This is a genomic window from Streptomyces sp. NPDC049887 (genome assembly GCF_040656535.1).
In the GTDB taxonomy this organism is placed as follows: domain Bacteria; phylum Actinomycetota; class Actinomycetes; order Streptomycetales; family Streptomycetaceae; genus Streptomyces.
In genome coordinates this window covers 9,819-65,827 of sequence record NZ_JBFAMM010000015.1, presented here as the reverse complement: position 1 = coordinate 65,827, position 56,009 = coordinate 9,819, and the positions used below count along the sequence as shown (strand labels likewise).

The following is a 56,009-nucleotide window of genomic DNA, read 5'->3' as shown; positions in this document are numbered from 1 at the left end:
GCAGAACTGGGCCATGACGAGGGAGTCGGCGCCGAGGTCGGTGAAGAAGTTGGCGTCGGCGGGGACCTGCTCGGTGCGCAGTACGCCTGCCAGCACCTCGGCGAGCGAAGTCTGGGCGGGCCGCTCCGCGCCGCTTCCGTCGCCGGCCTGTGCGTCCGCCCGGGGCGTCGAGCCGATTCCGGCGGCGGTGGCGGGCCGTTCGAAGCTGTTGCAGGTCACGACAGTTCCTCCCGGATACGGTGGCTGCCGCCGGCCCGGAGCGCCGTCGCCGTGCGGCGGTGACGGCCGTGCCCGGGAACGGAGGACTGCGACCCGGACGTCCAAAGGTCATCGGTCGCCGGGCGGTCGTATATCCATGGATTCATGAGTCGTTCACCTGCGGTCGTGCGACCCTCGCTTGGTATTCCTCGGGGCGCGCATATCGGATTCCTGTCGGAGGCGGTGATGTCAGGCACCACGGTTTCGGGTTTTCATCGCCTCCTATTCCAGTAGGCACGATCGAACGATTTCTGTCCTGCTACTGGAGCCCGTGGCTTGACATGGGCGTCCGGATATGGCGGTCCCTTTCGCCGGGCGGAATCGCCGGCCTGCACGAGGTGCTGACGTACCGGCCGCGCAGGGATCCGGCAAGTCCCGAATTGCGGTGGCATGACGTCAGGGCTCCCGCCCGGTTCACTGGACGCATTCCGAGCCGCCCGGTTCCCGCGGACATCCACCGGCCGTACCGGGACCCGCCGGTCGGCGGGGGAGATCCGGCCGTCTGCCGGATGGTTGAACCGGCATGTTCCTCGAATTGTGGTGACCAATGGGACACGTATTCGCTCCGGCCGTGCCGTCCGCGACGACCGCGGACGACTCGCCCTTCCGTGCGCCGTCGACGGGCCGGATGATCGGCCTCGACCTCGCGCGCGGACTGGCGATCCTGGGCATGTTCGCGGCCCACGTCGGTCCCGATCCGACGGTGGGCGGGCCCCTGGGGTGGGTCATGGAAGTGGCCCGTGGCCGGTCGTCCGCCCTGTTCGCGCTGCTGGCGGGATTCACCCTGGTCCTCCTGACGGGCCGCCCCCGGCCGCGCACGGGACGCGGCGGCCGCCAGGCGATCGGCCGCGTCCTGATCCGTGCCGCCCTGCTGATGGTCCTCGGGTACGCGCTGGTCCTCCTGGACACCGACGTCGACGTCATCCTGTCCTTCTACGGTCTGCTCCTCGTCCTCGCGCTGCCGCTGTACCGGCTGAGCGCGAGGACGCTCGCGCTCGTCGCGGCCGCGACCGCCCTCGTCCTGCCGCAGGTGCTGTACCTGCTGAGGGCCGCGGTCGACGGCGGGACCTGGTACGACGCCGTCGTCGGTCTGGACCCCCTCGCACGGATCACCGGCTCGGACGGCTTCCTGGAACTCTTCGTCACCGGCGAGTACCCGGCCCTGACCTGGTTCCCCTTCATCGTGGCCGGAATGGCGGTGGCCAGGCTCGACCTCTCGCGCCGCGACGTGCTCACGAAGCTGGCCTGCACCGGCGCGGCACTGGCGGTGATCGGTTACGGAGGGTCGTGGCTGGCCCTCCACGCGGTACCGGGCGCCCTGGCGGGTGTGAGCGCGGCCACGGACGGAGGCCCCGCCGCCTCGGCGTGGTGGTCCGACGCCGTCGGCGAGGAGTTCGCCTCCGGGCATCCGGCCTGGCTGCTGGTCGCCTCCCCGCACAGCCAGACCACCTTGTCGATCGTCGGCAACACCGGCGTCGCGGTGGCCGTGCTCGCCGGCTGCCTCCTCGCCGCGCGGTACGCGGGCCCCCGCGTCCGGCTGCTCGCACCGCTCGCCGCGGTCGGCTCGATCTCCCTGACGGCCTACGTCGCCCACATTCTCGCCATCCGTCTGCTGGGTACGGTCGGCGGTGAGGATTGGGCGGCCCTGCCGGTCCTCCTCGGTTTCGCGGTCGTGGCCATGGCGCTCGCGCTGCTGTGGACCCGGTTCTTCCGGCGGGGCCCGCTGGAGTACATGCTGTACAGCGCCACCAAACCCGCTCGATGGATCGGCTGACCGGGCCGTCCGTGTGCCGTTCCGATCGGAGAAGGAGGTCGGGTCATGAGTCTGCGACTGACGTTCCTGTGCGCGTCCCCCGTGGAGGGCACCCGTGGCCCGGCGTTCGGGGACGGCCCTCCGGACGGGCGTGCCCGGCGTGCGGCCGCGAACGACAAGGCGGTCCTTCCGCCGTACTCCCTGGCCCTCCGGGCGCCGTCGGCCCGCTGCGCGCAGACCGCCGAGGCCCTCGGTGTGGCGGCGACCCCCGAGGACGCCCTCCGGGACATCGACCACGGCACCTGGAGCGGGCGCACACACGCGGACATCCGGGCGGAGGACCCGCACGGCCTCTCCGCCTGGCTGACCGACCCCGAAGCCGCACCGCACGGTGGCGAGTCCGTCGGCCGGCTGTGCCGCCGGACCGCGTCCTGGCTGGATGCCCTGCCGGACGGCGTGGGGCGCGTGCTGGCGATCACCGAGGCGTCCGTCGTCCGAGCGGCGCTGGTCCACGCCCTGTCGGTACCCACCCGAGCCTTCCTGCACCTGGACGTGCCGCGCGGGTCGGCGGTCACCCTGACGAGGTGCGACGGACTCTGGCACGCCGGGCTCGGCGACCCGGAGGTCCCACGGCAGCGGGCGTCCGCCGACGGCACCGCCCTCGTCGGCACGACGGCGTACGTCGCTCGCCGGTAGCCCATGGCGGGCCGCGGCACTCGGGCGAGCGTCGTACGCCGCGTCGAGGCCGCCGGTCCGACGTTCGCCGTGCCCGGGACGTCGCTCGACGCAGCCGGAGGACGACGGCCGGAGGAACGACACTCGGAGAAACGACGGCCGGACAGGCCACGGCTGGAGACCCACGGCCGGGGTACCCATAGGGTGATCCCATGTCTGTCAGGTTGAGTTCCGCGAGGGCCCGTGCCGCGCTCGGTACGTCGGCGCGGGTGTCGGTCGAGCTGCTGCTCGTCTCCGTGATGTCGGCGGTGGCCCTGTGGCTGCTGGGTCGGATGTGGTCGATCGTCTGGCCTCTCGTCGTGGGCCTCCTCCTCACCACGCTCACCTGGCCCCTGGCGCGGCTCCTGCGCAGGTCCGGGTGGCCCCCCGCGCTCGCCGCGTCGGCCGTGACCGTACTGTTCCTCCTGGTCGCCGCGGGCGTCGTGGCGCTGATCGCGGTGCCGGTGGCAGCCCAGTCCGGCGAACTGACGGAAGGCGTCGTCCAGGGCATACAGAAGGTGCGGGAGTGGGCCGCCGGACCGCCGCTGAACATCGGCGACGACCAGATCACCGGCGCCCTCGACGCCGCGGTGGAGCGCATACAGGACAGTGCGGGCAGCATGGCCACCGCGGTCGTCACCGGCGTGGGCACCGTGGTCAACGGTGTCGTCACGGCCGTCCTCGCGCTCTTCCTGATGTTCTTCTTCCTCAAGGACGGCCCCCGGTTCCTGCCGTGGCTCACGCGTCAACTGCCCGGCTCACTGGCCACCCACGTCCCTCTCGTGGCCGCTCGCGGCTGGAACACTCTGGGCGCGTTCGTGCGGTCCCAGGCGTTCGTCGGCCTGATCGACGCCGTCTTCATCGGCATCGGCCTGTGGATCCTCGGAGTGCCGTTGGTCCTTCCGCTCGCCGTCCTCACCTTCGTGTCCGCGTTCGTGCCGATCGTGGGCGCCCTGTTCGCCGGTCTGGTCGCGGTGCTCATCGCGCTGGTGTCGAACGGACCGACGGACGCCCTGATCGTGCTGGCGATCATCGTCGTGGTGCAGCAGCTCGAGGGCAACGTGTTCCAGCCGATGATCCAGAGCCGGGGCCTCGGCCTGCACGCCGCGGTGATCCTGCTGGCGGTGACGCTGGGCGGCAGCCTGGCGGGCATCGTGGGCAGCCTGCTCGCCGTACCGGTCGCCGCTCTGCTCGCGGTCGTCTGGAACTACCTCCGCGAGCAGCTGGGCGACCCGGCACCGGAGGGGGAACCCGCACCGGCCGCGGATCCCGGACCGGCGACGGAACCGGAGACCGACGGGCCGCAGACCGGCGCCGCCGCCGTCGTGTCGTAGCGCCGCCGGTGGCCCGCGTCGGAGCGGGCCACCGCCACGGCGGCCCGCTCCGACCCCACCCCGAGTCCTCCGGGAGGTCCACCGGGGAGTCGTCTCCGCCGCCCCTTCCGCTGCCGTGCCCGAGCCCGCTGCCAAGGGGGCGGCGCCCGGGGTCCGTGACGCAGACCACATCGGTCGGCTTCCGCATTTAATCAGAATCCTGAATGCGTATTTGATAGCGTCCTCGCTGTGCGACTCACCAAGTTCACCGACCTGGCTCTCCGGTCCGTCATGCGCCTCGCGGTGTGCGCCGACGACGAGGTGCTCACCACCCGCGAGGTGGCCGACGCGATGGACGTGCGGCACACCCACGCCGCGAAGGCGATCACGCGCCTGCAGCACCTCGGTGTGGTCGAGGCCCGTCGGGGCCGCGGGGGCGGGCTCGTCGTGACCGACTTCGGCCGGCGGGCTTCGGTCGGCTGGCTGGTGCGGGAGCTCGAAGGGGAGGGGGAGGTCGTCAGTTGCGACGACCCGCCCTGTCCGCTGCGCGGGGCCTGTCGGCTGCGGCGGGCGCTGCGTGACGCCCAGGCGGCGTTCTACGCCACGCTCGACCCGCTGACCGTGGCGGACCTCGTCACCTCGCCCACCGGGCCCGTGCTCGTCGCCCTCGCCGGGCCTCCGTCGCGGTAGCCGCCCCGTCGGTCCGGTGCGTCCTCCGGCCGCGACCTCGGGGTCGAACGCACGACCTAAAACACGAAGATCTTTTACCTATTCAGGAGTCATCTGTGCTCTCGGAACAGGCCACGCCCGTCGTCCGCGCCACGCTTCCGGTGGTCGGGGCCGCCATCGGAGACATCGCCGAGCTCTTCTACCGCAGGCTGTTCGACGCCCGTCCCGCGTTGTTGAGCGACCTGTTCAACCGCGGGAACCAGGCGAACGGGGAGCAGCGGAAGGCGCTGGCGGGGTCGATCGCCGCCTTCGCCGGGATGCTGCTGGAGACGCCGGACGCGCGGCCCGACGCGATGCTGGCGCGGATCGCCAACAAGCACGCCTCGCTGGGGATCACCTCCGACCAGTACAAGATCGTCCATCGCCACCTCTTCGCGGCGATGACCGACGTGCTCGGTGCGGCACTCACGGACGAGGTCACCGCCGCCTGGGACGAGGTGTACTGGCTGATGGCCAACGCCCTGATAGCCATCGAGACGCGCCTGTACCAGGAGGCCGGAGCGGCCGAGGGCGAGGTCTGGCGGCGCATGGAGATCACCGAGCGGCGCCGGGAGACGCCCGACGTCGTCTCCTTCCTCCTCCGTCCCCGCGACGGCGGCCCCGCGGGGCCCTTCCGGCCCGGCCAGTACGTGAGCGTCCAGGTCGAACTGCCCGACGGCGCCCGCCAGATCCGCCAGTACAGCCTCTCCGCCGCCCCGGGCCGGCGGGACTGGAGGATCAGCGTCAAGCGGGTCCGCGACGCGGCCGGTCCGGACGGGGAGGTGTCGTCCTGGCTCCACCAGCACGCGCGGCCGGGTGACGTCCTGACCGTGTCGGTGCCGTTCGGCGACCTCGTGCTGCCGGAGGGCGGCGGGCCGCTGCTGCTGGCGTCCGCAGGCATCGGGAACACCCCCGTCCTGGCCGTGCTCGACCATCTGGCGGCCACCGGAGCGGGCCGCCGCATCGTCACGGTCCACGCCGACCGCTCGCCCGCCGACCACGCTCACCGCGAGGAGCAACGCGCCCTGGTGCGAGCGCTGCCGGACGCCCGGCTCCACCTGTGGTACGAGTCGCCGGGCGACGAAGCCCCGGAGGCCGCGGTGGGCCGGGCCGATCTGGGCGGCCTGGAGCTCCCGGAGGGCCTGACCGCCTACCTGTGCGGTCCGCTGCCCTTCATGCGTGCGGTGCGCGGCGAGCTGCTGCGCCGGGGAGTGCCCGCCGAGAGGATCCACTACGAGGTCTTCGGCCCGGACCTCTGGCTCGGCCGGTAGGAGCCGAGCTCCGGAGCCCGTGTTCCGGGGCCGCGGAGAAGTCTCGGACCGGCGGAATGCCCCGGCGTCCGAGGAGTCGCGTCGGCCGTGAGGGCGGCACGAGGCCGGGCGCGAGAACGGAAGGAAGAGGTGCACCGCGTATGAACACCACTTGGGCGGCCGCGGCCGCCGCGGCCGCCTTCGTCTGGTTCGGGATGGTGCTGGCCATCTCGTTCCTGGAGGCGCCGCTGAAGTTCCGGGCGCCCGGAGTGACCCTGCGGATCGGTCTCGGCATTGGCCGGCTGGTCTTCCGCGCGCTCAACCGGGCCGAAGCGGTCCTGGCCGCCGTACTGGTCGTGGCGGTCGCCGCCGGAGGCCCCACCGCACCCGTCGTGGCCCTGACCGTCGTCGCCGTGTCGCTGCTTGCCGTGCAGCTCGCCGCTGTCCGGCCCGTGCTGAACCGCCGTTCGGACCGGGTCCTGGCGGGGGAGGACGTCCCCCGCTCCCGCGCCCATCTCGTCTACATCGCCTGCGAGTCGGTCAAGGCGCTGACCCTGCCGGCGCTGGGCGCCGCGCTGATGCCCGTCTGAACCCGGCCGTGTCTGCGCCCGGTTGACGAGGACGAACGAACTCCGCCCCGGAATCGTGCACCGGGGCGGTCTCCCTCCGTGACGCCGGAGGGAGACCGGGCCGGGACACCTCACCGAGGTGCCGCAGGGGACGCGAAGCGCCCCGACCCGTGCGTCGCGTGGCGCCGGCCGGCCGTCCCGGCGGCGCTGCCGACGCCCGCGACGGCCCCGGCCCAGCGCCAGGCGATGCGAACAAATGATCGTTGTGAACCAATATGATCATGCTACCTTTCATGGCGCCCTGACAGCACCACGACCACCAGGGCAAACAAAAACGGGAGCGTTCCAGTGGTCGGGCAAGCTCAACGACACCGATCACGGCGACGGTCACAACGTCTACATGCAGGTGAAGGTCGAGGGCTACGGCTGGTCCCGCTACAACGGCAAGCAGAAGTCGTCCGTCTCGCTCAACAAGCTCAACTGGGCCGGTTCCCAGCGTTACACCGACGACGCGTACATCCGCGTCTGCCGTGACAAGGGTTCGCTCAACCCCGACAACTGCTCGCCGACCAAGCACTACAGGCCGTAGTTCGTCAGACGACCAAGGCGGGCCCAGGGGTGCACACCTGGGCCCGCTCGCTTCTTGGGGGAAGCCATCAGTACGTCAGAAATACTCTGTGCCACGGGAGTCGACCTCTTCTATGGAACGCAGTCAGCCGTTCGCGGCGCCCAACTGTCCGTCGCTCGCGGTGAGGTGGTGGCCATCACCGGGCAGAGCGGGTCCGGCAAGTCCTCGCTGCTGTAACGCCCCCTCAGATCGAATCCACCAGCTCCGCCAGCGCCGCGCCCAGGCGAGCCATACCCGGCCCTGGCGGGCCTCCCGGCTCGGACATGTAGACGTCGCGTCGGATCTCGATCATCAGGGCGCTGACGCGGGAGTCCTTGCCGTGGAAGTCGAGGGGCACGTACGTACCCGCGAAGGGGCTGTCGAGTCCGGTGCCGCCGAAGCCCGCGAACGCCCGCTCCGCGGCGGCGAGGAGGTCGGGCGGGGTGTGGAAGGGGTCCGTGCCCAGGCAGATCGGCGGCCGGGGACCGTCGCCGTGCAGCTCGTAGGGCAGGGGCTCGGTGGGGTACGAGTGGACGTCGACGATCACCGCACGTCCGACGGTTTCGAGACGGTCGGTCACGGCAGCGGTCATGGCCCGCGCGTACGGGTGGAAGTAGCGCTCGACGAGCGGCCGTGGGTCCGTGTCCGCCGGCCGGAGCCGCTCGCTGTGGGTGGTCCTCGTGTAGACCGCGCCCATGCCGACGGCGAGCATCTCCTCGCGCTCGTCGGGGAACCGCTCGGGGTCGATCACCAGCCGGGAGAGCCCGTTGACGAACTGCCACGGCCTGACCGCGGCGGCGTCCGCCCCGGCGGCGGCGATGGCGGCCGTGTGGGAGTCGGTGATGTGGTCGAGTTCCAGCGCCAGCGCGGCGTCGTCCAGGTCGATGCCATGGCGCACCCACTCCGGAATCTCGCGCGAGGAGTGCGGGACGTGCAGCACGACGGGCGAGTCGACGGCGCCCGGGAGGAGGCGGTGGGAGGACATGGAGAATGATCCTACGGCCGTGGCCGGTGGTCCGCGGCCTGGGCCCGGCGGGGTGTGACGCCCTGGGTGCAGGCGGAGTGCGACGGGCTTCCCGGCCCGACCTGCCGCACGGAATCGCCTCCCCGCCCCCCGCTCCGCGGAGCCTCCCGACCGACCCTTAACATCGAACTGATTTCTGACGCAACCTCTCTTTTTTCTGGGTGTGGCTGGTTATGATCGGGCTCCTCATCCTGGTCCCGACCTGGGCCGGAAAGGTGTTCCCCAGTCCCGGGGCAGCACCCCGGCCCGTCGACGGGCCGTCACGCTGTCCCCCGTTCCCGAGGACTGATGTCACCGATACAACCCGCAGGACCACGAGGCCCGTCGGTGAAGCGCCGGCGGCGCACCCTGCGCCTGCGTACGCTGCTCACCTGGCTCGCCGTCGTCCCCATCGTGGCCCTGGGCGTCCAGTCGGCCCTGACCGCGAGCCGGTTGCTGGAGCAGTCGGGACACCTGCGCGCCGACGTGGAGTCCGGTGAACGGCTGGGCGTACCCCTGTACCGGCTCATGGTCGCCATGCAGTCCGAGCGGACGCTGACCGCCGCTCGCTGGGCCGGCACCATGGTGCCCGAGGACGTCATGGGCGAGCGCCGCGCGGCCACCGACCAGGCAGCTACGGGGTTCCGCCGGTCCTGGGCGCCCGGCAGCGCGGTGTCCGAGGTGGCCGACCGTCGCCTGCAGGAGGTGTCGCAGGGCCTGGACGACCTGAACTCCTACCGCGAGCGCACGGACAGCGGCATCGGAAGCGCCGACAGCACACTCGTGTACTACAGCGGCGTGATCGGCCAGATGATCCGCTTCTACCAGGACGAGCTGAGCCACACCGAGGACGGTGGGCTCATCGAGGACACCCGCGTCGTCACCGCCATGTTCGCGGCGTCCGAGATGGTGGCCCAGGAGGACATGATCCTCGCGCAGGCAGGGCCGTCCAGGACGCTGACCACCTCCAGGTTCGCCGACTTCGTCAACGCCGTCGGTGCCCAGCGGTACCTGTACGACGCGTGGATCGTGCCGTACCTCCCGGACGCGCAGAACGACCTCTACGCGCAACTGGTCCGCTCTGGAGCGTGGCAGACCAAGACCCGCATCGAGAGCGCCGTCATGTCCGAGCAGTCGATCACCGACGACGGTGTGAAGCTGCCCCGCGACGTCAAGGGGTGGAGCGCCGCGCAGAAACAGTGGGGGCCGCAGCTCACCACGCTGAACGCCGACCGGTCCCGGGCCCTGTTGGCGCGCGCCGACGCCCGGGCGACGGACCTCGAGACCGATGTCGCCTGGCTCGTCGCGGGCAGCGCGGCCGCACTGCTGGCCGTCGCGACCGTCGTCGCCCTCACCACGCGGTCGGTGCTGCGCAGACTGAGCCGTCTGCACGACCGGACGGTGGCCGTCGCCGAGAGCACGCTGCCGGACGTCGTGGACCGGCTCCAGAGCGGTCGGCCGGTCGACACCGACGCACTGCCCGCGGTCCGCGGCGGGCAGGACGAAGTGGGGCGCATCAGTGACGCGTTCGCCAGGGTGGTCGCCGTCTCGGTGAGCGGTCACCGGCAGCTCGCCGCCGAGCGCCTGGGCTTCGGGATGTTCGCCGCGGGTATCGCCTCCCGCACCGGAAACCTGGTCAGCCGCCAGCTGAGCCTCACTGAGGAACTTCAGGACACCTTCGGGCACGACGAGACGCTCCTTGCCGAGTTGATGCGGGCCGACCAGCTGACGGTCGGAATGCGCCGGCAGATAGAGAACCTGCTCATCCTGGCGGGCGGGGAGATCCCCGACCCCCACACCGAGCCCATGCGCATCGCCGACCTGCTGCGCGAAGCGGCGGCCGAGGTCGAGGACTTCCGTCGCATCGAGCGGCAGGCACTGGACGAGATCAGCGTCGAAGCACCCGCGATCAGCCAGGTCAGTCACCTGCTCGCCGAACTGCTGGACAACGCGACGCGGTTCTCCCCACCGAGGTCGAAGGTCGTCATCCGGGCCGAACTCGTCGCCGACGGGCTGTCGGTGGAGATCGAGGACCGCGGGCCGAAGGTGGCACCCGCGACCTACGAGGAGATGAACGGGCGCCTGCACTCGGCACCCCCGTATTCCGTGCTGGCGGAGAACGCCCATCGGCTGGGACTCTTCGTGGTCGGCCACCTCGCCGACGGGCTCGGGGCCACGGTCGTTCTGCGCAGGTCGGTGTACGGCGGGACGTCGGCCGTGGTGGTCCTTCCCAAGGCGCTGCTGATACCGACGAAGGGGGAGTCGGGAAGTGTGCCGTCCGTGGCGTCGGGACACCCGGAGTCCGCGCCGGCCGAACCCTCCAGGGACGAGTCCGGCCCGGTCGAGGCGTCCCGGGGCGAGCCCGCTCGTGAGGAAAGGGAGCAGTCGGCACGTTCGGCCCCGGCCGACGACGAGACCGGCCGGGTCGAGCCTGCCCGGGAGGCTCCGGGGCGCCCGGAGACCGAGCACATGGAGCGGGCCCCCGTGGTGCCCGACTCTGTGGTGCCGGCTCCTGTGGTGCCGGAGTCTGTGGTGCCGGCTCCTGTGGTGCCGGGGAACGTGGAACCGGTCCCCGAGGAGCCGGAGGGTGCGGACACCACACTCCTCGGGGCCGCCGTCCCCGTGCGACACGGCCCGGACGAAGACATATCGGGGAGGGGCCCGCACACGGAGACGGGCCCCCGCACGGGGGCCGGGCTGCCGGTTCGCAGGGCGCAGCAGTGGCCGAAAGCGCGCTCGCACGAGGAGGCGATCCCCGGCCAGCCCTCACGCGACGCCCCGGCCCGTGACCGGCGTCCGGCGCTGCCCGAGAGAGTCCCGCAGACGCACATGGCCGAACAGCTCCTGGGGCCCCGTCGCCCGACGGAGGCGCAGGCCGTGCGGGACCAGGACACCCCCGAGGAGGTGGCCGGCGCCTGGGCCGAGTACGAGCAGGGAACGCAGATGGTGGAAGAAGAGCTCCGACAGGATCGGCGATGACGACGACATCCAACGACATGATCTTCAGCGTCCTGGACAACAACCTGAGCAGGATCGCCGGCATCAAGGGCGCCGTGCTGCTGTCCAACGACGGGATCATGCTCAGCTCCTACTTGCTGGACCGCCCCCAGGGCGAGCGTGTGGCCGCGGCGTCCTCCGGGATCGCGTCCACGATGAAGGCCATCTCCCGCGAGGTCGACGGCGGGCGGGTCATCCGTCAGCTGGTCGAGATGGACGACCGGTACCTCTGCATCGTCGGATGCGGGGAGGGCAGCACCCTCATCGTCGTGACGTCCCGCAAGGCCCGGCTCGGCGAGCTGGGCGGCGAGGCCGTACGCACCGCGCAGGCGCTGGGGGAGTGGCTGGGAACACCCGAGCGCACCCAGGCGCCGACGTCGTAATGACCGAAGCGCCGCGCCGAGGAGGCGGCCGCCGAACGCGGTTGTACGCCCTGACCGACGGGCGTACGACCGCTCCGCAGGCCTCGCTGACCATGGACACCACGGTCACGGCGGCGGTCTCCCCGGACGCCTACGACGGCCTGCCCAGCGAGTGGCAGGCCGTCCTGTCCCTGTGCATGCCGCCGAACGGCCGGGCGGTCGCGGAGATCGCGGCCCGTATGCACATGCGCCTGACGCCCATGATCCTCCTCCTCGGTGAACTGGAGGACCGTGGGCTGGTACGGCACCGGTCCCCCCTGGAGGAGGCCGAGACCAGCAATGTCCACCTGCTCAGGAGAATCAGGGACAACCTTGCCCGGATATGACACCTCTGCCCAGGAAGTCGCGCCCGTCAAGATCCTCGTGGCCGGAGGGTTCGGCGTCGGCAAGACCACTCTGGTCGAGACGATCTCCGAGATCGAGCCGCTGCGCACGGAGGAGCGGTTGACGGCCGCCGGTGTCGGTGTCGACGATTTGGACGGGATCGAGTCCAAGACGGTGACCACCGTGGCGATGGACTTCGGCCGCATCACCCTCACCGACGCCGGAGTCGTTCTCTACCTGTTCGGGACACCGGGCCAGGAACGCTTCTGGTTCATGTGGGACGACCTGCTCAACGGCGCCCTCGGGGCGGTCGTGCTGGTCGACACCCGGCGCCTCGACCGCAGCTTCCCCGCGGTCGACTTCTTCGAGAGCCGCGGGCTCCCGTTCGTGGTGGGCGCGAACTGCTTCCACGGCGAACAGCTCTACGCTCCCGAGGAGATCAGGGCGGCGCTGCACCTGCGCAACCCGGACACGCCCGTCCTCATGCTCGACGCGCGCACCCGCACGGACGTGCGGTCCGCTCTGCTTGCCCTCCTCGACATGCTGATCGCCGACGCGGCGACGACGACACCGGTGTGAGCTCTTCCCCCACCCCGGCATTCCCCGGCCCGGGTCGATTGCCGGAGTGCGCGAGGGGCAGCTGTGCGCCCGCTGCGGAGAGGCAGCTCGGTTCTCCGTTCGTGGCGGTCCGCCGGGCGGACGGCAGGAAGAGTCCGGCTCATCCGACAGGGTGAGCGAGGGGGCACTCCTGCCGTCGGCTCCCGCCGGGTCCGCGGCGCGTTGCGCCCACCCCGCACCCCCGCCTGGCCATGCCGCTGTGCCCATGGGGATGCTCCTGTCGGCCGTCGCGGTGCTCGCCGTGGCGCATGCGCTGGTCAACCGTGTCGGGCCCGTTCTCCACGTGCCCGTCTGCGTCGCCGCGACCGCTGCCCTGGTGCTGCTCGCACGGCTGTGGCACATCGCGCCGTCCCGCGGGATCACGCGATCCAACGCAGGCGTCGGGGCGGTGTTCGGCACGGGAGGGACCGGCGTTGCGCCGTCGGTCGGCGCGGCGGTCGTCGGGACCGCGCTCGCGGGTGTGCTGTTCTGCGAGTTGCGCCGGCGCTCCGGGAGCCTGATCCCGTCGGTCGCCCTGCACTGCGCCCTCAACAGCGCCGGCTACGCGCCGGCGTGGACGGCCGCCCGCGCGGGCTGAGGGACGGCCTGCGACGGGGGCGCCCCTGCCCCGGGCCGGCAGACCCCGGGCGAGCGACGCCCCCACGCCGTCAGGCTCCGGGCGGTAGGTGTGCGGGACGGCCGTTGCCGCGGGTGAGGCGGTAGGCACAGATGCCGGCCAGCGCGGCGAGCACCGCGCCGCCGGCAGTCCAGAGGATGCGGGACGACCACCAGCCCGACGACCAGCCGTCGTCCGGTGCGACCTCACGGCCGGATGCGGGGACCAGCGGTGCGGCGAGCCGCCCGTCGACGTCCGTGGCGCCGCCGGAGTCCACCGCCGTGATCTCCACGGCCGTGTCGACCGGTTCGCCCAGGTCCTCGGCGGGCGCACCGACGACGGTCAGGCGTACGTAGTACGTCCCGGGCAGGGGGTCGTCGGCCCATGGTTCGGACCAGGCCCGGACCGTGCGCAGCGCGCAGCTCAGCTCGACCGACGAGGCCCCGGCCGGGGCAGGCCGGACGTCGCTGCCGAAGCGGCACGCCTGGCGGCGCCTCAGCCCGTCGTACACGTCGAGCCGCCAGACGTGGGTGCCGTGGCGTGCCTCGGAGCGGGGCAGCTCGACCGTGGCCCTGACGGTGGCTCGCTGCCCGGCGTCGGCCGGGAACTGCCAGTACAGGTAGTCACCGGTCGAACCCTGCGCCGTGGCCCGCTGTCCGGGGCGCACGACGGTGGCGGTGCGGAAGGACGTGCCGGCCTCGGTCGGCGCGGCGGCCTCGTCTTCCGTGCTCGCGCTCGGCGACGGCGAGTCGGCGGCGGCGACGCCCGGGAACGGCAGCGTGAACAGTGCGGCGGCGGACAGCGAAGCGGCCGTGAACATGCGTACGGTACGCATCAGTTGGTCCTCCAGACGGAGACGCGCCAGCGAGAGATCCAGCCCCACAGCACACCCGCGGCGAAGCCGGCGAGCGTCAGCAGGCCGAGCAGCCACCAGCCGTGGCCGAGGCCCAGGAACGCCGCGTCGTCCGCGTCACGGGGTCCGCCCGTGATGTCGATCGTCAGCTCGACGGGCAGGCCGGGGGCCGTCTTGACGGAGGCGGGGGCGGAGAAGGAGTTGCTCACCCGCAGGCAGACGGTCTCGGCGGCGGGATCGCCTTCGCCGGTCTCCGTGACGTCGTTGCCGCCCGCGCCGCCCGCGTCGTCTGCGGCGTCGGTGTCCGTGTCAGCGGCGCTGTCGTCGGTGTCGGGCCTGGGGTAGCGCAGGCCCGTGGAGACGACGTCGGTGCGCCCGTCGCCCGCCGATTCTCCACGGACGATCTCGCGGCCGGCCAGGGTCGAGGCACGCAGCAGCACACCGTGGTCACGGTTGACGGGGCGGTCGGCCGCGATGCTGACCGAGGCGCGCAGCTCCTGTCCGGGGAGCAGCTCCACGCGGTACCAGCGGTGCTGGCCGAAGGTCTCGCGGTCGGCGTAGAGGCCGGCCTTCAACCGCGGCGCGTCGGCACAGCGCTCGCCGCCCTGGGTGGCCACCGGCGTGACGACCGGCTCGGCGGCGCGGTCGACCAACTGGCTCACCCGCTCGGAGAGTTCCTCCTTGTGCTGCACGGAGGTGTACGAGCCGCCGGTGGCCTCGGCGATGCACATCAGCTGGGCGCGCATCCTGGCGTTGGGGACGAGGCCGAGGGTGTCGATGGTGATGTCGACGCCCTTGGCCGCGATCTCGCGCGCCACCTCGCAGGGGTCGAGCGGGGCGCAGGTGTCCTCGCCGTCCGTGATGAGCACGATCCGCCGGGTGGCGTTCCCGCCCTCCAGGTCGTCGGCGGCGCCGAGCAGCGCTGGGCCGATCGGGGTCCAGCCGGTCGGGACGAGCGTCGCCACGGCCGTCTTCGCCTCGGTCCGGTCGAGTTCGCCCACCGGGTAGAGCTGCTTGGTGTCCTTGCAGCCCTCCTTGCGGTCCTTGCCGGGGTAGTCGGCGCCGAGGGTGCGGATGCCGAGTCGTACGTCCTCCGGGACGGCGTCCAGCACCTCGTTGAACGCCTGCTTGGCCGCGGACATCCGTGACTGCCCGTCGATGTCGCGGGCCCGCATCGAGCCGCTCACGTCGAGGACGAGTTCGACCTTGGGCGGTTCCTTCGCGGGCGCCCTGTCGGCCGTGTCGCCGGAGTCGGCGAAGGCTGCGGAGGGGAGGAGCCCGCCGGTGACGGTGACCAGCAGCGCGCCGCAGAGGGCGGCTGCCAGTCGCTTTCGTATGATCATCGGCGGATCATAGTGAGCCCGAGTGGTCCGGCCCAATTCCGCACGCACACGGGGGGGATCGCGGAGACGCGACAGCGCGAGGCCACCGTGGTGCGGGGAGCGGGCCACCCCCGGGCGGCCCGCGTCGGTGCGCTGACCGGGCGCCGCCGGAGACCGCGCGTCGGCCGCGTCGGCTGCGGTGGCATGCTCCGGTCCCTCGGGACTCGGCCCCCGACCGGGGCGGCTGTCCGGTCCCGCGAGGCGGGCCGTGGTGCCCGCCGGCCCGGCGGGCGTAACGCTCTCAGCCCTCAACAACCGGTCGCCACCGCACCGTCAGATCATCTGCCGCCGCACCAGTTCGTGCAGCCGGCCGCCCACGTCCGCCAGCAGCCGGGCCGGCGGGCCCTGCTGCACCACGCGGCCCTCGGACATGACGATCACACGGTCGGCGTCCATCACCGTCGACAGCCGATGGGCGATGACGATCCGGGTGGCGTGCAGCGCACGCGTGCTCTCCGTGACGATTCGCTGGGTCGCGTTGTCGAGGGCGCTCGTCGCCTCGTCGAAGAACAGCACGCGCGGGCGGCGGACCAGCGCCTGGGCGATCATCAGCCGCTGCCGTTGCCCGCCGGAGATCGCGCCGGCTCCGGAGATCATGGTCTGCATGCCCATGGGCATACGGCGGATGTCCTCGGCGAGCCCAGCCATCTCGGCGGCCGCCCACGCCTCTTCCTCGGTGAACGGTTCCGCGCCGCGGATGCAGTCCAGGATCGATCCGGTGAACGGCTGGGAGTTCTGCAGGACGACGCCGCACTGGCGGCGGACGGCGGCCTGGTCCAGGGCCGCGAGGTCCTGGCCGTCGTACAGCACGCTTCCCGAGGCGGGACGGTCGAAGCCGATGAGCATCCGCAGCAGCGTCGACTTGCCGCAGCCGCTTGGCCCGACGACCGCGACGAACTCCCCGGGCCGTACGCTCAGGGACACGTCGTCGAGGACGAGCGGCCCGTCCTCCGTGTAGCGGAACGACACCTTGCGGGCCTCGATGGCGCCGGACAGCTCGCCCGGATGGGTGCTGGTCCCCCGGACCTCCGGGGCCTCGTCCAGGACCGGCTTGATCTGTTCGAACATCGGTAGCACCGCGGCGGCCGAGACCAGCGCACCGGTCAGCTGGGTCACGGACGTCAGCATCATCGTCACGGCCGTGTGAAACGTCAGGAACTCGCCCGCAGTCAGACTGCCGCTCGCCGGGCCCGCCAGCAGCATGAACATGATCAGCGCGCTCAGCGGCAGATAGACCGCGTCGAGGACCGTCGTCAGATTGCGGATCCGGCCCGCGCGCCGGTGCAGCTCCCGGCTGCGCGCGAACTGCTTCGCCCATGCCGCGTACGCGAAGCTCTCCGCCGCGGCGACCCGCAGCTTGGGCAGTCCCCGCAGGGTCTGGAACGCCTGGTTGTTCAGCTTGTTGTTCAGCTCCACCAGCCGGCGCTGCCAGCGCAGCTGCCACAGCCCCATGCCGAGGAACACCGCCGCGATCACCAGCAGGATGCCGATCGCCGCGAGCGCCAGCGGAACGCTGTACACCAGCAGCAGCACCATGTTCATCGTGCCGACCGTGCACGCCTGGACGACGACCGGCCCCACGCCCGAGAGCAGCCGCCGGATGGCGCTGACGCCCATCGCCGCGCTCGCCAGCTCGCCGGTGGAACGCTCCGCGAAGAACTTCGTCGGCAGCCGCAGCAGCCGGTCCCACACCGCGGGCTGCAGCGTGCTCTCGATCCGGCCCTCCATACGCAGCACGGTGAGGTTCTGCATCAGCATGAAGACGGCCGAGACGGCGCCCGCGACCATCACCGCCACCGACACCTGGACGATCAGGTCGGTCTGGGCGTTCGGCACGTACACCCCGAGCACCTTGCCGGTGGCGATCGGCACCAGCGCGCCCAGGACGACCGCGACCAGCCCCGCGACGGCCAGGTTCCGCACGTCCGTGCGCGAGCCGCGGAGACCGAAGCGCATCAGTCGCCACAGGCTCAACGGCCGCTCCGGCAGCGGCCGGTAGAACATCACGGCGCGCTGCTCGAACTCCTCGGCGTTCTCCTCGCCGACGCGGATGCGGCTGCCGGTGGCCGGGTTCACCGCCTGGTACCCGCCGCGCCGCCACAGGAGCGCGACCGGCGCCCCGGATCTGGCCCGGTGGCCCACCAGCGGGCCGCAGTCCTCCCGCCACCAGCGGCCGTCGAGCCGGACGGCACGGGTACGCACCCGGGAGGCGAGGGCGATGCGCTCCACCGGGCCGGTCCGCTCGTCGACCGGTGCGCCCTGCGCGAGTTCGGCGAGCGTGACGCCGGCCGCCGAGGCGACGAGCCGGCACACCGCGTACGCGGCGTCGTCGGAGAAGGCACCCCGGGAGCGGGCCGAAGAGGCCGTGCGGGAGCGGCCGATGGATGCCAGCAGCGCCTGGTCGGCGCCCGCGCGGACCGCCTCTCCGGCCCTGATCCCGGCGGCCGCCCGGTCCTCGTGGGCCTGCTCCAGCCGCTCGATCCAGCGGTCGAGCCCCGACAGCAGCCGGTACTGCTGGTTGACCATCTGCTGCCAGAGCGCCCCGTCGACGAGCAGGTCGGCGGCGGCCTCGGCGCTGAACGCGGCGCCGTACTGCACACTGCCGGGGAAGACCGGAAGCCACAGGACGTCGTCGTCCGCGACCGCGTCGTCGTCCGTCGTGCGCCCGTCCAAAGGTGCCTCGAACAGCACCCGTTGGCCGCGTCCCACGCCGAGCGCGAACGCGTGCTCCAGCAGGCTCAGGGTGCCGTCCTGGCTGTCGTACCGGCTCTGGTAGGGGCTCCGGTACGACCAGGCGTCTCCGTGTCCGGACTGCGGGTGGAGCTCCAGCAGCGGGATCCGGCGCATCACGCACCCCTGCGACGGCCTGCCGACCAGGGTGTGCTGGGGGCCGTCCACCGGGCCGAGCAGCAGCGTGCCCTTCTCCAGGCGCCCGAGGAAATGCCAGTGGCCCTGCTGGACCGCGTCGACGGCGAACAGGTCCAGCGCGCCGTCGACCAGCAGCCACAGCACCTGCGGACCCTCCAGCGGCAGACTGCGCAGTCCGGCGCAGTCGACGTGCTGTCCGAGCCCGCCGAACGCGGCGAGCACCGCGTCGTCGGGATGCGCGGAACCGGCGTGCTGACCGGGCTGTACGGGGATCACCTCAGTGCTCCTTGACCAGTTCGGCGTACGCGCCCCCGCGCGCGACCAGTTCCTCGTGCCGTCCGCGCTCCACGACCGTGCCGTGGTCGAGCACCACGATCTCGTCGCTGTCGCGCACGGTGCTCAGCCGGTGGGCGATCACCACGCAGGCGCAGCCCCGGCGGCGCAGATTGTCGATGATCAGATGCTCGGTGTCCGCGTCCAGCGCGCTGGTCACCTCGTCCAGCACCAGCACACTGGGCCGGCGCACCAGCGCCCGGGCGATTTCCAGCCGCTGCCGCTGCCCGCCGGAGAAGTTGCGCCCGTCCTGCTCGACCCGGCCGTGGACGCCGCCGGGCCGCCGGGCGACCACGTCGTACAGTTCTGCGTCCTTCAGCGCGTCCACGACGGCCTCGTCGGTGATCGACGGATCCCAGAGGACCACGTTGTCGCGGACCGTTCCCTCGAACAGGAAGACGTCCTGGTCGACGAAGGAGACGGAGGCGGCGAGCGCGCCGCGCGGGATCTCGTCCAGCCGCCGCCCGTCGATGCGGATGACGCCCTCCCAGGGGCTGTAGAGACCCGCGATCAGCCGGGACACGGTGGACTTGCCGCTGCCGGAGCCGCCGACGAGCGCGACCTGGCTGCCCGGGCCCACCGACAGGGAGAAGCCGGTGAGCAGCGGCTTGTCCAGCGGGCTGTAGCCGAACGTGACGTTCTCCAGGGTGACGTGCCCGCGCAGCCTGCGGGTGCTCGCGGGGGGCTCGGGGCGCGTGTAGAGCCCGTCGGCCGGGAAGTTCTCCACGTCCTTCAGCCGGGCGACGTCGGCGGCGAAGTCCTGGATGCGGGAAGCCATCCCGTTGAGCCGGGTGATCGGTGCGGTGAACCGGGTCACGAGCGCCTGGAAGGCGACGAGCAGACCGATCGAGATGTGGCCCTCGACCGCCCGCATTCCACCGATCCACAGGATCAGCGCGCTGTTCAGCGTCGCCAGGGTGGGTGCCACGACGGCGAGGGCGGCGCTCGGCACACCGAGCCGCTGCTGCTCCTCGAGCGTGATGGCGTGCTGTCCGGCCCAGCGGCGGAAGTAGCCGTTCTCGCCACCGGTAGCCTTCATCGTCTCGATGAGCTGGATGCCGGTGTACGAGGTGTTCGTCAGCCGGGCGCTGTCGGCGCGCAGCTTCTGGGTGCGGGTCGCCCGCAGGCGCACCACGATCCGCATGGCGACCACGTTCAGCAGGGCGATGAGTACGCCGACGACGGTCAGCTGGGGATCGTAGGTCCAGAGCAGCAGCGCGTACAGGACGACGACGATGCCGTCGACGCCGAACGCGGTGAGGTCGCGGGCCAGCGTCTCGGCGACCGCGTCGTTCGACTGCAGCCGCTGGACGAGGTCGGCTGGGCTGCGCTGGCCGAAGAACGTCACGGGAAGTCTGAGCAGATGCCGGAAGAACCGGGCACTGCTCAGCGTGGACGAGATGACACGGCCGCGCAGCAGATTGGCCTGCTGGAGCCCGGTCAGCACGGCGGTCAGCGCGACCATCGCCGCCATGGAGGCGAAGAGCACCCCCAGCAGCGAGGTCTGACGGCCCACCAGGTACATGTCGATGTACGTGCGGCTCAGCGCGGGCAGCGCCGCGCCGACCGCGACGAGAAGCAGGCTGGCGAGCAGCGCGGCGGCCATCGTGCCGGTGGTGCCGCGCAATCGGGCGGGCACCGAGCGAAGGACGCCGGGCTTGCGGCCGCCGCGTCGGAAGCCCTCGTCCGGCTCGAAGACCAGCACCACGCCGGTGAAACTGGTGTCGAAGTCCTCCGTGGACACGAACCGGCGGCCCTTGTCCGGGTCGTTGATGTGCACGCCGCGGCGCCCGAGCCGACGGCCCGTGCCGTCGTAGACGACGTAGTGGTTGAACTCCCAGAACAGGATGGCCGGCGCCCGGACCCCGGCGAGCGCGTCCGGCTCCATCTGCATGCCCTTGGCCTGGAGACCGTAACTGCGGGCCGCCTTGAGGATGTTGCTGGCGCGGGAGCCGTCGCGGGAGACACCGCAGGCGATCCGCAGCTCCTCCAGGGGCACGTGCCGGCCGTAGTGGGCGAGCACCATGGCGAGCGCCGCGGCGCCGCACTCCACGGCCTCCATCTGGAGCACGGTGGGGGTCCGGACGTTCTTCTGCCTGACCGGTGCGGCGGGCCTGCGGGCCGCCCGGCGCGGGTTCGCCCGCCGCTGGTCGCCGCCGCGCCGTCCGCCCACGGTACGGGCGGTGGTTCGGGAGGTGGTACGGCCGGTGCCGCCGGGGGTGGTGCTACCGGAAGTGGTGCTACCGGAAGTGGGGGAGGGAGCCGTCACGGGAGCAGCCAATCGATCGGGCGCTGAGAGGCCAGGCGGATCGCGCCGCCGGCCGGGGTCATGGACGCGACGGCGTACGGCGGCCCGCCTGCGGTCGACCAGGCGTAACCGGATTCGGTGCGGGCGGAGCGGTCGAGCTCCACCAGAACGGCGACGGGCCGGCCCTGGCGGGTGAACTGCTCGGCGAGCTGGGCGTCGCCGAGGAAGCCGGCGATCTGCTGCCGGCTCTGCGGGGCGCGGCCGACGGCTTCGACCCGGCCGCGCAGCACTCCGTACTGCTGCGAAGGCACCGACTGCACGGTGAGGTCGACCCGCGCGCCGACGGGGACGGCCGTGCCGTTGTCGGCGGGGAGGTAGAGCACCGCCTTCAGCGGGGCGCCCGTGCCGTCGACGCGTTCCAGCACGGCGATGTCCGAGCCGGTGGTGACGACGGCGCCGATGGTGGCGGCGAGGGACGTGACGCGACCCGGGGCGAGGGTGCGGACGAGGGTGCCGCCCTGCTTCCCGTCGCCTGCGTCCTTCCCCGTGCCTTCGTCGCTCTCGCCTTCTGCGCCGCCGGTGGCGGTGCCCGATCCGGGGCCGCCCGTGGTGCCGCTTCCGGCGGACTCGACGCTCCCGCTCGGGGCGTCGGCGGTGCGCACCCGCAGCAGCGGGGCGCCGGCCGGGAGGCTCTTGCCCTCCTCGGCGAGTACTTCGGTGACCTGACCCGCGACGGGGCTCTGCAGCACGTAACTGCCCTGGGCGTGGGTGAGAATGCCCGGCGCGCGGACCGTGGGCGAAACGGTGCCGGTGGTCGCCCAGAGGGCACCCGCCGCCATCGCGACCACCGTGGTGCTCAGGACGAGCCATCCCTGCGGGCGGGCGAACCGCACCGGCAGGTCGATCTCCTCCGGCGACTGCAGCTTGGAAAGGGCCTTCTGGCGGAACTGCACGACACTCTTCCTCGACTGCGACGATCCGTGCCAGGGGTATGCTGACGCGTGAGCCCCGGAACCTTGACCGTTCCGGGGCTCACGCGTTGCCGGCTCAGAGGGAGGCGGCGTAGCCCGTGAGGGCGGCGGAGTTGAGACCCGCGAACGACTCGACGGCGGCGAGACCGCCACCGGCGACCTCGGAGACCGGGGCGACGGAGTCGACGGTGGAGGTCAGACCGGAAACCGCGCCGGCGGCAACGGCGCTGTGCAGACCGCCGGAGACGTTGTCGAGGTCGGCGTCGGAGATCTCAGCGGTCTCGACCTGGGGGGTGAAGTTCATGATGAAGCTTCCCTTCATGTGGATATTTCTAAGGGTCACGGCCGGCCCCGCCGGATTACGTACCGGCCGCGTCACGGCGGGCGTGCGGGTCCACGGAACCGGGAACCCGAGCACAACTCCCGCAGTGCGCAGGATCAAAGCACGCCGAAGGACCCAACATCCAATCCCGGGGCGCCCGGTCGGCGCCCGATCCGTCCTGGAACCAATTTCGCGTGCATGCGTGTCCACGTGGTGGTGGCGACTTCTTCACAAGTTCCACCGGCTCGATTCCTTCCGGGTGAATGGACGGCGGTCGCGGAATCGGACACTCCGGTCTCAATGGATCAGCCGCCCGCCCAACCCGCGCGGCGCACGGGGCGGGGGTCAATCGCCGTGCATCGGTTGCGTGTTCGGTGTGCAGGTTTGCGGAAGACTATGTTCCGGTCTGCATGGAGGGGCGTGGGCCGCCTGGGGAAGCCGCCTGCCGGCCGTCGGTGCGAAGGGTGCGCGGGACTCCGGCGGGGCACCGCCGTCGCGTTCGACGTGGGGGACGGCGTGCGCGGGCCGTCGCCGCGAACGCGGGGTGGGCCGCCCCCGAAGGCCGAGGAGGCGGCCCACGAGCGGTCAGAGGGAGGTGCCGAACGCCTGCGTCCACCAAGGCCCGCCGGAGGCGTCGTGGATGCCGACACCGAGCTCCTTGAACGAGCAGTTGAGGATGTTGGCGCGGTGGCCCGGACTGTTCATCCACGAGTCCATCACCGACGAAGGGCTCTGCTGGCCCCGCGCGATGTTCTCCCCGTACGTGCTCCACCGGTAGCCGGCGGCGGTGATGCGGTCGCCCGGGTCGGTGCCGTCCGGGCTGGTGTGGTCGAAGTAGCCACGGGCCGCCATGTCCTCGGAATGACGCCGTGCGGCGGTCTCGAGTTTGTCGTTGCTGCGCACCGGGCCGCATCCCGCCTCGGCACGCTCGGCGTTGACCAGGGCGACCACCTGCTCCACGTCCCCGCTCGGGAGCGGGGGCTCGGGGTCCGGCGCCTTCGGGGTGGGTGTCGGCTCGGGCTTCGACCTGGCCGTGCTCGGCTTGGGCTTCGGCTTCGCCGCCTTGCTGGGGGCGGCGCTCACGCTCGGACTCGGGGAAGGGGAGGGCGAGGCGGAGAGCGAGGGAGACGGTGACGCGGACTGCGAGGGGGAGGGGGAGGGCTGCTCGGTGGAGGCGGGGGCGGCCACGGTGGAGGCGGGGTCCTCGGACTCCTCGGGGCCGAGCAGGAGATGAGCCGTACCGCCCGCGGTGACCAGGGCGGCGACCGCGGCTGCCACGGCCGTGGTGCGGCGGCGCCGCCGTGCGCGCTCCATGCGGGCCTGGGTGCGCGACGCCCCGGCGGCCGACTCGCCGGAGCCGGGCAGGTCGTCCTCCCCTGCGGCCCCGGTGGAGCCGGGGGCGGACGACGCGTACGGGGCGCCCTGTGCGTGACCGGCGCCGCGGCCGCCGCCCGGGTGCGGCGGTGCGCCCAACGACGCCGTGGCCGCCAGGTCCGGGGGCTGCGGGGTGAAGGCCGCCACCGACGCGGCCACCGGCACCAGGGCGAGCCCGACGAGCAGCCCTTCGGCGGGCACCAACCCCGACCAGTGGCCCGAACAGACCGTGCAGCCCCGCGCGTGACGGGCGATCCGCTTGCGCCACAGCGCGGAGGGCAGACCGTCCCAGCCCGCGACGATCGGCTCCAGCAGCACGCAGCCGGGGTCGGCGGACAGGGCGCGGACCACCACGCGGGCCGTCTCCAGCTGGGCCTTCATACGCTGCACCCGGACCGCCGTGTGCTGCGGGGACAGCTCCAGTGCGGCGGCGACCTCCTCCCGGGACAACTCCCCCGCGGCCTCCAGCCACCACAGCGACAGCAGGGCGCGGTCGTCCTCGTCCAGCCAGCGGGTCGCCTCGGCCGTCTCCCGCCGCTGACCGGAGAGGCCGAGGCGGGTGATGGTGAGGTCCACGAAGTCCGCGCCGGGGTCGACCACGTCGTACGCGTCGTCCAGCCCGCCGCCTCCGGGTATCGCGCCCGCGCGGCGCTCCCGCCAGTGGCCGCGTATCTGGTTCATGGTGATGGCGACCAGCCAACTGCGGAAGCCGTCCGGGCTGCGCAGCCCTCCGAGGCCGCCGAGGACGCGGAGCATGGTCTCCTGCACCACGTCGTCCACGTCGGCGTGGCCGTTCATGGCGCGGCCGACGATGTTGTAGACCAGCGGCAGGTACTCGGCGACGAGCCGGTCCTGGGCGTGCTGGTCACCGGCCTGCGCCGCCATGATCACCGCGGCTTCGCGTTCGCTGCTCACGCTGTGTCCACTCTCTTCCTGGGCTGGGACGTGTCTCCTCCGACATCTGGGAGACGCCCTGCCTCCGTCCCGATAACAGAAATCGGATAGGAGTACGCAGAAACAGCCGGGAGTGTTAGATCCGCACGCCAAGAACGTAGGACCGCGGCGGAGGGTTCGAACAGTTCGCCCGGAATGTCGCCCGGTTCGTGCCACTGCCAGCGCACGATCTTGTCCGGCTCGGTGACCTCCGGCTCGCCCTCCACCCCCGTGACGAGAGCGGCCGCCGAGATCCGGGTCAGGCCGCGCTTCCCGTCCACGACCACGGCGACGACGGCCATGTCCTCCTCGCGGACCCGCAGCCCCGTCTCCTCGGCGAGCTCCCTCGCGCCCGCGCGCTCGAAACTCTCCCCTGGGTCGACCTTGCCCCCGGGCAGCTCCCAGCGGCCGCTGTGGTCCAGGCCGAGCAGGATCCGCCCGCCGGGCTCGACGACGATCACGCCGACGCCGGTCAGGCCGTTGGGTGCGGGGAACGCGCGCGCGGGCCGCTCGTCGGGAGCGGGGCCGGGGGAGTGGGTCACCATGCGGGGATCGTACGAGGCTTCGAATGCCGTCCGTGACGGACTCGGTCCCCTTGCGACGGGTCCGGACGGCTGTGACGGGCCCCGGCGGGCGCGAGGTCCCGGTTTCGGCGCCGTGCGCGCCCCGGCCCGCGGGCTCTCCCCGGGCGCCGCCGTCGGACACGTCGAACGGAGCGGGGCGGCCGCGTCCGGCCGGGTCCGTTCACACTCCCTGTGTGCTCCTGGATCCGTGGCGTGCCCATGCGGGTGCCACGCCCGTGATCTGGCAGACCATGAGGTACAGCGGAATGGGCGGGGTGTAGGGGCTCGAGTCCTGGGGCCAGTGGACCAGTCGGGTCCCCTCGGCCGGTACGTACGCCCCGGGGGAGTAGTACGCGGGCAGTGGCCACGCCAGGTCCTGGTCGGAGTCGGCCGGGACGATCCACCACATCCAGTCCGTGTCCGAGTAGACACAGCCCGTGCGGGGGAGGCGGGCGAGCAGCCGGTGGCCGTGGCGGACGGGCAGACCGACAGCATCGTGACCGAGTGTGGCCGGCAGTCCCGGCGGGACGTCGAGGCGCAGCTGCCTCCGGGTGTCGTCACGCCCCCTGGAGAGCAGGCCGGCCATCGACCTCAGCACGGCCGCCCCAGCGCCAGCTCGGCCCAGACGACCCGTCCCGGACCGGGGTGCGCGTCGTGGGCTCCCCAGGCACTGCTGACCGCGTCCACCAGCAGCAGTCCGCGCCCGCCCTCCTCGGCGGAGACCCGGCGCAGTCGCGGCTCGCCCGGCGGGCAGCCCTCGTCCTGCACCGCTATGCGCAACTGGCCCGGCACGTCGTGCAGTTCGCACAGGACGCGCTGACTCGCGGTGTGCACGACGGCGTTGGTGAACAGTTCGGACGCGACCAGCGCGACCGTGTCGAAGTGGCTGCTGTCCACACCCCAGCGCATCATGCGCTCCTGGATCAGGTGCCTGGCGCGCGCGACCGAGTCCGCCCGGCCGGGGAGCTCGAACCCGAAGCGGCGGATCGCCGGCACCGAGGAGGCCGGCTGACGCGGCACCGCGAGTACGGGCCTGAGCGTGTTACCAGGAGCCACGACCAATCCTTAACGGTGGGGAAGCGGTGCCGTGCATGCCTCTCCCCGGGCACGGCACGGCAGCCTCGTGAACTGGTTCACCGAGCCACTCTCCCCCCGATGCCGACACTTGGCAAGAGGCACTCTGAAAATTGCAGAGTGCTGGGTTCTGGGACAGGGTGGCATGGCACACTCGTCGTGACACCGAGTCGTGGCGTCGGGTCGTGCACATTCGAGAACAGGGCGCTGGGGAGGTCTGTAGTGAGCGAGCCGCGGTCCGCCCCCACGGTGGGGCAGGTCGTACTGGGCAAGCGACTGCAGGATCTGCGGGAGCGAGCCGGCCTGAGACGCGAGGAGGCCGCCAAGGTCCTCCGTGTGGCTCCCGCCACGATCCGCCGGATGGAGACGGCGGAAGTCGCTCTCAAAATCCCCTACGTCCAGCTCCTCCTGAGGGCGTACGGCATCCCGGAGGACGAGGCCGAGGGCTTCGTCCAGCTCGCCGAGGACGCCAACAAGCCCGGCTGGTGGCAGCGTTTCCACGATGTGCTCCCCGGCTGGTTCAGCATGTACGTCAGCCTGGAGGGGGCGGCGAGCCTCATCCGCGCGTACGAACCGCACTTCGTCCCCGGGCTCCTCCAGACCGAGGACTACGCCCGCGGTGTCATGCACAGCGGAGCCCTCGGCGCCACCAGTGCCGAGGACGTCGAGCGGCACGTCGCCCTGCGCATGGAGCGACAGGCCCTGCTCGGCAGGTCCGACGCGCCCAGATTCTGGGTGATCATGGACGAGACGGTGCTGAGACGTCCGGTGGGCGGACCGAAGGTGATGCGGGCCCAGATCGACCGGCTGCTCGAAGCGGCCGAGCGGCCCAACATCACCCTCCAGGTCGCCGAGTTCGCGACCGGGCCCCACGCCGGCACCTACGGGCCGTTCGTGCTCTTCCGCTTCGCCGTGCCCGAACTGCCCGACATGGTCTACAGCGAGTACCTCACCGGCGCGGTCTACCTCGACGCACGCCCCGAGGTGGCCTCGCACCTGGAGGTCATGGACCGCATGGCGGCCCAGGCCGCCACCGCACAACGCACGAAGGACCTCCTCCGGAGCGTCCGCAAGGAGCTGTGAATGGACCGCATTTACAACGGCATGCCCGCCCGGGAGCTCGGCTCGGAGGGCTGGCACAAGCCGTGGAGCGGTGGCAACGGCGGCAACTGCATCGAGGCCATGAAGCTGGCCGACGGCAGGGTCGCGGTGCGCCAGTCCGCCGATCCCGACGGCCCCGCGCTCATCTACACCCACGGCGAGATCGCCGCCTTCATCCAGGGCGCCAAGTCCGGTCAGGCGGACTTCCTCCTGACGTGATCGGCCGAGGGCCGGGTGGGGGCCCGGTCGCCGAACACCTGACTCCTGGTCAGTAACCTTTGCGGTACGCGCAGTTCATCCGTCCACCGCCACAACCTCGACCCCTGGAGGCGCCAGATGACCGGGCAGGACCCCGCCGCCGTACGCATCGACACCAGCAAGCCGCACCCGGCCCGGATGTACGACTGGTTCCTCGGGGGCAAGGACAACTACCCGGTGGACGAGGAGATGGCCGAGCAACTCCTCAAGCTCGACGCGCGCGGCCGCGACATGGCCCGGGTCAACCGGGCCTTCATGCACCGCGCCACGCGCTGGCTCGGCGGCAACGGCATCCGCCAGTACCTGGACGTCGGCACCGGCATCCCCACCGAGCCCAACCTCCACCAGATAGCCCAGGAGGTGGCGCCCGAGTCCCGCGTCGTCTACTGCGACAACGACCCGATCGTCCTCGCCCACGCCGAGGCGCTGCTGCGCAGCACTCCCGAGGGTGTGACCGAGTACATCCAGGCCGACGCCCGCCGGCCGGAGGCCATCCTGGAGGCGGCCGGCAAGGTCCTGGACTTCGGCCGCCCCATCGCGCTGTCGCTGCTCGCGCTGCTGCACTTCGTGGACGACGAGGACGGTGCCTACGAACTGGTGGGCCGGCTCGTGGGTCGGCTCGCCCCCGGCAGCTACCTCGTGCTGTCCCAGACCACCGGCGACTTCGCCCCCGAGAAGGCCGCCCTGGCCCGGGCGATGTACAAGGAGCGGGGACTCACCCTGCGCCCCCGCTCCCGCGAGGAGTTCACCCGGTTCTTCGACGGCCTCGACCTCGTCGAGCCCGGGGTGTCGCTGACCGCCGAATGGCACCCGGAACTCGGTGAGGCCGTCGCGGTGACGGGCGACGACCCCATCCCGGGCTACGCGGGCGTGGCGCGCGTTCGCTAGTACCGCGTCAGGCCGTGTTCGCCCCGGCGTGACGCCCGGCACGGCGACTCGCGGTGTTGCCGAATCGACCGAGTGGACCCGCCACGAGGTCGATCCGGCGCCTGGCGATCCTTCCCCTCGGCCCGGCGGGCCTGGGGAGACCCCAGGCACCGGACGCCGCTGCTCGACGGGCGAACCGTGCCGGACCCAGCACCCGTTCCGAGGGCCGGCGATGTCCCGCCTGCCCGCTCCAGGGGCGGCGTTCACGGCGCCTCCCGGCCGGTGTCGAGCTGTTGCAGGAAGCGGGCCTGGTCCGCGAGGAAACCGTCGGTGTACAGCCGCCGGGGGGCGAGGACGGCGGTCGCCGTCAGGCGCCAGTCCGAGCGCGCCAGATCGTGGTCGACCAGGGAGTGGGCGGCGTCGGGATAGCGCGCGACCGTCAAGGAGTCAGCCGGCAGGACCTCGCGGTGGACGGCTTCGGTGTCGTCGACGTCCACGTGGACGTCGTGGCCGGCCAGCACCAGCAGCAGCGGCGTGCCTCGCATCGCCCGCAGGTCGGCGGTCGCGTCGGACCTGTGGTTCCTGGCGATGAACGCCCACCGCCCCGGCGTCATGTCTCCGACGTCACCGACCGCGGCCCGGTACTCGGCGAACGACGCCCCGACCTTCAGCAGGCGCAGGCCGGTCTCACGCCTGCGCAGTGCCGCCTCCTTCTCCTGGGCGGTCGCGCCGTCCCTCTCCAGTTCTGCGAGGAGGTTGTAGCGGCCCTGCCGCAACCAGTTGACGGCCGGGGAGACGGCGATGACGAACTGCAGCTCCGGGTCTCGGGCTGCTGCCTTGGGCAGGACCCAGCCGGCCTGGCTCGCCCCCCACAGGCCGATACGGCGGCCGTCGATGTCGGGGCGGTTGCGAGCCCAGGCCACCGCGGCCAGTGCCTCGTCGGCCCGGTCGGTCATGCTCTGGTCCAGCCAATCGCCCTCGGATCCCCCGACTCCCGGCTTGCTGAACGACAGCGAGGCGTATCCGGCGCGGGCGAAGGACTCCCACAGCGGCCGGTAGAACGACTCCTGCGTCGCGTCGACCGGCCCGTCGCCGTGGACGAAGACCACCAGGCCGAACGGTCCCTCACCCCGCTCCGGCCGCGCCAGCACCCCATCGAGCAGCTTGCCGTCGTGCCGCAGCGACACCCGCTCCTCGCGCAGCGCGTAGGTGTGCTGCCACACCACGACTGCGCCGAGCGCGGCGACCGCCGGCAGTCCCCCCAACAGCGTCCACACCGCCCACCGCCACCTGCGCCGCACCGACGTACCCCGTGTCCGGAACAACCCGGCCCCCAAATCTATCGCTTCAAAAACGGTCGTATCGATGATGAACGTACTACCATCGATCGCACAAGGGCGATCCGGCGGACGGAGGAAGGAGCGGCGTGGACACGACGGCAGGCGAGACCGACCGGAACCACGGCCCGGTGGTGCGCAGGGGCGTACCCGGAGGCACCGAAGGGCAGGTGGCGGAGCTGTACTGGGAGGCGTTCGGCCGAAAGCTGGCCCCGGCTCTCGGCCCGTCCGAGACCGGGAGGGCGTTCATCGCGGCCCACCTCAACCACGACCGGGGTGTCGTCGCTCTCTCCGGTGACCGGGTGGTCGGCGTGGCCGGCTACCGGCTGAGCGGCCGTGCCCTGACCGGCGGCGGCGTGCAGGAGGTTCTCTCCGCCTACGGCCTGTTCCGCGGCCTGCCCCGACTTGCGGTGCTCGCCCTGCTCGAACGCAGCCCCGCCGCAGGCGAACTGGTCATGGACGGAATCGCCGTCGACACGGCACACCGCGGCAAGGGCATCGGCAGCCTCCTCCTGCGGGAGATCGGAGCCGTGGCTGCCGAGAACGGCTGCCACCGCGTCCGCCTGGACGTCATCGACGCCAACCCCCGCGCCAGGGCGCTGTACGAGCGGCACGGCTTCACCGCCCACCGCACCGAGCGGACCCCCTACCTGCGCAGGCTGATGGGCTTCGGCGCGGTCACCACCATGCACCGCCCGGTCACCGCACCCGGCGCGGCGAGCGAACGGAACCCAGGATGAGCACCGATGCGGCCCGCGCCGACGGATCGGCAGAGCGGCCGGAGATCCCCACCCGGCTGGTGGTACAGGCCATGGTCCGCGAGGACGGCACCGTCGACGCCGCCGACCTGTACGCCGTCGCCGGCCTGCTCGGGATGGGGGACCAGCAGATCCGGCTCTGCGTCAAACGCCTCGTCGGCGAGGGCCGGTTCACTCAGCAAGGCCGGGGCCGCAGAGCCACGCTGCACGCCGTGGCCGATGTGACCGGAGCCCTCGCACCCGACGCCGCCTACGTCCGCCACGCGTACCGGCAGGACGCCGGACTCGCCCCCTGGGACGGTGCCTGGCACCTGTTCGCCTTCGCCGTCCCCGAATCCCGGCGGGCCGCCCGTGACGCGCTGCGCGAGCACCTCCTCCACCTCGGCGCCGCACCCGTCCAGAGCGGCCTGTACATCACCGCCAACCCAGTGGCCGAGCTCGTCGAAGCCCAAGCCAGGCACCTCGGCGTCATCGAGACCCTGACCCGGCTGACCACCACCGACCCGAGGATCGGTGACATCGCCGACCCCCGCGACCTCGCCGCCGAACTGTGGCCGCTCGGCGAGATCGCTCAGGGGTACGAGGACCTCGCCGCCTTCGCCAGGGCAAGCCTGGCCCGGCTCACCCAGCGGCCGGAGCCGTCGGACGCCGAGCGTCTCACCACGGCCGTCGAACTCGCCGCCCGGTTCACGGCCGCGATGAGGCCCGACCCCCTCCTGCCGCCGGAGCTGCTGCCACAGCCCTGGCCGGGGAACCGCGCCCGACGCCTGGCGGCCGACTGCTGGAAGCGCCTGCGCGAATCCGCACCGGCTGGTGGAACCCCCACCCTGCGTCTGTTCGCGCTCTACGCCGACGCGCTGCTCCCGGGAGCGCCGGACCGGACGGATTCGCCGTGAGCCGTTGATCCCGTCCGGTCACGGCGCCCGCCGTACCGCGCCTGCCGTCAGGCCCGGGCAGCGGGGGACGAGGAACCGCGTCGCCCCGCTCACCTTCCGGTCGCGCATCGGGCCGGCGCCACCCGATGGGTCCGTCCGGCCCGCACGCCCTCGCCGCCGATCCCGGCCGCCCCGAGCCCACCCTCAGATCGCCATCGCCTCCTGGATCCAGCGCTTCACCCGGTACGGCAGCCACCAGGCCAGCTCGCCGACGCCCAGGACGAGATGCTCCTCGGTGAAGTCGGCCAGCACGTCCGGCGGCACGTCGGCCGCCGGGGTGCCGTGGTCCAGCCGGGCGATCGCGTCGTGGTAGTGCGGCTCGTCGCAGGTGAAGCGCCGCAGATCGCCCCAGCGGCGGTCGCGGATCTGGAGGAAGCCGGGGCCCTGCCGCCACAGGCACTTGCACAGGTAGTGGCTGCTCCGCCAGGCGAGCAGCTGTTCCTCCGCCCGGTCCGGGCCCTCCAGCCGCTGCGGCGGCTGGAGATGGCTGAGGAGCTTCCACGTCTCCTCGTCGCCGGGCCCGACCCGCAGCCGCCACTCGACGAGCACGGCGCGTGCGGTGAGGTCCCGGACCAGGCAGAGCGACCGCACCGTGCGGCGGGCGGCGGCGGGCGCGGCGTTGGCCGCGGGGGTCAGGTCGACGGTGCGGGGCACCACGACCCGCCGGGCCCCGAGGTCCCACAGCCGGTCGGTCTCCTCGTCCATCGGGCCCGAGAGCCGGTGGCTGCCGAGCGCCATACCGGGCAGGGCACAGGCGTCCGGGTCGTAGTCACGCCATGCGGTGACCGTCAGTGGGATGTCGTCGGCGGTGGTGCTCGGGGGGTGGACTGCGCTGGTCATGGGGCCTCCTGGGAGCGCGGGTACCGGGCTGCGGGTCACACCGAGACGGGCGGCTGGACGGTGTCGTGGGGCGCGTCCGCCCGGCTGCCGTCACCGCCGCCCGCCCACGCGTCCCCGTCGGCGGCACCCCCGCCGGCCGGCGCGGGTGCCGCGGCACCCGCGGTGTGCAGATGCCGCATGAAGTCCAGCCGCAGCAGGTCCTCGTTCACCGCGGCCGGGGCGATGTGCACGTACTGGCCGCCGTCGGTGAAGACGATGCCCCGGGCGACCCATTCGTCCAGGACCCGCTCCACCTCCTCCTGGCCGCGCGGGTCGCCCGGGACACGGGCCGCCGCCTTGCGGGCGAGCGCGGCCGGAGCGTGCGGCTGGTCCAGCAGCCGGAACAGCGCGACCTCGAACGGATCGGCCAGTTCCCACGCGCGCCACGGGAACGCGCGGCGCCTGCTGACGAGCACGATCCGGTCACCGAGGTCGGTGTACGTCAGCCTGGCGTCGGTGTGGTGCTTCCTCCAGCCGGCCAGCGCGTCGTTGAGGGCGGAAACGGTCGGCTCGCCGATGCCGCGCGCCGGGGCCTCGAAGACGTAGGCGAGGTCGTACAGCTCCTCCTCGGGAAGGTCGTAGGTGAAGCGGTAGTGCGCCTCGGGACGCAGCCCCGTGAAGCCGAGTTCGGGGCGGTTGAAGTACGGGCTGAACCGCTCGATCGCGATTCGGGCGGACAGGTCGACCGGCGGGTCCAGGTGCTCCAGGGCGGGAATCTGCGCGATGACCGGCTCGTAGTCCTCCGCGGTCTCACCGGGGAAGCCGTGCAGGTAGTTCCAGGAGACCGACAGGCCCGTCTCCGCCCCGTCGCGGAGCATGCGCACGTTCTGGCACCCGCTGACGCCCTTGTCCATCAGGTCGAGCACCCGGTTGTTGAGGCTCTCGATACCGGGCTGGACGTAGATCAGTCCCGCGTCGGACAGGGTGCGCAGCTGGGGCCGCCGCATATTGGCCTTGATCTCGATGTGCAGCCGCAGGTCGTAGCCGCTGTCGATGATCCGCGGCAGCACGGTGGTCAGATAGCCCATGTCGAGGATGTTGTCGACGACGTACATGTCCAGGACCCGGTGGCGCCGGGCCAGTTCCATGATCTCCTCGTAGAAGACCTCCGGGCTCTTGCTGCGGAACTGCATGAAGGAACCGTTGAGGCCGCAGAACGTGCAGTGGTGCTTCTCGCCCCACCAGCAGCCGCGGGCGCCTTCGACGACCAGCTTCGGCTCCACCCAGTTGCGCGCCACGGAGGCGGCCAGGCACTCGAAGTAGCCGCTGTAGTCGGGTGGGAGGATGTGGGCGGGCGGCAGCGGCGCGGTGGCCATCGGGTTGACGACGCTGCCGCCGTCCGACGCCCGGTGGCACAGTCCCGGGATGCCGCCGAGATCGGCCCGTCCCTCGGCCAGCGCCCTCACCAGTTCCGGGAACGCGGTCTCGCCCTCGCCACGCACGACGTGGTCCACGAACGGGAAGTTCCGGTGGACCGCGGCGCCCTGCTCGGCATCGCAGTTGGCCCCGCCCATGACGGTGACGATGTGCGGCGCGAGCCGCTTGACGTGGCGGGCGGCCGCGAGGGCCGCGGTGTTCTGCTGGAAGGTGGAGGTGAAGCCGACGACGTCGGGGGCGTGCTCCACGATGCGCCGCGCGATCTCCTCCACGAACGCGGGCACTTCACGGTGCAGCTCCCGCGTCATCCGCATCCGCGACCCGCGCAGCTTGCCCTTCATCACCGACGCGAACTCCTCCTCCCGCCACGAAGGGTCGCCGTACAGCGCCGAGGAGAACACCCAGTCGCCGCATCCCATGAAGTAGGAGGACAGGGAGTAGTACTCGTAGTCGTCGGCGGCGAACTCCCGGCGGGCGGTGATCCAGTCGGTGAAGTCCAGGTTGGCGTGCAGGACCTCGGCCGTGGCTCCCGGGACCCGCTCGTCGATGCTGCGCTTGAGGATGCCGAGGGCGAGTGAGGGCAGGTCGATGGGGGACCAGGGCATGTTGACCAGCAGTACGCGCACTTCGGCTCCTTGACGGTCCTCGAACGGTGGGTCGTTGGGTGCTGGGGCGGCGGGTCCGGGCCGGTCCGCCCGGCGGCCTGTCGTCACGCCGGGCGGACGCGGGGCTTCGACGGTGCCGGCCGGCCCGGTGCGTGCCGGGCCGGCCGGGCCGGCTCAGTCCTCCTCGGAGTCCTCGGCGTTGCGGAACGGGATCGTGATGGTGATCCCGACGCTCGGCTTGCGGTTCTCCTCGTCACCCGCCAGCGGGTCGTTGTTGATGACGTCCTTCTGCACGGTGTCCTCCTCTCTCTGGTGCGCCGATGTGGTGCCTGTCCCGGTGCCGCCGACGCCGGCGGCCGGCCGGGATCCCCCTCCGGTCGGAGCGGGACGTCTAGGTGTGCCGGGTCCCCGGGGCCGGGGCGCGCGGGCCCCGGCGCCCGGCGCGGCGCAGTTCGTGGTCGAGGAAGCCGATGGCGCGGCGCAGCACGGCGACGTGGTCGCGCCCGTCGTAGCCGTCGTGCCCCGTGTCCAGCCACATGGCCTCGTGCCGCACGCCCTCGCGGGCGAGGGCCCGCAGATAGTCGCGTACCTGCCCCGGCGGGCACTTGTCGTCGCGCTCGGCCGCGACGACCAGCAGCGGGGCGCGTACGCGGGAGACATAGCTCACGGGCGAGCTGCGGGCGTACGCCGCGGGCATCGTCTCGGGCGTGCCGCCGAACAGCCGCTCGTCGAGGGCACGCAGTGCGGGCGTGGCGGTACGGTGGGCGGCCGCGCAGTCGGCGACCGGCTTCACCGCGACGACGGCGCGCCACAGGGCGGGGTCGACACCGGCCGCGAGGAGCGCGAGGTACCCGCCCCACGAACTGCCCCACAGGGCGGTCGCGTCGGCCCGCACCAGACCGCGGCGGACCAGGTCGGCCCGCACGGCGGCGAGGTCCTGCACCTGGGTCAGGCCCACGCCCGCCGGGTACGCGCGCCGCCAGCGTGCCCCGTAGCCCGTGGAGCCCCGGTAGTTGACGCGCACGACCGCGAAGCCGGAGGCCACCAGGGAGTGCACGACGCCGTCGTAGGCGTCGCGGTCGTGGTCCGCCGGACCGCCGTGCACCAGGAACACCGCCGGGGCCGGGATCACGTCCTCCGGCAGGGCGAGCAGGCTGTGCACCGGGCCGTCCGGACCCGGGGTCCAGACCTCGCGGTGGTCGCCGGGAACGGAGCCGTCGACGGTCCCCAGCGGCGGCAGCCGGGTGCCCGCGGTCGACAGCATGCGGGGCGGTCGCGAGGCCGAGGTCCACAGGCGGTGCAGGTCCCCGCCGGGCCGCACGGCCGCGGCGAGCAGGGTGCCGGGCGGTGTCGGCACGATGGTGACCGAACGCCGGCGGGGGTCGGCGCGGTGGAGCAGGCTGCGGCCGTGACGTTCCTGCCGGACCAGCACGCTGCCGCCGTCGGGGTACCAGGAGGCGGTGATCTCCGTGTCGAATGCGCACCACTCCCAGCTGCGCAGTCCGGAGCCGGGCCGCCAGACCGCGAGGACGTAACGGTCGCGGTGCTGCCGGACGAGCAGCAGTTCGGTGCCGTCGTCGCCGTGGTGGACGCCATGGTCGTCCGCGCGGGTGGTGTCTTCGCCGTTCACCGGCCGGAAGCCCAGCGCCCACAGTTCCCCGCCGTGCCCGCCACCGCGCAGCGCCGCCCGTACCGTGCCGTCCGGGGACAGCACCGTCACCGCGCGATCGGAGCCGGCCGGGCCGCTGACGGCGAGGTGCCGCCCGTTCGGTGAGATCCCCGCGAGCACGGCATGACCCTCGATCCGCGTCACGGTTCGGGCCCTGCCCCCGCGCGGGCCGATGCGGACGGTGGTGCCGTCGTCCGCGGCCGTGGCGACGGCGACCGTGCCGTCGGAGGTGAAGGCGAGCCCTCGTGGGGCGCCGTCCGGAACACCCTGCAGACCGGGCCGGTCCTCGCCGCCCTCGAAGGGCCGGAACCTCCAGTGGCCGCGGCCGTCGGCGTCCTCGTCGAACCACCACACCCGGGCGTCGTGGTCGATGGCGCAGTGCAGCGTGCCGCCCGGACGGTTCGTGACCTGCTCCGCCACACCCGTCTTCGCGTCCCAGGTGAAGACCTGGCAACGTCCTTCGGCGTCGGCGGTGAAGGTCATCCGAGTGGGGTCGGTGGGGCAGACGTCCGGCAGCTCGGCGCGGTAGGTGCGGAAGCGGGGCGTGGGGCGTTCGCCGCCTGCGGGCAGCTCGGCGGGGCGGCGCCGGGCCTCGGCGGCGGAGCGGCGGGTCACGGTCGGCCTCCGGGGCGCAGACGTCCGGCCCGCAGGCCGGTGAACAGGGCGAGAAGCGCGAGCGCCGGGGCGCAGACCGCAGGGGTCGCGGCCGGGCCCGCGTGCGTGGCGAGCACCCCGGCGACCACCGGTGAACCGGCGCCCGCACCCACGACCGCCGTGGCCAGCAACGCGCCCGTCCTCGCCTGGAGATGGTGCGGGGTCTCGGCGATCGCGGCGGACTGGACGACCACGGTGGCCGGGGCGAGCAGCAGGCAGAACGCCCCGAAGCAGAGCCCGAGGCTCCAGGGCGACCCGGCCACGGCGAGGCCGGCGGCGGGAAGCACCGTCAGCCAGGTCACGGCGACCAGCGTCCGCGCGCCGCCCAGTCTCCGTACGACGGCGGGCGCGGCGAGCGCACCGGCGAGCCCCGCGCCGCCGGACACCGCCAGCACCAGCCCCATCGCGACCGGCCCGCCGTCGTCCTGCAGCGCGAACAGGGCGGAGAAGTACAGGGCCGCCAGCGCCGCGTTGACCGTCGTGGTCCAGACGAGCACGAGACGGAGGCGGGGGGCGGAACGCAGCAGGGCGAGGCCGGCGACGGTCTCACGGGCGTACGACCGCAGTGCGCGCAGTGGAGCCGCCGTCCCCGTGGGCCGCGCGTCCGGGGCGGGCGCGGAGCCGTCCGCGGCGGGGGACCCGGGCGACGGGCGAGCGCCGGCGGGGGCCTCCGACGCGACGGACGCGGCCGCCCGCGCGTCGTCCGGGGCGGGCGCGGGCGCGGTGGAGCCGGCCCGCAGATCGGAGCGCATGGACCGGACGCACAGGGCCGTCACCACGTACGAGAGCGCGTCGGTGGCGAAGGGGAGGGGCCGGGCGAGCTGGTACAGCACACCGCCGAGGAGGGGGCCTGCGACGAGCGCGGCTCGGTCGCCGGCCTCCAGACCGGCCACGACGCGGGGCACCTCGTGCGGCGCGGCGACGACCGCGACGGTGCCGCGGGCGGCGGCCTCGAAGCACGCCGTGGCCGTGCGCTCCACGAGCAGTGCGCCGAGCAGCAGCGCGAACGGAGGCCGGCCGCCCGCCACGGACAGGGCCACCGCCCCCATGGCCGCCGCGGCCACCGCGGCGGAACCGGCCATCACGGGTTTGCGCAGGCCCCGGTCGGCCGCCACCGCCACGACGGGCCCGCAGACGAGCGTGACGAGCATGCCCGCGCCCGCGAGGAGCCCGACCGTCGTCGGCGGGTGACCGAGTCCGAGGAGAAGCAGGGGGAAGGCGACGCCCGACATCTGGGTGCCGAGGGCGTCGGCGGCGTTGGACGTCCACAGCAGTCCGATGTCACGCGCGGCGCCGGGGCGGCCGGCTCTGCCGTCGCACTCCTCCGGTCCGGCCGGCGGGTCGTCCGGAACCTGGCGGACGAGTCCGTTCCGCTCGCCGCGTAAGCCCACGCCGTCGGAGTCGCCGGAAGACGCAGCACGTTCCATGCCCTGCCCCCCTCGGGCCGTGGTGGTACTTCCCGCCCTCACCTCGCCGTTCCTCCCTTGTGCGCAAAGAGCGCACAAATATGCAGGAAATGTGCGGGAAGCGAAATCGAGCGGAGCCTAACCATGGCGATTCGACGGCCGCAAGGCATTGGACGTCGACCGGTTCTGTCGCAAATCGGCCGTCGGCCATGGCTGTACGGGGTCGGGCCGCGTCTTCGCGGCTTACCCGCCCCGGGGTGTCGCCCGTCCGGTCAGCGGAGGTCCGGCACCGCCCTGAACGGCGGCTTCCGCGCCTCCGCTTCACATCGGCGCATCCCTCGTCCGTCCCGGATGGGCGGAACCGTGTTCTCCGGTACGTCGTGTGCGCATTCCGGACTTCACACGGAGGGCCGGACTCCTCATTGTCCGGCCGAATGTGTTTGTGTGAGCAAAGTGCCTCCGGGGGTGAATGCGGCAGGTTCCCGCGTGGCGGGTGTGGTGGATGTGTCGAACCGGCCTCGGGTCGGGCGCGATGGCCGGGCGGCTCGGTGCCGCTACCCGATTGGCGGGAAACCGCCCTCGCGTCCCCCGACCCTGTGCCCCGATGCCGGCCCTCACCGCCGCGGCGCCGATGAACGTCACCGCTCTCCAAGGCTGCGCGTCATCGCCCGCCGGGCGCGGGCCGAGGTCCGTGCGGCGCGGTAGTGGCACCTCGCCGGACTTCGGGCGGCCCAAGTGGCTTGACCGCCGCGGTGGATGTAACAGAAACTGTTTCAACAAGGAGGGGTGATGGCCGCGAACAGTCGATTGACCATCGCGACGCATGCGCTGGCCTGGCTGGCGTTGGCGCAGCGCCGCGGTCAGGAGGTGCTCACCTCGGAGCAGGTCGCGGCCAGCGTCAACACCAACCCCGTGATCATCCGGCGTAGCCTCGGCGACCTGCGGCGAGCCGGCCTGGTGAAGGTCCGCCACGGCGCCGGTGCGGGCTGGAGCCTGGCCCGCGAGCCGGGGGAGATCACGCTGCTCGAGGTGTACGACGCCGTCGACGCGCATCCGCCGTTCGGCCTTCACCACACCGAGCCCAATCCGCAGTGTCCGGTCGGCCGCGGCATCCGGCCCGCCCTGAGCGGGGTCTACGGCCGGGTCGAGCGGGCCATGCGGCGGGAGTTGGCGGACACGTCGATCGCCGATGTGCTTCGCCGGACGCTGGCGCCATAGCCGACGGTCCGACGGTCCGGCAGCCGGACGGCCGCCGTGCCGTGTGTTGTGACCAGGATTGTTCCAACAGCTGAACGAGGGGTGGGACTGGTGGAAGCTCTGCGAAGTCCGGTCGTCGAACTGCGGCAGTACACGCTGCACCCGGGACGGCGAGACGTACTGGTCGATCTGTTCGACCGCGAGTTCGTCGAGTCCCAGGAGGCAGTGGGTGCGACGGTCCTGGGGCAGTTCCGTGACCTGGACGACCCCGACCGGTTCGTCTGGCTCCGCGGCTTCGAGGACATGCAGCGCCGCGCCGAGGCCCTGGAGAGCTTCTACCACGGGCCGGTCTGGCAGGCGCACCGCGACGAGGCGAACGCGACGATGGTCGACTCCGATGACGTGCTGCTGCTGCGGCCGGCCTCGGCGCGCGGTGGGTTCCCGGTGCCGGTCGCCGCCCGGCCGGCCCCCGGCGGGCCGGCCCCGTCGCCGCCGTCGCTCGTCCTCGCCACGATCTGGTACGGCCACGGTCCGTTCGACGCGACGTTCGCCGAGTTCTTCCAGCAGCGCGTGCGACCGGTACTCGCCGGGACCGGCGGCGAGCCACTGGCGTACCTGCAGTCGGAACACGCCCCGAACACCTTCCCGGCGCTGCCGGTACGGATGGGCGAGGAGGTCTTCGTGTGGTTCGCACGTTTCGCCGACGAGGACCACATCGACGACCACCTGAATCGCCTGCGGCAGTCAGGACGCTGGCGCGAGGAGGTGCTGCCGACCCTTTCGGAGCGGTGGGCCAGGCCCCCGCAGCGGTTGCGGCTGGCACCCACCGAGCGGTCGCTGCTGCGGTGAGTTCCTGATGAGCCGGGCGACGGACGGCGACCGCGTCGACCGTCACCACGCCGACCGGCGCCGCGACGTCGTCCGCATCCGCCGTGCGGTGTTCCCGGCCGCCCGGCCGGGAACACCGCACGCGCCCTGACCCGACCGGTGCGCTCTCGCCCGTGCGGTCGTGCCGACTCCGCGCGCCGCTACGGCGCCGCGGTTCCCGCCGCCAGTCCCGCCTCCGCCGCCGCCAGTGCCGCCGGGTGGCCGAAGAATCCGGGCAGACCACCGGTGTGGAGGAAGACGGTACGGGCGCCGGGGGCGATGTCGCCGTCCCGGACGGCCGCGATCAGACCGGCCATGGCGCGGCCGGTGTAGACGGGGTCGAGGACGATGCCCTCGGTGCGGGCCGTGAGCTTCAGGGCGGCCGACACCGGTTCGGTCAGCGCGCCGTAGCCCGCGCCCACCTGGTCCAGCCTCAGACGCAGGGTCTCCGCGGGGACGTCGCCGCCCGCCAGGCCGGAGGCGAACGCGGACACGGTGGCGGCCGGGTCGGGTACGGCGCCGCAGTGGACGCCGAGGACACGGTCCGGGCCGAGCGCGTGCACCAGTCCCGCCGCCGTCCCGCCGGAGCCGAGGGCAGCCACCACCGTGGTCAGGTCGGGTGCCTGGGCGAGGAGTTCGCGCCCGCAGGCCGCGTAGCCGCGAGCGCCGAGGACGCTGGAGCCGCCGAACGGGATGAGTTCCGGGACCGTGCCGTCGGCCCGGAGCCGGTCGGCCACCTCCCGGGCCGTGGCCGCGAGCGCGTCCGACCGGACGTCGCCGGCCCAGACGGCCGTGGCGCCGAACAGCCCGTCCAGTGCCAGGTTGCCGCCGGCCGACGCGTCCCGGGTGCCCGCGAGCACCAGGACGACCTCCATACCCAGGCGGGCGCCGGCGGCCGCGGTCAGCCGGGCGTGGTTGCTCTGCGGCGCGCCCGTGGTGACCAGGTGCGTCGCGCCCGCCGCCACGGCCTGCCCGCAGAGCCACTCGAGTTTCCTGGTCTTGTTCCCGCCGCCGCCCAGGCCGGTGAGGTCGTCGCGTTTGATCCACAGGTCGTCGGGGCCGAGGCCGAGCGCACGGGCGAGCCCGGGCAGGGGTTCGAGCGGGGTCGGCCAGGTGCCGAGCGGGACGGGCTGCGGGGCGTCGCTTGCGGAGGTCATGGTCACCATCGTCGCCCGTGGTGCGCCGCGGGCCGGTCCCGGCCCCCGTGTCGCGGCGGCCGCCCCCGCGGTGCGCCCCCGGTCGTACCGGGCCGCGGTCCATGCCCCGGAACGCCGTCCCCTCAACCCCGCTCCAGCGTCCCCCGGACGAACGCGGCCTGCCCCGCGTGCTGGAGAGCGTCGGAGACGACGCTCACCAGCCGGACGCCCAGGGTCACCGGCGGGGACCACGACTCGTCGACGATCCGGCCGAGCGCGGTGTTCGTCAGGCCCCTGACGAACGCCACCGTCTCCTCGTGGACGGCGTCGTGGTAACCCAGCAGCAGGTCGGGCGACTCCACCCGCACCTTCGCCACCTGGGCCCGGGTGTGGCCGTAGCCGGTCGCGTCCGGAGGGAACGGCAGCCCGAAACGGCCCTCCCAGCCCTGGGAGAGCCATACCTGCTCCCGTCCCGCCGCATCCGCCACATGGTCGTCCTGGACCCGCGTGAGGTGCCACACCAGCCATGCGATGGTGTTCGCGCCTGGGTCGACGCGGGCGTGGAGGAGGTCCGGGGCGCATCCCCCGGCCGCGTCGTGCACCGTCTCCCGGATCCGTCCGAAGGCGTCTTCCAGCAGTTCCGCGCTGTTCATACGGTGAGTCAATCCCGGGGCCACCCGTGTGTCCGCCCCGACACGCGGGCCGCCACCACCATCGCCGCCGTTCCCGGCGCACCGCCCGGACCGGCCGCCGCAGCCCCTCGGCCGCCACGGGGCCAGGGCGCCTCGGCGGCCCTGGGCCCGTCTCATCCGCCTCCGCGCCTCAGCCGCACCGTGACGATCTGGAACGGCCGCAGTCGCAGCGCCACGCCGTCGTCCTCGACCGCGAGCGGGGGGCCCTCCAGCGGTCGTTCCAGCAGGTCCGTCAGGACCGCGCCCGTCGCCGGGAACCCCGTGCGCAGTACCGTCGCCGCCCGCCCGCCGAGCGACTCGTAGAGCCGGACGACGACGTCCCCCGAGCCGTCGTCGGCCAGTTTCACGGCCTCCACCACGACCGCGGGACCGTCCGTGGTGACCACCGGCGGCACCGCGGTACCGCCCGGGCCGATCCGGAGCGGCAGATTCAGCGCGTAACCCTCGGCGATCGCCTCCTCGACCGTCGCGCCGGGCAGCAGGGCGTACGTGAAGCGGTGCGGGCCCTGATCCGCCTCGGGGTCGGGGATGCGGGGCGCGCGGACCAGACTCAGCCGGACGGTCGTGGTCGTGCCGCCGTCCTCCTCCCGCGTCGTGCGCGTCACATCGTGCCCGTACGTCGAGTCGTTGAGGACCGCGACGCCGTAGCCGTTCTCGCCGATGTGCACCCAGCGATGGCCGTGGACCTCGAAACGCGCCGCCTCCCAGCTGGTGTTGGTGTGGGTGGGGCGGTGGACATGGCCGAACTGGATCTCCGCGGTGGATCGTTCCGCGTGCACGTCGACCGGGAAGCCGGCCTTGAGGATCTTCTCCGCCTCGTGCCAGTCGATCTCGGTACCGATGTCGACACGGCGGCTGCCGGCCCGCAGGGTGACGGTCTGCACGATCCGCGAGCCCCGGCCGAAGATCCGCTCCACGCGCAGCGCGCCGAGCAGTGGGCTGTCGTCGGCGATCCTGATCGTGGCCCCCTCCAGGAGGTCGGTGTAGCGGGCCAGGTAGTGCTTGTCGATGTCCCAGGCGTCCCAGTGGTTCGGCAGGTCACTGTGCAGCCGCAGCAGGTTGCCCTTGCCGCCGGGCGGCAGCACCTCCCGGTCGGCGACGAGGTCGCGCACGGAGGTGAAGGTGCCGTCGTCGGCGAACTCGACCCGTACGAGCCCGTTGTCCAGGGCCCGGTTGGTCACCCTGACCGGCGGCTGCGCCGGGGCCCGCGGGACGATCCGGGCCGAGCCGGAGGCCGGGACCGCCACTGACACGGGGGCGGAGCCGTCGGACAGCCTCGGCAGCCCCGGGTCCAGGACGTCGGCCAGGACCGACGGCACCCGCACGACCTCGGCCCGGTCCCGGGGCCCCGCGTTGTACACCCACGGCTCGACCCGGCCCGCTCCGCTCACCGCCTCCAGGGCCTGTGCGGTCAGCGCCTCCAGCTCCTTCGCGACCCGGGCGTACTCCGCCTCGGCCTCCCGGTGGACCCAGGCGATCGACGAACCGGGCAGGATGTCGTGGAACTGGTGCAGCAGCACCGTCTTCCACAACCGGTCCAGCGCGGCGTGGGGGTAGGTGTACCCGGGCACGTGCAGGGCCGCCGTCGTCGCCCACAACTCGGCTTCGCGCAACGCGTGTTCACTGCGGCGGTTGCCCTGCTTGGTGCGGGCCTGGGAGGTGTAGGTGGCGCGGTGCAGCTCCAGGTACAGCTCGCCCGACCACACCGGGGCGTCGGCGTGGCCCGCGTACTCCTCCCGAGCCGCCTCGAAGAAGGCGTCCGGGTGCTCGACGACGACCTTTGCCGAGCCCTCCAGGTCCGCCAGCCGGCGGGCCCGCTCCAGCATCTCCCGGTTGGGTCCGCCGCCGCCGTCGCCGTGGCCGAACGGCGCCAGCGATCGCGTACCGCGCCCCTTGTCCCGGTAGTTGCGCACCGCGTGGGCCATCTCCCGTCCGGAGAGGACCGCGTTGTAGGTGTCGACGGGCGGGAAGTGGGTGAAGATCCGCGAGCCGTCGATGCCCTCCCACCAGAAGGTGTGGTGGGGCAGCTTGTTGGTCTGGTTCCAGGACAGCTTCTGCGTCAGGAACCAGCTCATCCCCGCGAGCTTGGCGAGCTGTGGAAAGGCCGCCGTGTAGCCGAACGAGTCCGGCAGCCACACCCCGTGGGTCTCGACGCCCAACTCGTCGAGGAAGAAGCGCTTGCCGTGCACGAGTTGCCGGGCCAGCGCCTCGCCGCCGGGCAGATTGCCGTCCGCCTCCACCCACATGCCGCCGACGGGCGCCCACTGCCCGTTCGCCACCGTCTCCTTGATCCCGGCCCACACCTGCGGGTGGTCGTCCCGCACCCACGCGTACTGCTGCGCCTGCGAGCAGGCGAAGACGAACTCGGGGTACTCCTTCGCCAGCGAGGTGACATTGGAGAACGTCCGGGCCGCCTTCCGCCTGGTCTCCCGGATCGGCCACAGCCAGGCGCTGTCGATGTGGGCGTGCCCGACCGCCGACAGGGTGTGCGCGCTGGCGTGCGCGGGCCGGGCGAGGGCCTCGGCGAGGACGTCGCGGGCATCGGCCGCCGATCCCGGCACGTCGTCGAGGTCGAGCACGTCCAGTGCCCGCTCCAGGGTGTACATGATCTCGTGACGGCGAGGCTCGTGCTCGCCGAGCTCCAGCATCAGCTCCTGCAGCACCTGCATGTCGAGGGACAGATGCCAGACGTCCTCGTCGAGCACGGTGAGATCGGCCCGCGCGAAGGTGTAGAGCGGCGCGCTGCCCGCCGTGCGCTTGTCGCCCATGGGGGTGGGGGAGCGGAAGCGGTCCTTGAGGATGTCCGGGTTGGAGGCGGCCTCGATCAGGAAGGCGACCCGTTCGCCGCCCGTCGCGGGTGAGGAGACGGGCACGTACTGGTTCTGCGGGTTGACGGCCTTCACGGGGGTGCCGTCCGGGAGGTGGACGAGCGCCTCGGCCTGGTTGCCCGGCCAGCCGCTGGTGAACCCCAGGTCGAACCAGGCCTCCACGCGCCGGCCCGCCCATTCCACGGGCACGTCGCCGGCCACCCGGAACCAGGTGGTGCCCCACGGCGGACCCCACGCGGTGCCCGGGGCGAACGGCTCGAAGGTGGCCTCGCGCGCCTCCTCGAACGGCACGGGCTCGTCGGGCACCTGCCAGGCCGCCACCGCCAGCGGCACGCAGTCCGTGTGGACCGCCGGTCGGATCCGCTGCTCCAGTACACGCGCGACGCGCTGCTCGATCCTGTGCCGTTCGTCGTGCATCTCCGAGCACCTACTTCCGGTTGAGGTGGGCGAGACCGGGGTGTACGGCGGTGTACCCGTCCAGCAGACGGCGGGCGACGGTGACGGAGTCGACCAGGGGATGCAGGGCGAAGGCCCGCACGGCGGCGGAGCGGGACCCGCTCTCCGCGGCCTTCATGACCTCCCGTTCGACCGCCTTCACCGCCGTGACCAGACCCGTGGCGTGGCCCGGGAGCGGGTCGACGGCGTACGGGTGGGCGCCGCCGGCGTCCACGAGGCACGGCACCTCGACCACGGCGTCCGCGTCGAGCACGGAAAGGGTCGTGCGATTGCGGACGTTGAGGATCAGCGTGGCGCGCTCGTCACGGGCTACCGCGCGCATCAGGGCCAGCGCGACCTGCTCGTAGCCGCCCGACTCCAGGTCCTCGTCCACCCGTTCGCCCGCGCCGGACGCCTCGCGGTTGCCGGCCATGTAGGTGGCCTCACGCTCGGCGAGGGCGGACTCCCAGCGCCTCAGCGACGGTTCGGCGTAGAAGCCGGCCTGCTGGTCGCGGACGAAGGCCCCGCGGGTGCGTTCCGCCCGTCGGTACGCACGTACGGTCTCGCGGTTGAAGTAGTAGTAGTGCAGGTACTCGTTGGGGATCGCGCCCAGCGAGCGCAGCCAGTCCGCGCCGAACAGCCTGCCCTCCTCGAGGGAACCGAGCGCCTCGGAGTCGCCGAGGAGACGCGGAAGTTCGTCCCGGCCGGCCACCCGCAGTCCGCGCAGCCAGCCCAGGTGGTTGAGGCCGACGTAGTCCATCCACACCCGGCCGGGGTCGGCGCCCAGCGCCCGCGCCACGCGACGGCCGAGCCCGACCGGTGAGTCGCAGATCCCGATGACCCGGTCGCCGAGCACCCGGGACATGGCCTCGGTGACGAGCCCCGCGGGGTTGGTGAAGTTGATGACCCAGGCGTCGGGCGCGAGCGCGGCGATCCTGCGGGCGATGTCCGTGGCGACCGGCACGGTCCGGAGCCCGAACGCGATGCCGCCCGCGCCGACCGTCTCCTGGCCCAGCACGCCCTCGGTGAGTGCCACCCGCTCGTCGGCCGCGCGTCCCTCCAGCCCGCCGACGCGGATCGCGGAGAACACGAAGTCGGCGCCGCGCAGCGCCTCGTCGAGATCGGTGGTGACCTCGACGGCGGGCGCGTCCGGCACACCGGCGGCCTGTTCGGCGAGCACGGTCGCGACGGCGCGGAGCCGGGACCCGTCGAGGTCGTGGAGGGTGACCCGGGTGACCCGGCCCTCCTCGCGGTCGCCGAGGAGCGCGCCGTACACCAGCGGAACGCGGAAGCCTCCGCCGCCCAGAACCGTCAGCCTCATCCCGCGACCTTCCTGCCGCCGTACGTCCGCGCGGCCCCTGCCTGCTCCGCGGCGCCGGGGCGCCGCGCCACCGCCGTCCCTCACCGGTCTTCCTCCGCCGTGTCCTCGGCCGTCAGGAACTCTTCTTCCCTCTTCTGCCCCCACGCTGTCACCTCGGCGGCGTTCGCGCGAGAACCGCCCGGGCGGGCACCGGGCCCGGCCCGTCTCGGGACCTGTTGGCAACTGTCGGCAAACGACGAATGCTGTCGCGGACCCGTTCCGCCAGGGAAGCGTGCGACGGGCCTCGGCCTCGGCGTGGGCGCCCGGCCGGCCCGGGCGGCATGGCCTGAAATGCTCGGAGCCTTCCGAGCCCGCGGCGTTCCGTCCGGTCTGCTCCCGTGCCGGGGCCGACCGGCGGGACCCGCCCCTGCTCGTATCAACGTTCGAAGGGTGCAAGGCCGGGCTCGCCCACTCCCGGAGGGTGTCGACCCCGACCGGGGGCCGCGGCCGCGACACCGGCGAAACCCGAGCCGCACCTGCGGAGTTCGGCATAACAGGCACCGTCGCGCGACCGGTCGGGACCCGATGCGCCACTCGGCGCGAGGCCGTCGCGCGGCGGCGCGCCGTCCTTGCGGCAGGCCCTGGTGGATATGGGCCCGGGGCCCACGCAGGTGCTCGCGCCGCACGCCGCCATTGGGTGAACCTACAAATCCACGGGGCGTCGCCGTCAACACTTTGTGCATGTCGCCAATTCTCGTGCGGCGCCATACAGGGGTTCTATTCGGTCACACGACGAGACGCTGCTGCCGTCACCAGTAAGGCCTCGACGGCGTGACCGCACTGACAACCCTGAGTCCGCCGACTGAACGCCCGGCCCAGGGACAACCAGAACTCTTCCCCGTCACACCTCTTGAAGGGCAAGGCAGAGATGGCACGTTTCGCCGTTCGACTCCCCGGTCGCAAGGAGCAGAGCCCCCATCCGGTCGACGAGGTGCTCCCCGTCTCCAAGCTGGCGCTCTACGGATTCCAGCACGTACTGGCCTTCTACGCCGGCGCCGTTATCGTTCCGATCATCGTCGGCGGTGCGCTGGGACTCAGTGCCGAGCAGCTGGTCTACCTGATCAATGCGGACCTGTTCACCTGCGGTATCGCGTCCATCATCCAGGCGTGGGGAATCGGCCGGATCGGCGCGCGGCTGCCGCTCATCCAGGGCGTGACCTTCACCGCGGTGTCGCCGATGATCGCGATCGGCATGGGCGCGGGGGGCGGCACGGCGGCCCTGCTGGTGATCTACGGCGCCGTGATCACGGCCGGTCTGGCGACCTTCGCGTTCGCCTGGCTGCCCGCCAGGGCGTTCCGGTCGGTCATGCGGCTGTTCCCGCCTGTGGTGACCGGCACGGTGATCACGGTTCTCGGTATCGTGCTGATCCCGGTCGGCCTGAACGACGCGGCGGGCGGACTCGGCAGCCCGGACTTCGGTGATCCCAGGAACTTCGCCTATGCCGGCGGCACGATGCTCTTCATCCTCGTCCTGATGAAGATCGGCAGGCAGTTCCTCTCCAGCATCGCGATTCTGCTCGGCCTGGTCGGCGGCACCGCCGTGGCCTTCCTGCTCGGGGACGCGCACTTCTCGGAGGTGGGCAACGCGAACTGGGTGGGGGTCACGACGCCGTTCCACTTCGGTGTGCCCCAGTTCCAGTGGCTCCCGATCCTTCTCATGCTCATCGTCATGCTGATCACCATGGTCGAGACGACGGGCGACACGTACGCGGTCGGTGACATCGTCGACAAGCAGGTCGACAGTGAAACCGTGGCGCGTGCACTTCGCGCCGACGGCGCGGCCACGGCGCTGGGAGGCGTCCTCAACTCCTTCCCCTACGTGGCATTCGCGGAGAACGTCGGGCTCGTTCGCATAACCAAGGTCAAGAGTCGCTTCGTCGTGGTGGCCGCCGGTGTGTTCATGATGGTCCTGGGCCTGCTCCCGAAGGCCGCCGCGGTCGTCGCCTCGGTGCCGCACGCGGTACTCGGCGGCGCGGCGACCGTGATGTTCGCGATGGTGGCCCTGGCCGGTATCCAGACGCTGGCCAAGGCCGACCTGAAGGAGGAGAAGAACGCGCTCGTCGTGGGTGTGTCCCTGGCCTTCGCGCTGCTGCCGGCCACAGTCCCGGTGCTCTTCAAGGAGCACATGGACGCCGACCTGGCCTCTCTGCTGAACAGCGGCGTCACGCTCGGCGCGACGTCCGCGATCGTGCTGAACCTGATCTTCAACGGGCTCGCCGAGGACAGGACGCCCGCGGCGGTCGCCCCCGTCGGGCCGGCCGAGGACGCAGAGGACGACGCCACCCCTGCACCGACCGCCTGACCTCTCGAACCTCCCGAGGCGTGCCCCGGCCGGACCGCGGTCCGGCCGGGGCCACTGCCGTCCTGGCGAGGGCGCAGCGCGGGCCCGTTCACCCGGCGCGCCGCCCCGCGCGCCACAATGGCCCCATGGCCCGACGTACCACCCGCCCCTCGCAGCCCACCGTCACCGACGGCTCCCCCTGTCCCTGCGGACTGCCCGCCGCGTACGGAGCCTGCTGCGGCAGGTTCCACAGCGGACGGTCCGCCGCTCCGACGGCGGAACTGCTGATGCGGTCCCGCTACTGCGCCTTCGTCGTCCGGGACGAGGGTCATCTGCTGCGCACCTGGCACCCCGACTACCGGCCGAGCGGTGTGGAGTTCGACCCCGCGACGAGCTGGACCGGTCTGGAGATCCGGGAGACCACCGAGGGCAGCATGTTCCACACCACCGGCACGGTCACCTTCGTCGCCCGCTACACCCACGGCGGCGAGCCCGGGCAGCTCCATGAGCGCAGCCACTTCGAACGGCACGACGGCGCCTGGGTGTACGTGAACGGCACCTTCACGGAGTGAACGACCGCGGCCCCGGGGCCGGTGGTCCGTCAGGCGCCCGCCGTCGAGCCCGGCCGCACGATCATCACCGGCGCGCCGCCCGGCGTCGGCGGGCGCACGACGACACCGGGCCGCCGGCGGGCCCGCCTGCAGCACCGGGCGGAACACGGTGGGCCGCCCGAACGTCCTCTCGGTCAGCCCTCCTGGTCCGGACCGTGCTCGGCCGTGTCCGGCCGGTGACCGGGCAGCGCGGAGCCGGCCGTGGCCTCGTGGTGGAGGCGCAGGAACTCGAAATGCCGCTCGTACTGGTCGAGCATGTCGCCGATGAGCTGCTCCTCGGTGTACCCCATCACGTCGTAGCCCTGGTTGCCCTCGGCGAGCCGCACCTCGAACCTCAGATAGGTGTCGTGGCCGGAGACCGAGCGGGTCGCGAACTGGGGGGTGAGGGTCTCCAGCGGCTCCAGCCCGTAGACGAACTCCTCCTTGCCGCCGATCCGGACCCGCAGCTCCAGCCGGGGGACTCCGGTCGCCTCGTCGGTCTCGTCGGTGACGGTCGTCCGGGCACCCTGGGCGCGCAGTTCCCCGGCCACCTTCTCGAACGCCGGGCGGCACACCTCGTCCACGAACCGGGTGGCGGCCCGCGGGCCGGGGAACGCCATCGCCCGCGCGATCCGTTGCCGCCAGGTCCGCTCGGCGAGCGGACCGCGGTGTGTCCGTCCCGACAGTGACCCGGGCAGAGTGGCGATCAGGGCGTCGTCACGCATCCGTTCGAGGCGGAGCGCCTTGTACAGGCCGGCCATGATGAGGAACATCACGAACGAGAACGGCAGGCCCATGACGATGGTGGCACTGGTGAGCGCCTCCACGCCGCCGACGAGGAGCATGGCCAGGGTCAGCAGTCCCGTGGCACCGGCCCAGAACACCCGCAGCCACGGAGCCGAGTCGCTCACCGGAGTGGGCAGATGGGAGCAGAGGTTGCCCATCACCAGCGCGCCGGAGTCCGCCGAGGTCACATAGAGCAGCAGCCCGACGACGGTGGCGAGCCCGGCGCTGAACGCCGCGCCCGGGTACTGCGCGAGCAGCCCGTAGAAGCCCTGTTCGGGGAACTCCATGGCCGTCTCGCCGAACCGGAGGTTGCCGCCGCGGATCACCTGCAGCGCGCTGTTGCCGAAGACGGAGAGGAAGGTCAGCGTGAACACGAACGGGATGACCAGGGTCGCCAGCACGAACTGGCGGAGCGAGCGGCCCCGGGAGATCCTCGCCAGGAACAGCCCGACGAAGGGTGCCCACGCGACCCACCAGGCCCAGAAGAAGAGCGTCCAGGCGTTGAGCCAGTCCTTCGGCGGGTCGTAGCCGAAGGTGTTCAGGGTCATCGAGGGGAAGCGGCTGACGTAGTCGCCGATGTTGAGGATGAGCTGGTTGAGCAGCGGGACGGGGCCGCTGACGATCAGCATGTAGAGCAGCAGCACGAGCGCGAGCACGACGTTGAGCTCGGACAGTCGCCGGATGCCGCGGTCGACTCCGGCCGCCGCGGACACCGTGGCCATGATCACCGCGATCACGATCAGACCGATCTGCGCGGCAATGCCTTCGGGTACGTCGAAGAGGAAGCTGAGGCCGAAGTTCAGCTGCACCACACCGATTCCGAGCGACACCGAGATGCCGAACACCGTGCCGATGATGGCCGCGAGGTCCACGGCGTCACCGATCCGGCCGTGGATGCGCCGGCCGATGATGGGGTAGAGCGCCGAGCGGATGGCCAGGGGCAGACGGTAGCGGAAGGCGAAGTACCCCAGTGCCATGCCCATCAGCGCGTACATCGCCCACCCGGTGATGCCGTAGTGGAACAGTGTCCACACCACTGCCTGACGGGCCGCCTCCACGGTCTGCCCCCTGCCTTCCGGCGGCGCGAGGTAGTGGCTGACGGGCCCTGAGACGGCGAAGAACATCAGGTCGATCCCGATGCCCGCCGCGAAGAGCATGGCCCCCCAGGCGAACAGACCGAAGTCGGGCGTGGAGTGCTTCGGCCCCAGTTTGATGTTGCCGTAGCGGGAGGCGCCGATGAACACGACGAAGGCCAGGTACAGGGTGGCGGCGAGGAAGTAGTACCAGCCGAAACCGGTGGAGATCCAGTCGACCACCACACCGATGACATGCTGGGCGCCGCTCGGGGTGATGATCGCCCAGATCGAGATCGCGAGGATCAGCCCGGAGGAGCCGAAGAAGACGACCGGTTTGATCCGGGTCTCTCCGGGCGTGGCGTCCGCCGTCGCCGTCCCCTCCTCGTCGGTGCCGTCCCCGCCCTTGCCGTTGGTCGCCACGGTGCTGTCCTTCCCGTTCCACAGTGCTGCCGACCCCGCACAGTCGGGCGGCCGCACGAATGCGGCAGGTCACACTGTGGTCCAGGCTCCCTTCCTCCGTCCCACCCGCCCGGCACCGACACGGTCGCGATCCGCATCCGTTGTCCCCGGGCGTTGCGCTGCGGGGCTAGCGCGGGCCGCCCGGACGCACCACCAGGCCCGGGTTGTAGGCGGCCAGGATCTTGTTGGACCGGGCCAGCGCGGCCAGGGCGTGCTCGCGGTCCGCCTGGTCCTCCGCACAGAGCGGCCCCCGGAACCGCATGGCCTCGCGCGCCGCGCACTCGGCGTCGATCTCCGCCTGCAGCACACCGAGCGGCATGCAGGATCCGATCAGGGCGGCCACACCGTCGGGAATCGGGACGGGGACGAGGTTGGACGCGGTCACGTGGAGTCCTTTGCTGATGTTGCTCCGGGGTCGCCGGGCATGGGTGGTGTTCTCCTCTATACGTACCTGATGCGCTTCACGGTTCGTCAGCCGGGACGTCTCTGTGCGGAAACCGTTCGGTCGCGACCGCCGATTTCCCCCTACCGGGGAGTAAGTTGCCCCGGGTGCGGTCCCACCCCCGAACTCCACCTTGTCGCATGCGAGTCCACCGGAGGAGCGCGGAGCGCGGAGCCGAAGCCGAAGCCGGAGCCGAAGCCGGAGCCGGCTCCGGCTCCGTCGCTCGAGGTCGGGAGGTACGCGGTCGCGGCCGCGTACGTCGTGGAGGTCGAGGCGCCGTGCCGCCGGCCGGGGCCCCGCCTGCCGCCTCCCGGTGCGGGCACGGCCCCCGCGCCTCCCGAAGGCCGAGTCCCGTGGTTCACCCGGACGGCGGCGCCGACAGGACCTCCGAGAGGTCGTAGCGCACCGGCTCCTCCAGCTGCGCGTAGGTGCAGCTCTCGGGAGCGCGGTCGGGCCGCCACCGGCGGAACTGCGCAGTGTGGCGGAAGCGGTCGCCCTCCATGTGGTCGTACGCGACCTCGACCACCCGCTCCGGTCGCAGCGCCACCCATGACAGGTCCTTCTTGCCCGACCAGCGGCTCGGCGCACCGGGCAGCCGGGCCGACTCGTGCGCCTCCTCCTCCGCCCAGCGCGCCCAGGGGTGCTCCGACACGTCCGCCGGGCGCAGCGGTTCCAGCTCCGCCACCAGCTCCTCGCGGCGCTTCATGGAGAACGCGGCGCAGACGCCCACGTGCTGCAGGGCGCCGCCGGTGTCGTACAGGCCGAGCAGCAGCGAGCCGACGATCGGTCCGCTCTTGTGGAAGCGGTAGCCGGCGAGGACCACGTCCGCGGTCCGCTCGTGCTTGATCTTGTACATCAGCCGGACGTCGGGCCGGTAGGGAAGATCCAGCGGTTTGGCGATCACTCCGTCGAGCCCGGCCCCCTCGAACTGCTCGAACCACCGCTCCGCGACGGCGGTGTCCGTCGTCGCGGGTGCGATGTGCACCGGTTCGCGCGCGTCCGCGAGCGCCCCGACGAGCTGCGCGCGCCGCTGCGCCAGCGGGGTGTCGAGCAGCGCGTCGTCGCCGAGAGCCAGGAGGTCGAAGGCCACGAAGCTGGCCGGGGTGAGCTCGGCGAGCATCCGCACCCGGGAGTCCGCCGGATGGATGCGCTCGGTGAGCCGGTCGAAGTCGAGTCGACCCCCGTGGGCGATCACGATCTCGCCGTCGACGACGCAGCGCTCCGGCAGATTGCCGCGCAGGGCCGTGACCAGCTCGGGGAAGTAGCGGGTCAGCGGCTTCCCGGTGCGGCTGCCGATCACCACCTCGTCGCCGTCCCGGTGGACGATCGCACGGAAACCGTCCCACTTGGCCTCGTACTGCATCCCGGGCGGGATCCTCGCCACGGACTTGGCGAGCATCGGTTTCACGGGGGGCATGACCGGTAGATCCATAGGGTGATTGTCCGGTATGCATGGATTCCTGGCACGGCCTACGCTGACGGTCATGGCCGGAGCGGTGGAAGTGGAAGTGGGCGGGCGGACCGTCCGTGTGTCCAATCCTGACAAGGTGTACTTCCCCGAACGCGGCTACACCAAGATGGACATGGTCCAGTACTACCTCGCCGTCGGCGATGGCATCACCCGTGCGCTCCGGGACCGGCCCACCACCCTGGAGCGCTACCCCGACGGCGTGACCGGAGAGTCGTTCTTCCAGAAGCGTGCCCCGAAGTACCTCCCCGACTGGATCCCCACCGCCCACATCACGTTCCCCAGCGGCCGGTCGGCCGACGAGATGTGCCCGACCGAACCCGCCGCCGTGGCCTGGGCCGCCAACCTCGGCGCCGTCACCTTCCACCCGTGGCCGGTCCGCCGCGAGGACACCGACCACCCCGACGAGCTGCGCATCGACCTCGACCCGCAGCCCGGCACCGACTACGCCGACGCCGTCCGCGCCGCCCACGAGCTGCGGGAGGTCCTGGACGCGGCCGGGCTGCGCGGCTGGCCCAAGACGTCCGGCGGACGCGGACTCCATGTGTTCGTCCCCATCGAGCCGCGCTGGACCTTCACCCAGGTCCGGCGCGCCGCCATCGCCTGCGGCAGGCAGCTGGAACGCCGCATGCCGGACCACGTCACCATCAGGTGGTGGAAGGAGGAGCGCGGGGCGCGGATCTTCGTCGACTACAACCAGACCGCCCGCGATCGCACCATCGCCTCCGCCTACTCCGTGCGGCCCCGCCCCCACGCCCCGGTCTCCGCGCCGCTGCGCTGGGAGGAGATCGACGACGCCGTCCCCGAGGACTTCGACATCGTGACGATGCGGACGCGCTACGCCGAGGCCGGTGACGTCCACGCCGACATGGACGACCGGCGCTTCGGCCTGGAGGCACTGCTGGAGCTGGCCCGCCGCGACGAGGCGGAGCACGGGCTGGGCGATCTGCCGTACCCGCCGGAGTACCCGAAGATGCCCGGCGAGCCGAAGCGGGTCCAGCCGAGCCGTGCGAAGAAGGACGCCCCGGCCGGCGGTGCCGGGAAGAAGGCCGGGCGCTCGGCCGCGAAGGCGCCGGACGACTCGGGGGAAGGGACGCCGGGGGAGGCGACGCCGCCGGCCGACGGCTGATCCGGCGCGCGGACGTCCACGACTCGCCGATGCCCCACCGCCCGCCGGCGGTGGGGCACCGAGCACCGTGCGCCGTGCCGGCTACAGTGCCTTGACGCGGATGTTGCGGTAGGAGATCACATCGGTGGTGCCGTGCACCTGGAGGCCGATGTAGCCCTGGGCGTAGCGCCGCCCGTCCGTGCCCGGGTCGTCGCCGCGCGGCGGGACGAACTCCTGACCGCCGCTGTTCTCGAACTCGTTGATCAGGACACCGTTGCGGTGGACCGAGTAGTGCTGGCCTTCCACCCGGATCTCGTAGTCGTTCCAGGTGCCCTTCGGGGTGACCCCGGCCCCGCCGAGGCCGACGCGGTCGAAGCCGTACACCGAACCGGTCTTGTACATGTCGCCGTCGGGCCGGTCCAGGACCTGCACCTCATGCCCGTACTTGATGGCGACCCACTCCGGCCGCGGCTCCTCCGGGTTGTCGTGCACGTACGGGAAGCGCACGAACACACCGCTGTTGGCGTTGCCGGTGCCCGGGGCGTCGTCCCGCCACTGGAGCCTCAGCGAGAAGTCGCCGTACTGCCGCTGCGGGAACCACAGCATGCCCAGGCCGCCCTTGGTGGTGCCGCTGGTCATCGACCCGTCGGCGTTGAGGCCGAACGAACCGCCCCCCACGTGCTGCCACTTGGCGAAGGACGCGGCCGTGCCGTCGAAGAGGTCGCGGTAGCCACCGGTCTGTCCCGGCTTGCCGATGCCGGACTGCTTGGCCGCCTGGTAGATCTTCCTGTGCTCGCGCCGGTCGATCACACCGTCGGCCAGCAACCCGTCCAGGACCTTGTCGACGTGCTTGAGGAACAGGGCGTGGGAGCTCCAGTCCTTCTCGTCCTCGATCAGCTCGTTGATCGTGCAGCGGGAGCGGGTGACCCGGTTCGGCACACCCGTGTCGACGGTGCCGACGATCACGGTCAGCCGCTCGTCGTACTCCGGGCAGTTCGGGGCGGGGACGCCGCCGCTCTCCGCGACCGTGAAGGACTCCTTCTTCGCCTCGGAGGTGTTGCCGGCCTTGTCGGTGGCCCGGTACTGCACGGTGTGGAAGCCGACCCGGTCGACGATCACGGGCGCCGTGTAGGCCAGGTACGGGCCCCCGTCGAGCGAGTACTCGATGCGCTCCACGCCCGAGTCCGTGTCGGCCGCCGTCACCGTCACCGTGGCGCTGGTGATGTACGCGCCGTCGGAGTTCCTGGTGCCGGCCACCGTCGCCGAGGTCTCCGGCGGGGTCCTGTCCTGCGTGGGCGGGGCGACGACGGTGAAGTCGACGGCCTTCTCGGCGGCGGTGTTGCCGGCCTTGTCGGTGGCGCGGTAGCGGACCTTGTGGGTGCCGGT

49 protein-coding genes are annotated in these 56,009 nt (G+C 72.3%); 24 read left to right on the top strand and 25 right to left on the bottom strand.

The features are described 5' to 3' along the window. On the bottom strand, positions 1-219 hold a 219-nt coding region (locus AB0J10_RS19690; RefSeq protein ID WP_363063215.1), incomplete at its 3' end, for a phosphopantetheine-binding protein. 586 nt (positions 220-805) lie between these two features. Here AB0J10_RS19690 and AB0J10_RS19685 point away from each other — a divergent pair. The 8 genes from AB0J10_RS19685 to AB0J10_RS19650 all read left to right on the top strand — a co-directional run bounded on the left by AB0J10_RS19685 (position 806) and on the right by AB0J10_RS19650 (position 7,370). Continuing rightward, positions 806-2,032 carry an acyltransferase family protein gene (locus AB0J10_RS19685; RefSeq protein ID WP_363063213.1) on the top strand — a complete coding sequence of 409 codons (1,227 nt, stop codon included), beginning with the start codon at positions 806-808 and terminating at the stop codon, positions 2,030-2,032. A gap of 45 nt (positions 2,033-2,077) precedes the next feature. Then, positions 2,078-2,707: a histidine phosphatase family protein gene (locus AB0J10_RS19680; protein WP_363063211.1), complete on the top strand. Its 630-nt coding sequence runs from the start codon at positions 2,078-2,080 to the stop codon at positions 2,705-2,707. Between the two features lie 191 nt (positions 2,708-2,898). Continuing rightward, positions 2,899-4,059 (top strand): AI-2E family transporter, encoded by a 1,161-nt coding sequence (locus AB0J10_RS19675; RefSeq protein ID WP_363063209.1) that lies wholly within the window; start codon positions 2,899-2,901, stop codon positions 4,057-4,059. A 228-nt stretch (positions 4,060-4,287) separates the two neighbouring features. Then, complete coding sequence (locus AB0J10_RS19670; protein WP_363063207.1) at positions 4,288-4,728, top strand: Rrf2 family transcriptional regulator; 441 nt, start codon at positions 4,288-4,290, stop codon at positions 4,726-4,728. A 95-nt stretch (positions 4,729-4,823) separates the two neighbouring features. After that, a complete protein-coding gene (locus AB0J10_RS19665; protein WP_363063205.1) occupies positions 4,824-6,017 on the top strand; it encodes a globin domain-containing protein in 1,194 nt (397 codons plus the stop codon). A 140-nt stretch (positions 6,018-6,157) separates the two neighbouring features. Next, on the top strand, positions 6,158-6,586 hold the full coding sequence (locus AB0J10_RS19660; RefSeq protein WP_363063203.1) for a hypothetical protein: 429 nt from the start codon (positions 6,158-6,160) through the stop codon (positions 6,584-6,586). 379 nt (positions 6,587-6,965) lie between these two features. Next, on the top strand, positions 6,966-7,154 hold the full coding sequence (locus AB0J10_RS19655; RefSeq protein WP_363063202.1) for a hypothetical protein: 189 nt from the start codon (positions 6,966-6,968) through the stop codon (positions 7,152-7,154). Between the two features lie 54 nt (positions 7,155-7,208). Continuing rightward, positions 7,209-7,370: an ATP-binding cassette domain-containing protein gene (locus AB0J10_RS19650; RefSeq protein ID WP_363063200.1), complete on the top strand. Its 162-nt coding sequence runs from the start codon at positions 7,209-7,211 to the stop codon at positions 7,368-7,370. 7 nt (positions 7,371-7,377) lie between these two features. Here the strand turns inward: AB0J10_RS19650 and AB0J10_RS19645 are convergent, their stop codons facing one another. Further along, a complete protein-coding gene (locus tag AB0J10_RS19645; protein WP_363063198.1) occupies positions 7,378-8,157 on the bottom strand; it encodes an N-formylglutamate amidohydrolase in 780 nt (259 codons plus the stop codon). A 327-nt stretch (positions 8,158-8,484) separates the two neighbouring features. On the opposite strand from AB0J10_RS19645, the gene AB0J10_RS19640 reads away from it, so the two are divergent. From AB0J10_RS19640 to AB0J10_RS19620, 5 genes are all read left to right on the top strand, one after another. Then, entirely contained in the window at positions 8,485-11,154 is a 2,670-nt protein-coding gene (locus tag AB0J10_RS19640; protein ID WP_363063196.1) for a nitrate- and nitrite sensing domain-containing protein, read from the top strand. Further along, positions 11,151-11,555: a roadblock/LC7 domain-containing protein gene (locus AB0J10_RS19635; protein ID WP_363063194.1), complete on the top strand. Its 405-nt coding sequence runs from the start codon at positions 11,151-11,153 to the stop codon at positions 11,553-11,555. Before AB0J10_RS19640 ends, AB0J10_RS19635 begins: the two co-directional genes overlap by 4 nt. Next, positions 11,555-11,920: a DUF742 domain-containing protein gene (locus AB0J10_RS19630; RefSeq protein ID WP_363063193.1), complete on the top strand. Its 366-nt coding sequence runs from the start codon at positions 11,555-11,557 to the stop codon at positions 11,918-11,920. The genes AB0J10_RS19635 and AB0J10_RS19630 overlap by 1 nt, the downstream gene beginning before the upstream one ends. Next, positions 11,907-12,497, top strand: coding sequence for an ATP/GTP-binding protein (locus AB0J10_RS19625; protein WP_363063191.1), 591 nt, complete (start codon positions 11,907-11,909; stop codon positions 12,495-12,497). Before AB0J10_RS19630 ends, AB0J10_RS19625 begins: the two co-directional genes overlap by 14 nt. A gap of 244 nt (positions 12,498-12,741) precedes the next feature. Beyond that, complete coding sequence (locus AB0J10_RS19620; RefSeq protein ID WP_363063189.1) at positions 12,742-13,113, top strand: CPBP family intramembrane glutamic endopeptidase; 372 nt, start codon at positions 12,742-12,744, stop codon at positions 13,111-13,113. Between the two features lie 70 nt (positions 13,114-13,183). On the opposite strand, the gene AB0J10_RS19615 is transcribed toward AB0J10_RS19620, so the two are convergent. The 10 genes from AB0J10_RS19615 to AB0J10_RS19570 form a co-directional block, all read right to left on the bottom strand. Further along, entirely contained in the window at positions 13,184-13,966 is a 783-nt protein-coding gene (locus AB0J10_RS19615; protein ID WP_363063187.1) for a hypothetical protein, read from the bottom strand. Continuing rightward, a complete protein-coding gene (locus tag AB0J10_RS19610; RefSeq protein ID WP_363063185.1) occupies positions 13,966-15,327 on the bottom strand; it encodes a VWA domain-containing protein in 1,362 nt (453 codons plus the stop codon). The genes AB0J10_RS19615 and AB0J10_RS19610 overlap by 1 nt, the downstream gene beginning before the upstream one ends. Positions 15,328-15,639: 312 nt before the next feature. After that, positions 15,640-18,510: an NHLP bacteriocin export ABC transporter permease/ATPase subunit gene (locus AB0J10_RS19605; protein ID WP_363063183.1), complete on the bottom strand. Its 2,871-nt coding sequence runs from the start codon at positions 18,508-18,510 to the stop codon at positions 15,640-15,642. A 1-nt stretch (position 18,511) separates the two neighbouring features. Further along, positions 18,512-20,638 (bottom strand): NHLP family bacteriocin export ABC transporter peptidase/permease/ATPase subunit, encoded by a 2,127-nt coding sequence (locus AB0J10_RS19600; RefSeq protein ID WP_363063389.1) that lies wholly within the window; start codon positions 20,636-20,638, stop codon positions 18,512-18,514. Between the two features lie 194 nt (positions 20,639-20,832). Continuing rightward, positions 20,833-21,768, bottom strand: a complete 936-nt coding sequence (locus tag AB0J10_RS19595; RefSeq protein WP_363063181.1) for an HlyD family efflux transporter periplasmic adaptor subunit — start codon at positions 21,766-21,768, stop codon at positions 20,833-20,835. Between the two features lie 94 nt (positions 21,769-21,862). Then, the gene (locus tag AB0J10_RS19590; RefSeq protein WP_363063386.1) at positions 21,863-22,090 is read right to left on the bottom strand and encodes a type A2 lantipeptide; all 228 of its coding nucleotides are present in this window, start codon (positions 22,088-22,090) and stop codon (positions 21,863-21,865) included. Between the two features lie 603 nt (positions 22,091-22,693). Beyond that, positions 22,694-24,397, bottom strand: coding sequence for a sigma-70 family RNA polymerase sigma factor (locus AB0J10_RS19585; RefSeq protein ID WP_363063179.1), 1,704 nt, complete (start codon positions 24,395-24,397; stop codon positions 22,694-22,696). Further along, entirely contained in the window at positions 24,394-24,960 is a 567-nt protein-coding gene (locus AB0J10_RS19580; protein WP_363063177.1) for an NUDIX domain-containing protein, read from the bottom strand. The genes AB0J10_RS19585 and AB0J10_RS19580 overlap by 4 nt, the downstream gene beginning before the upstream one ends. A gap of 199 nt (positions 24,961-25,159) precedes the next feature. Then, the gene (locus AB0J10_RS19575; protein ID WP_363063384.1) at positions 25,160-25,564 is read right to left on the bottom strand and encodes a hypothetical protein; all 405 of its coding nucleotides are present in this window, start codon (positions 25,562-25,564) and stop codon (positions 25,160-25,162) included. 5 nt (positions 25,565-25,569) lie between these two features. Then, the gene (locus AB0J10_RS19570) at positions 25,570-26,034 is read right to left on the bottom strand and encodes an ATP-binding protein (RefSeq protein WP_363063175.1); all 465 of its coding nucleotides are present in this window, start codon (positions 26,032-26,034) and stop codon (positions 25,570-25,572) included. A gap of 240 nt (positions 26,035-26,274) precedes the next feature. Between AB0J10_RS19570 and AB0J10_RS19565 the strand changes: the two genes are divergently transcribed. From AB0J10_RS19565 to AB0J10_RS19555, 3 genes are all read left to right on the top strand, one after another. Beyond that, a complete protein-coding gene (locus tag AB0J10_RS19565; protein ID WP_363063173.1) occupies positions 26,275-27,135 on the top strand; it encodes a helix-turn-helix transcriptional regulator in 861 nt (286 codons plus the stop codon). Continuing rightward, a complete protein-coding gene (locus tag AB0J10_RS19560; RefSeq protein ID WP_093657991.1) occupies positions 27,136-27,372 on the top strand; it encodes a DUF397 domain-containing protein in 237 nt (78 codons plus the stop codon). A 117-nt stretch (positions 27,373-27,489) separates the two neighbouring features. Then, positions 27,490-28,299 (top strand): SAM-dependent methyltransferase, encoded by an 810-nt coding sequence (locus AB0J10_RS19555; RefSeq protein ID WP_363063171.1) that lies wholly within the window; start codon positions 27,490-27,492, stop codon positions 28,297-28,299. A gap of 242 nt (positions 28,300-28,541) precedes the next feature. Here the strand turns inward: AB0J10_RS19555 and AB0J10_RS19550 are convergent, their stop codons facing one another. Next, complete coding sequence (locus tag AB0J10_RS19550) at positions 28,542-29,555, bottom strand: CocE/NonD family hydrolase (RefSeq protein ID WP_363063169.1); 1,014 nt, start codon at positions 29,553-29,555, stop codon at positions 28,542-28,544. A gap of 149 nt (positions 29,556-29,704) precedes the next feature. Between AB0J10_RS19550 and AB0J10_RS19545 the strand changes: the two genes are divergently transcribed. Together AB0J10_RS19545 and AB0J10_RS19540 are read left to right on the top strand one after the other, a co-directional pair. Then, a complete protein-coding gene (locus AB0J10_RS19545; protein ID WP_363063167.1) occupies positions 29,705-30,355 on the top strand; it encodes a GNAT family N-acetyltransferase in 651 nt (216 codons plus the stop codon). Further along, the gene (locus AB0J10_RS19540) at positions 30,352-31,269 is read left to right on the top strand and encodes a PaaX family transcriptional regulator C-terminal domain-containing protein (RefSeq protein WP_363063165.1); all 918 of its coding nucleotides are present in this window, start codon (positions 30,352-30,354) and stop codon (positions 31,267-31,269) included. The genes AB0J10_RS19545 and AB0J10_RS19540 overlap by 4 nt, the downstream gene beginning before the upstream one ends. Positions 31,270-31,452: 183 nt before the next feature. Here AB0J10_RS19540 and AB0J10_RS19535 read toward each other — a convergent pair whose 3' ends face one another. The 4 genes from AB0J10_RS19535 to AB0J10_RS19520 form a co-directional block, all read right to left on the bottom strand. Then, the gene (locus AB0J10_RS19535) at positions 31,453-32,148 is read right to left on the bottom strand and encodes a DUF5825 family protein (RefSeq protein WP_363063163.1); all 696 of its coding nucleotides are present in this window, start codon (positions 32,146-32,148) and stop codon (positions 31,453-31,455) included. Positions 32,149-32,183: 35 nt separating this feature from the next. Continuing rightward, the gene (locus AB0J10_RS19530) at positions 32,184-34,190 is read right to left on the bottom strand and encodes a RiPP maturation radical SAM C-methyltransferase (protein ID WP_363063161.1); all 2,007 of its coding nucleotides are present in this window, start codon (positions 34,188-34,190) and stop codon (positions 32,184-32,186) included. 370 nt (positions 34,191-34,560) lie between these two features. Continuing rightward, entirely contained in the window at positions 34,561-36,453 is a 1,893-nt protein-coding gene (locus AB0J10_RS19525) for an alpha/beta fold hydrolase (protein ID WP_363063159.1), read from the bottom strand. Next, entirely contained in the window at positions 36,450-37,919 is a 1,470-nt protein-coding gene (locus AB0J10_RS19520; protein WP_363063157.1) for an MFS transporter, read from the bottom strand. Before AB0J10_RS19520 ends, AB0J10_RS19525 begins: the two co-directional genes overlap by 4 nt. 768 nt (positions 37,920-38,687) lie before the next feature. On the opposite strand from AB0J10_RS19520, the gene AB0J10_RS19515 reads away from it, so the two are divergent. The 3 genes from AB0J10_RS19515 to AB0J10_RS19505 all read left to right on the top strand — a co-directional run bounded on the left by AB0J10_RS19515 (position 38,688) and on the right by AB0J10_RS19505 (position 40,074). Continuing rightward, the gene (locus AB0J10_RS19515) at positions 38,688-39,116 is read left to right on the top strand and encodes an Rrf2 family transcriptional regulator (RefSeq protein ID WP_363063155.1); all 429 of its coding nucleotides are present in this window, start codon (positions 38,688-38,690) and stop codon (positions 39,114-39,116) included. A gap of 90 nt (positions 39,117-39,206) precedes the next feature. Next, entirely contained in the window at positions 39,207-39,944 is a 738-nt protein-coding gene (locus tag AB0J10_RS19510) for an NIPSNAP family protein (protein WP_363063153.1), read from the top strand. A gap of 7 nt (positions 39,945-39,951) precedes the next feature. Continuing rightward, positions 39,952-40,074, top strand: a complete 123-nt coding sequence (locus AB0J10_RS19505; RefSeq protein WP_363063151.1) for a hypothetical protein — start codon at positions 39,952-39,954, stop codon at positions 40,072-40,074. A gap of 49 nt (positions 40,075-40,123) precedes the next feature. Here the strand turns inward: AB0J10_RS19505 and AB0J10_RS19500 are convergent, their stop codons facing one another. The 4 genes from AB0J10_RS19500 to AB0J10_RS19485 form a co-directional block, all read right to left on the bottom strand. Further along, positions 40,124-41,119 (bottom strand): D-cysteine desulfhydrase family protein, encoded by a 996-nt coding sequence (locus AB0J10_RS19500; RefSeq protein WP_363063149.1) that lies wholly within the window; start codon positions 41,117-41,119, stop codon positions 40,124-40,126. A 122-nt stretch (positions 41,120-41,241) separates the two neighbouring features. Then, on the bottom strand, positions 41,242-41,751 hold the full coding sequence (locus AB0J10_RS19495; protein ID WP_363063147.1) for a DUF664 domain-containing protein: 510 nt from the start codon (positions 41,749-41,751) through the stop codon (positions 41,242-41,244). A gap of 152 nt (positions 41,752-41,903) precedes the next feature. Further along, on the bottom strand, positions 41,904-45,035 hold the full coding sequence (locus AB0J10_RS19490) for a glycoside hydrolase family 38 C-terminal domain-containing protein (protein ID WP_363063145.1): 3,132 nt from the start codon (positions 45,033-45,035) through the stop codon (positions 41,904-41,906). A gap of 10 nt (positions 45,036-45,045) precedes the next feature. Beyond that, positions 45,046-46,374 carry a 6-phospho-beta-glucosidase gene (locus tag AB0J10_RS19485; protein ID WP_363063143.1) on the bottom strand — a complete coding sequence of 443 codons (1,329 nt, stop codon included), beginning with the start codon at positions 46,372-46,374 and terminating at the stop codon, positions 45,046-45,048. A gap of 907 nt (positions 46,375-47,281) precedes the next feature. On the opposite strand from AB0J10_RS19485, the gene AB0J10_RS19480 reads away from it, so the two are divergent. Together AB0J10_RS19480 and AB0J10_RS19475 are read left to right on the top strand one after the other, a co-directional pair. Then, on the top strand, positions 47,282-48,715 hold the full coding sequence (locus tag AB0J10_RS19480) for a nucleobase:cation symporter-2 family protein (RefSeq protein WP_363063141.1): 1,434 nt from the start codon (positions 47,282-47,284) through the stop codon (positions 48,713-48,715). A gap of 125 nt (positions 48,716-48,840) precedes the next feature. Next, positions 48,841-49,266 carry a YchJ family metal-binding protein gene (locus tag AB0J10_RS19475; protein ID WP_363063139.1) on the top strand — a complete coding sequence of 142 codons (426 nt, stop codon included), beginning with the start codon at positions 48,841-48,843 and terminating at the stop codon, positions 49,264-49,266. Between the two features lie 173 nt (positions 49,267-49,439). On the opposite strand, the gene betT is transcribed toward AB0J10_RS19475, so the two are convergent. The 3 genes from betT to AB0J10_RS19460 form a co-directional block, all read right to left on the bottom strand. Next, positions 49,440-51,566 (bottom strand): choline BCCT transporter BetT, encoded by a 2,127-nt coding sequence (betT, locus tag AB0J10_RS19470; protein WP_363063137.1) that lies wholly within the window; start codon positions 51,564-51,566, stop codon positions 49,440-49,442. Between the two features lie 166 nt (positions 51,567-51,732). Beyond that, positions 51,733-51,990, bottom strand: a complete 258-nt coding sequence (locus AB0J10_RS19465) for a hypothetical protein (RefSeq protein ID WP_269727362.1) — start codon at positions 51,988-51,990, stop codon at positions 51,733-51,735. A 415-nt stretch (positions 51,991-52,405) separates the two neighbouring features. Beyond that, the gene (locus AB0J10_RS19460) at positions 52,406-53,479 is read right to left on the bottom strand and encodes an ATP-dependent DNA ligase (protein ID WP_363063135.1); all 1,074 of its coding nucleotides are present in this window, start codon (positions 53,477-53,479) and stop codon (positions 52,406-52,408) included. 52 nt (positions 53,480-53,531) lie between these two features. Between AB0J10_RS19460 and ligD the strand changes: the two genes are divergently transcribed. After that, a complete protein-coding gene (gene ligD / locus AB0J10_RS19455) occupies positions 53,532-54,644 on the top strand; it encodes a non-homologous end-joining DNA ligase (RefSeq protein ID WP_363063133.1) in 1,113 nt (370 codons plus the stop codon). Between the two features lie 81 nt (positions 54,645-54,725). Here the strand turns inward: ligD and AB0J10_RS19450 are convergent. After that, on the bottom strand, positions 54,726-56,009 hold a 1,284-nt coding region (locus tag AB0J10_RS19450), incomplete at its 5' end, for a family 16 glycoside hydrolase (protein ID WP_363063131.1).

Bases quoted from the DNA above. Each gene is read 5' to 3' on its own strand.
- AB0J10_RS19635 (WP_363063194.1), top strand. From the start codon at position 11,151: ATGACGACGACATCCAACGACATGATCTTCAGCGTCCTGGACAACAAC.
- AB0J10_RS19575 (WP_363063384.1), bottom strand. From the start codon at position 25,564: ATGGCCGGCCTGCTCTCCAGGGGGCGTGACGACACCCGGAGGCAGCTG.
- AB0J10_RS19660 (WP_363063203.1), top strand. From the start codon at position 6,158: ATGAACACCACTTGGGCGGCCGCGGCCGCCGCGGCCGCCTTCGTCTGG.
- AB0J10_RS19485 (WP_363063143.1), bottom strand. From the start codon at position 46,374: ATGAGGCTGACGGTTCTGGGCGGCGGAGGCTTCCGCGTTCCGCTGGTG.
- AB0J10_RS19540 (WP_363063165.1), top strand. From the start codon at position 30,352: ATGAGCACCGATGCGGCCCGCGCCGACGGATCGGCAGAGCGGCCGGAG.
- AB0J10_RS19495 (WP_363063147.1), bottom strand. From the start codon at position 41,751: ATGAACAGCGCGGAACTGCTGGAAGACGCCTTCGGACGGATCCGGGAG.
- AB0J10_RS19480 (WP_363063141.1), top strand. From the start codon at position 47,282: ATGGCACGTTTCGCCGTTCGACTCCCCGGTCGCAAGGAGCAGAGCCCC.
- ligD (WP_363063133.1), top strand. From the start codon at position 53,532: ATGGCCGGAGCGGTGGAAGTGGAAGTGGGCGGGCGGACCGTCCGTGTG.
- AB0J10_RS19610 (WP_363063185.1), bottom strand. From the start codon at position 15,327: ATGATCATACGAAAGCGACTGGCAGCCGCCCTCTGCGGCGCGCTGCTG.
- AB0J10_RS19615 (WP_363063187.1), bottom strand. From the start codon at position 13,966: ATGCGTACCGTACGCATGTTCACGGCCGCTTCGCTGTCCGCCGCCGCA.
- AB0J10_RS19630 (WP_363063193.1), top strand. From the start codon at position 11,555: ATGACCGAAGCGCCGCGCCGAGGAGGCGGCCGCCGAACGCGGTTGTAC.
- AB0J10_RS19620 (WP_363063189.1), top strand. From the start codon at position 12,742: ATGGGGATGCTCCTGTCGGCCGTCGCGGTGCTCGCCGTGGCGCATGCG.
- AB0J10_RS19460 (WP_363063135.1), bottom strand. From the start codon at position 53,479: ATGGATCTACCGGTCATGCCCCCCGTGAAACCGATGCTCGCCAAGTCC.
- AB0J10_RS19555 (WP_363063171.1), top strand. From the start codon at position 27,490: ATGACCGGGCAGGACCCCGCCGCCGTACGCATCGACACCAGCAAGCCG.
- AB0J10_RS19500 (WP_363063149.1), bottom strand. From the start codon at position 41,119: ATGACCTCCGCAAGCGACGCCCCGCAGCCCGTCCCGCTCGGCACCTGG.
- AB0J10_RS19680 (WP_363063211.1), top strand. From the start codon at position 2,078: ATGAGTCTGCGACTGACGTTCCTGTGCGCGTCCCCCGTGGAGGGCACC.
- AB0J10_RS19490 (WP_363063145.1), bottom strand. From the start codon at position 45,035: ATGCACGACGAACGGCACAGGATCGAGCAGCGCGTCGCGCGTGTACTG.
- AB0J10_RS19515 (WP_363063155.1), top strand. From the start codon at position 38,688: ATGGCCGCGAACAGTCGATTGACCATCGCGACGCATGCGCTGGCCTGG.
- AB0J10_RS19535 (WP_363063163.1), bottom strand. From the start codon at position 32,148: ATGACCAGCGCAGTCCACCCCCCGAGCACCACCGCCGACGACATCCCA.
- AB0J10_RS19640 (WP_363063196.1), top strand. From the start codon at position 8,485: ATGTCACCGATACAACCCGCAGGACCACGAGGCCCGTCGGTGAAGCGC.
- AB0J10_RS19475 (WP_363063139.1), top strand. From the start codon at position 48,841: ATGGCCCGACGTACCACCCGCCCCTCGCAGCCCACCGTCACCGACGGC.
- AB0J10_RS19560 (WP_093657991.1), top strand. From the start codon at position 27,136: ATGGACCGCATTTACAACGGCATGCCCGCCCGGGAGCTCGGCTCGGAG.
- AB0J10_RS19675 (WP_363063209.1), top strand. From the start codon at position 2,899: ATGTCTGTCAGGTTGAGTTCCGCGAGGGCCCGTGCCGCGCTCGGTACG.
- AB0J10_RS19590 (WP_363063386.1), bottom strand. From the start codon at position 22,090: ATGAACTTCACCCCCCAGGTCGAGACCGCTGAGATCTCCGACGCCGAC.
- AB0J10_RS19685 (WP_363063213.1), top strand. From the start codon at position 806: ATGGGACACGTATTCGCTCCGGCCGTGCCGTCCGCGACGACCGCGGAC.
- AB0J10_RS19580 (WP_363063177.1), bottom strand. From the start codon at position 24,960: ATGGTGACCCACTCCCCCGGCCCCGCTCCCGACGAGCGGCCCGCGCGC.
- AB0J10_RS19645 (WP_363063198.1), bottom strand. From the start codon at position 8,157: ATGTCCTCCCACCGCCTCCTCCCGGGCGCCGTCGACTCGCCCGTCGTG.
- AB0J10_RS19520 (WP_363063157.1), bottom strand. From the start codon at position 37,919: ATGGAACGTGCTGCGTCTTCCGGCGACTCCGACGGCGTGGGCTTACGC.
- AB0J10_RS19505 (WP_363063151.1), top strand. From the start codon at position 39,952: ATGAGCCGGGCGACGGACGGCGACCGCGTCGACCGTCACCACGCCGAC.
- AB0J10_RS19655 (WP_363063202.1), top strand. From the start codon at position 6,966: ATGCAGGTGAAGGTCGAGGGCTACGGCTGGTCCCGCTACAACGGCAAG.